We start from the raw sequence: 40,852 nt of genomic DNA on the forward strand, positions 1-40,852 counted from the left end.
CGCAATTGTTAAACTCAAAAAGAACAATATCGCTGTGGTATGGGTCGATGTTGAGCGGTCGTCAGATACTTGTGGATTAAAAAAAGGTGATCGTTCTAACGCACCAGCTAACCCGTTAGCGCGTAAAGCAACGGTGACTCGCGATGGGCAACAGGCACAAGCTAAAAAGTTACTTGCCGAAGCTAAAGGTTTGATCAAAAAAGTGATGTCTGAAACCTTCGAAGGTAAACCTATCGAAGTGGGTCAATTTGAAGACGTTGCCGACAAAATGATTGAGTCGGTAATGGACGATGCAGACGCATTTAAATGTATTTCAGCATTACGCACTAAAGATGCCTACCTCCTTGAGCACTCAATTAACGTCGCATTTTTACTGGTGACGTTTGGTAAGCACTTAGGGCTTGAACGTGAATTGCTTAAACAAATGGCTGTCGGCGGTATTTTACATGATATCGGTAAAATTAAAGTCGATAACGAAGTACTGCATAAACCTGGCCGGTTAACGCCTGAAGAGTTCGAGCACATGAAGTTGCATCAAGTCTATGCCGCTGAAATTATGCGCGAGACCGAAGGGTTGTCGCAAGTGAGTAAAGATGTGTGCTTAATGCATCATGAAAAGCTTGACGGTAAAGGCTATCCTCATGGGCTCACCGCAGAGCAAATTCCTCAACATGGTCGCATGAGCTGTATTGTAGATATATTCGATGCGCTAACCGCAACTCGCTGCTACAAAGAAGCCATGAGTCCTGCGGCAGCCTTTAAAATTTTGCTCAGTCTGACGCCGTTTCATTTAGACCAAAAACTGGTTTATGAGTTTATCCGTTGTGTGGGTATTTACCCTGTAGGTTCGCTTGTGCAGCTGTCTGATGAACGTGTCGGTATTGTTTGGGACTCAAAAGGGCGTGATGCTTTACACCCAATTGTAAAATGCTTTTATTCGTTAAAGCATAAGCGCTATACCGAAGTGACTATGGTTGATTTACATAAAGCAGAATTGAATATTGAACGTGGTGTATCACCTGGAGCGCTAGAGGTCGACCCAACGCCATTTTATTAAGCCAGAAACTGACATCGCAACAAATGAGTATTGCTGCGATGTGCTGCTCATTGAACGGTTTATTTAATGATAGGTAATATCTTGATACATTGGCGCGAGTTTAGCGAGTAACGCATTTCGAGCGCTAATAGATACATTTTGCTGTTTTAGGGCACTAATTAAATGACCCACTACGGCATCAAAATCGGCTTGGCTAATGTGTAAACCAATATGTGCATCAAACATTGATGCACCTTCATAATGACAGCCACCTCCACTTACCTCACATAAATGTTCAATTAAACGTTGGCGGAATATGTCGATGTCGGTGTGGGCAAAATGATTAACTATGCGCTTATCTTGTGACAGGTTTAGTAAAAAATCATCAGTAATTTGGCTAATTCCGGCATTGCCGCCTAGTTGTTCATACAAGGTTGTCGGTTGATTGGCGCAGCCTGAACTGACCAACAGTAAACCAACGAATAAACCGATAAAATAGCGCTTGGTATTGAGCATTATAATGTCCCCTCAATCGATAAATACCAGCCATTTTGTTGCTCAAAACCTGCGATACTGCCTAAGTCGGCGTACGCACCCACAAGAGATAAGTGTTTATTGATAAACCAGGCTGCAAAAATATCCTGCCAGTCATCTTCTTTGGCAAAACCGAGTTGGTTAGGTTTTTGTTTGTATTCATAACCTACGGCAAAGTTGTCGGTTAACAGCAACGCAATAGAAGCTTCCGCTTGCAGGTGATAATCATTGTCTGCAGCCGTGCCAAAACCCAGTAATCCGGTTTGGTTAGCCTTAGTGGCTCTGAGGGTTAAATTAGTCACTAGGTTACGTCCAGCAATGGCATCAAAATAAACTTTACTGGCCGCAAGGTAGATATCTAACCCCCAATCATTGCGCGCTCCCACAGCTTGTGGAATGGCAAAATCATCAACGCGTTTGTATTGCATGCCTAGGCTTATTTGCGGCAAGCTGCTGTATAGTAATTCGCCAACAAGTTTGTATTTAATACCAATAATATCTTGGCCAAGCTTGCCACCCATGGTGTCGAGATCAAAAGTCTGCTTGGCTAAGCTTAATTCAAATCGATTATCAATACTCAGTGATGCCCCAACGGCATGTAACGTAAAATCATCAACAGATACTTGGGTACTCATTGCTGTTACTGACCATTGATCTGAGCTGGCATAACCATTGATTACTGCCCATGGCACAATTCCACCTCCAGCAGCACCTTCAATGGTAGTAGCGCCACCAGTGGCAATGACTTTGCTGGTATCAGCATTCACCGGCTGGCTTATGCTCGCCACGATAAGCAGGCTAATTATTAATATATTTCGAAACATTAATTCACCGTATCTGTGAGTGTAGCGGTCAGATTAACCTGATTAAATTGGCTAAACCATATTGCAAAATCATCAGCTTTAAGCGGTTTTGAATACACATAACCTTGTACGATATCGCAATCGAGTCGACGTAAAATGTCGATACCCTCTGTAGACTCAACCCCTTCTGCAACAACTGACAAATTAAGCCCTTTAATGAGTCGAATACTCGTGTCGACAATCATTAAATCCGTTGCATCAGTATGAATATCTTTAATAAAGCTACGGTCAATTTTAACTTCATTGACGGGCAACAGCTTTAAATAGGCCAGTGACGAATGCCCTGTACCAAAGTCATCAATGGCGATGGCGATGCCAATACCTTTAAATTGCTGCAATACGGCGATAACCGTTTGAGCGTCCTTCATCACCGCACCTTCTGTCACCTCTATCGACAGTGCTTCAATAGGTAAATCATGGTCGGCCAACAACTGTTTAATATCTTGAGGCAGTTGGGCATTGGTGAGATCGTGAGCCGATAAATTAATCGCTACTTTTAACTCAATCCCCTGAGCTTTCCATTGGGCTAATTGCTTAACTGTGGCGTTAAGCACCCAGTCACTGATCATCGAAATATTGCCGGAATTCTCAGCTAAACGAATAAATTCATCTGGTGGAATAAAACCGAGTTGCGGATGTAACCAACGAATTAATGTCTCGGCGCTGTTGCAAAGATTATTATGGATATCAACTTTAGGTTGAAACACTAAATGCAGCTGACCTTGGCTAATGGCAATCGGCAAATCGCGAATAATCATTAACTCGCGAAGGTACCGCTCGTCCTCGCCTTGCAAATAAGTGGCAATGGCTAACGATTCAATACGTGCTTGATTTAATGCTATTTCAGCGTGGCGTATTAACTTGTCGATATCATTGTGATCATAGTCTGTGCTTAACTCAACAAGCCCAACACGCACATTCACGCTGATTTTAGAGCCTTCAATATCATAAGGTTTGGTTAGTTGCTGTAAATATAGTTCGAGTTGTTCACGGCTAATACCGGGTTGAAATAACAATAAAAATGAGTCGCCATCTAAACGTGAGATTAACGCTGCCGTCGGTGATAAGCTTTCTAACCTGCTTGCAAACAGCATGAGTAAGTTGTCGGCATTGGCAAAGCCAATAATATTATTTAAATGGCGAAAGTTTTTAATGTCTATCATCGCGATGCAACCATGCATTTGCTTCAACAGCAGGCCGAGTTGTTGTTTTGCCGCAACACGGTTATATAAACCTGTTAAGTTGTCATGTTGTGATTGATAGACTAAATCATGTTCGCGAGCCTCGATATTTTCACGCATTACCGACAAGGTATTGGCTAATACTTGCAGTTCTGCTGGCGCTCCAATAATCGGTTGTGGCTTTTCGCCTTGGCCGACTTTACGAGCATAATTTACTAGTGCATAAATTGGGCGAGTAAGCCCGCCGGCAAACCAGGCGGCTATTAAGAATGCTAATAAACAGGTGATCGCAAATATCACCAACATATTATTTCGCAGCGCATCGTAACTTTGTTGCCATTTTTCATTTGACTGGTGCAACACAGCCCATTGATGGCCACTGTTTTTATCGAGGGCAATAGCAGTTGATAAATACTCGTTTACAATGGTGTCACTAACGGCATCCGCGTTTTGCATTATTTGAGTCATATTGGCCAGCACTTGTTGCTGAAGAGATTCGGGCAACGTTGACACAATATCCACTCTGCCGGATTGGTTAATAAAACTAATATCAATACCCGTAATGGTTTTGGCTTGGTTAGCCACAACTTTATCCATGGTAAAGCCCATGCCCACCCAAGCAATTAATGTTGGGGCTTTTACTGGCTGTAGCACAAACTGGTAGCTATTGTGGTCAACATTAAAGATATCGAAACTGGTAGAACGATTTTTGGTTAAGGCAAACAACTCATCAATATTTTCTGGTGTAAGTCCAGGTAAACTCGATGACAGTAATTTACCCTTTGGCGACAATAAAATAACCGCATTGGCATTAATCCGTCTACCGTGATTGGCTAATACAGATGATATGGTGTCTTGTTCGCCCGTTGCAACGGCGCGTTTAAAACCAAAGTCAGCGCTCAATAAAGACAAACTCTGGCTGAGCTGTTCGCTCCGATTTGACAACATTTCAACAAAGATATTTGAACCAATATTGAGATTTTGAGTTTGTTGTTGGCGGTAGTCTCGTTGAGTTGCGGTCAGCACAAACAGCGCCGTTGTTAACTGCATTAGCGTTAATATAAGTAAAAAAGCAATAATCAACCGACTACGGAAACTATTTGGCATGTTGCCCTACGTGTGAACTGGCATTGAAATTAGCGCCAAAGCCGCTAGGCGGTGAAGACGGTTTATCTTGTCTATCAACATCTAATGTTATTGCTACAGAACTACTCGATTCATTAATGGTAACTGTAGTTGGAGTTGCTTGAGTATTTTGCCAAGGATGCCAAAGCTCAACGGTATATTCGCCTGTTGGTAAATCAGTAATATGGGTCACTCCCTTGTCATCAGTTGAAGCAAAATATGGGCTTTTTGCCACATAAATAAAGGCTTGCATATAGTCGTGAATATTACAGCCAATAGCCACTAAGCCTGGTTGGTCAAATAAAATGGGCGACTCAGTCTTGCCAACATATAGTTTCAATTCAAATTGCTTGGCTTCAGAAAAAGAATAAACATGATGTCGAGTGCGGTCTAAATTAGGGAAGTCGACTTTAGCGCCTTGAGGTACCGCGAGTACAAACGGTGAGAAAATGCGGTTTTGTTGTCGCATTTCATAATGCTGAGGTGCTTTAGGGGGTAATTCTGTTGCTTTAATAGGGGTTAATTCTACAACGGCATCACCTAATGCAATGCCTTGAGTGTCGGTGATGGTTACCGTTAAAGAGGCAGCATTTAGCGAGGAGCAAACTAAATAAGATAAACACAATAAACAGTAAGTGAGTCGAGTCATTGGTCTTTATTCGCCTTCTTGGTATGCAAGTAACATAAAAGTTAACTCTGTAAGCTTGTGCCCATCATAACTCACAATATTGGTAAATACGTCATTCCTAGCTGGGCTAAGGTTGCTTATTACGGACGATATTAGTTAATAACATAAATGTCTGTAACCATTTGATTACAATTAACACTATAACAATAAAGCCAACGTTTCTATCAGTTTAGTTTATTTAACGTAAAGGTTGTGTGCGAGGGTGAAACAAATTGAGTTGTAATGGGCTAAAACGTTATTGAGATGATTATTGAGATGATTATTGAGTCGCGATATTTCGTGATTTAGTTATACTTGCGTCATAATGCATAAAAATCAGACGAAAATGACTTATTTAGATACCGACTTAACAGCAACGGCAAGCCACTTTTTACCTGAAAACACCCTGTTGTTGAATGCTATGACCGAAGGCGTATATGGGTTTGATTTAGACGGTAACGCGGTATTTATTAACCCCGCGGCAGAGTATATGACCGGCTGGACGAGTAAAGAGTTAATCGGTAAAAATATCCACGATTGCCACCATCACAGCCATGCAGATGGGACTCATTATCCGCAACAAGATTGCCCTATTTATCGTACGTTGCATGACGCTATTCCGCGGCAAGTTTCTGATGATGTGTTTTGGCGAAAAGATGGTAGCAGCTTTCCGGTGTATTACAGTTCAACGCCAGTTTATCATCAACACAAACTCGTGGGTGTTATCGCGATATTTCGTGATGTTAGTATGCAAAAACATACAGAACATTCCCTAAGACAAGCATTAGCACAAGTACAAGCATTGTCTGAACGCCTCGCATCAGAAAATCAATATTTACTCACAGAACTGCAAGGCCAACAAGGTGCGCTTGGGTTGTCCGGCAACAGCCAACCGATTAAACAATTAGCGCAACAGATTAACCTAGTTGCTAATACTGACAGTACCGTTCTTATTTGCGGCGAAAATGGTACAGGTAAAGAGTTGGTTGCGCGTAGTTTACATCGCTTGAGTCATCGTAAAGATCAACCCATGGTGAGCGTCAACTGCGCGGCATTTTCCAGTTCATTATTAGAAAGTGAACTTTTTGGCCATGAAAAAGGTGCGTTTACCGGTGCAACAGCAAGGCGTAAAGGACGATTTGAGTTAGCCCATAATGGCACATTATTTTTAGATGAAATTGCTGAGCTGAGTTTATCAGCGCAATCAAAGCTGTTACGTGTTATTCAAGAGCAAAGTTTTGAGCGGGTAGGCAGCAGCGACACTATCAGCGTGAACATTCGTTTAATTGCTGCTACTCATCATGATTTAGCCGCCCGAGTTGAGCAAGGTCTGTTTCGAATGGATTTATATTATCGCTTAAATGTATTTCCAATCACCGTACCGCCACTGCGAGACCGTCGTGAAGATATTCCACAATTGGTGAGTGATTTAGCTGCATCATTGAGCAAAAAACTAGGAAAAAAAATCACTAAAGTCAGTATGAAAGGATTAAAAAAATTACAGCAGTACAGCTGGCCCGGCAATGTACGTGAGTTGCAAAACTTGATTGAACGAGAAATTATTTTATCGCCTAATGGCCAACTATCATTTAATACCTTACCCGCAATAGTAGCATCACCACTAGCGATGACTACTTTAACGATGGCCCAAGCCGAAGCGGCTCACATTGTTGCTGTGTTAAATGCTACCCATTGGCGAATTTCTGGTCCTCAAGGAGCCGCCGCTATGCTCGATATGCCTGCGAGTACCTTACGATCGCGCATGAAAAAGCTTGCCATCGCACGTTAAACTCTCTAACTCATTATTCAGTATTTTACCGACATAACGATATATCACGAATTTAGTGATATATCGTGACTTCCTTCTGCAGAAAATAAATTAAAAACACTTTAAATCAAGGGTTTGCGGTTAATTTTTTGTTGGCTTAGTCCTTGCTATGACAGGGCAGTATCGTGTTATAGGAAACCAGTTATGCCCAAGTCATCAAATTACACCGCGTCAGCCGCTCAGCCGAGTACCAATATTAGCGCTTCGCAACGTATTCCGGTGGTTCAAATTGCCACGCCGTCGGCTAAAATTCATGTGCGTGAACAAAAAGGGATATTTCAACGATTACGTCAGTACAGTAATACCGTATTAATAGCGGTATTTTTTCTGCTGCCATTTATTAATTATCAGGGGCGCCAGGCGATTTTATTTGATGTTACCGAACAACAATTCTTTTTATTTCATATCACGTTATGGCCGCAAGATTTCACCGTCTTAGCATGGTTTTTTATGGCCGCGGCTTTTGCCTTGTTTTTTGTGACCGTGTATTGGGGCAGAGTGTGGTGCGGATTTTTGTGTCCGCAAACCGCTTGGACATTTATTTACATGTGGGTTGAAGCTAAAGTTGAGGGCAACCATCATCATCGGGCAGCGTTAGATAGAGCGCCGTGGTCGTTAAGCAAATTACGTAAACGTGTCACTAAGCATGTGCTGTGGATGGTGTTTGCACTGCTCACTGGCTGCGGATTTATCAGCTATTTTATGCCAGCGCGCGAACTGTACATTGATATATTTAGCGCAAGTAATGGTTTTTGGACCGGCACTTGGGTGTATTTCTTTGCCATTTGCACTTATTTAAATGCCGGCTGGATGCGTGAAATGATGTGCTTGCACTGTTGTCCGTATTCACGTTTTCAAGCGGTGATGTTTGACGCAAATACTAAAACGGTAAGTTACGATGCTGCGCGTGGCGAGTCTCGAGGACCGCGTAAACGCTCACAAGAAACGGAGTTAGGTGACTGTGTTGACTGTAATTTATGTGTTGATGTGTGTCCAACAGGCATTGATATCCGCAACGGCTTACAATACGAATGTATTAATTGTGGTGCCTGCGTTGATGCCTGTAATCAAACCATGGAAAAGTTTGGTTATGCTGCCAATCTTATTCGTTTTACCAGCGAAAACGCCTTAAAAGGCCAGTCACAAGCCAGTGTGTTTTCAATCAAAGCCCTAGGATATGCCAGCGCATTACTCATTATGATTGGGTTAATTATTATCGATTTAAGTCAATTGAGTGATATTCAGCTTAATGTTATTCGCGACCGCCAATCTTTGTATCGTGAAGTGGGTATCGATACTGTCGAAAACACTTATCAATTAAAAATCCGCAATAAAACCCAACAAGCTGCGGTTTATAAAATTATAGTGCTCAGTGATAAAGCGCCAACGTTTAGAATCGTGACCGATACTCTGGTGCAAATAAAGCCGGGCGAACAGTTAGATTACCCTGTTACGGTCAGTGCTCGTCGCAGTGAGCGAGTGGGTGACACTAGCCAGCAAACGCTCCAATTTAGTGTGAGCCAAGTTTACAGTGCAGTAAATCCAATACCAGTAAAGCCTGCAAATCAAGTCGCACAGCAATCACGCTTTTTTTGGCCATAAGCAGCTAATAAAACTCCATCTCATGTAATAACAAAAAGGCTTCTCACATTGATTAAATGGGAGAAGCCTTTTTTGCTTGATACTCGCAATTTATTGCCGCGACTTATGACTATTTACCGCTTCGAACATGCGTTACTTTGAGTATGTATTAACGCTGATGTAATGCGTAATCGCTACCGTCTTTTGCGGTAAATACCTTGCAGTTGCCTTCAGTTGGCTGACAGCTAGTGTGCAATAAGCTGATCCATTGCTTATAAGGTGTTGGTAAGTTTTTAATTGGCATAGACACTTGAATATCTTCAATATTGGCGTCGTCTGCTGCACCTAGTTTACCAAGGCGGTCAAAACAAATTTCAACATGGGTATCGTTGTTTTTTAATACCACAGAAGTCGGTTCATTTTTGTGACCCGTTAACGCCACAAATTGACATGGATTTTGTAAGCCACACTGGGTGCCATCTTTTAAGAAAGCCAGTAAGTGATTGTAGTAAACCACATAACTAGACACATCTTGATGTGAGCCATCGGCTAATGGGAATTGCGCATCCAAAAATTCTTTTGCATTCGTGCTGCGGTCATTTTGGTTGGTGGTCGCCACAAATTGCTCACCAATGAAGCGGTTAAGGTGTTGGGTGGCTGTAGTGCTTGCTTGAGTAGACATATTCATCGCCTTATTCCTCTTCGTATTGTTGTAGGTCACAGAACCATTTTAATTATTGTTTATCATTAAGCCTTGTTCGCAGCTTGATTTTTAGTCTATGCTATTTTTACAAACAATTTCACAATAAAAATTTTACAGTGTGAATTATACAAAATGAGAAATGAAAAAAGCTTAATGCGAAAGACCCATTTTTTGGGCACAAAGATAAGAAACTTGCGTAAACGCAATAACTTAACGATGGAAGACTTATCGGCACGTTGTGTACGTGTTGACTCCAGCAATTCACCATCTGTGTCATATTTGTCGATGATTGAACGCGGCAAACGGGTTCCGAGTGCAGATATGTTGGCGGTGATTGCGGTCGTGTTCCAAAAAGAAGTAGGTTGGTTTCTTGATGACGTGCCCGAAGACGAAGCCATTACGCCCGAAAAAGGTAACAAAGGTGGCATCAGTGGCATGCCTCTGGAGCCGAGTTTTTTATTTTCTAATGACATCCTTCAAATTGCCATTCCTGAAATGCTGTCACAAACCGGCACTAGTGGTCGTCAATTTGCTCATTTGTTGATCCGTGCACACCAAGAACATCATCAAAATCACTTCCCAGATCTAGAGCGAGCCGCAGAAGAAGTCGGCTTAAAACGCATGCCATTGGCCACAGAAGATATTATCGATATCGCTAAAGGTATGGGGTTAAAAATCAAATGGATTGACCGGGCTCCGAAAGAAGTTATCAACGAAATGGGTTTGAGTTCTAAGCAGTTGGTGACATCATTTTTTGAACCACCAGGGACGATTTATATCAGCAACGTGCTGAAAAATAGACCAAGTAGGTTGAGGTATGATTTGGCGGTGCACATCGGTCATTGTGTGCTGCACAATAAAGATGGCTTAAAAAGCGTGATGATGTCAGGGCGTCGCGATGATTTTGATGATGCACTGGTGCCACAGTCAAATACCTTAAACGCGCAAGATATTTTGCACGCATGGCGTGATTTTGAATCAAGTTTTTTTGCTGGCGCGCTACTGTGCCCTAAAGTGCCGTACAGGCAGTTACTTGACCGTCACGGCTATGAAATTAGCGTGCATAAACAATTGCAAGTTTCAGCTTCGGTGGCCATGCGCCGCATGACTGTTGTATCTCCTTATCCTCATTGGCATTACTTTGATGCTTATGCACCGGGTAAGCTCAAAGCGGTTTATCGAGGTAATGGCATTCCTCTGCCGTGGGGCAATATGCGCCTAGTGGAAGACCCCTGTCAGCATTGGGCTGTATTTAGAATGATCAGTGAACCAGTTGAAGGTACATCGGCGCAAATATCGATTTTAAATGTTGGCAATGAACCACGAATTTACTGCTGTGAATCCGTAAAAGTAGATGACTCGGCCGGTAATCCGCACGTGTTGTGTGCTGGTATCGATCTCAATCCGGCAATAGAGGCGCAAGGCAAAGATGCGCAATCAATTGCTAACGATTTAAAACAAGCCTGTGCAGGCAATGGTGGGTCAATTGTTATCCCTAAACACATTAAGCAAGACCTCACCAGCGTGGCAAAAATTCTCAATATTAACTGGATTGAGCGCGGGATTAAAAACGAAGCACGCTTAATTTGCTCTCGTGGCGCAGTGTGTCCGCGCCAACCAAGCTGTTATGCCGCAGGGCGTAATTTATGTGAAGATAATTAGCGGTTAGCTGCCCTTCAACGTTGTTGTTTATTCGAAAAACTCAACTCGCAAAGGTCAGCAGGGCTCGTCCAATTTGAATTGCTGCTCGAGTATCGTAAACAAAAATTGTTCAAGTTGAGTTTGCTGTTCGTTGTGTAGTGTATTTGGCTGTAAATCGTTGCTGAAAGGGCATTCATCCGCAAAATACTCAAGTAATTTAGCAATTTGCTTATTGTCCCATTCAGGATGAAACTGCAAACCAATAGCCTGCTGGTGGCGATACATTTGTACCGGACATTGTGCGCTAGCGGCCAATATCGCGATATGCTGCGGCAGGGCAATGGCTTGTTCATGCCATTGCGGAACCGTTAATACGCTGGCGTCATTAAAGCGAATATCTTGCCAGCCCAGTTCTGGTGCTGGCATTTCAATGACCTGACCGCCAAGTTGAGTCGCCAATAACTGTGCCCCTAAGCATATGGCTAAAATGGGGCGCCGCAACGTTAACGCCTGTTGAATGAGTTTCACCTCAGTTTGCATCCACGCTGGGTTATCTGCCACATTCATTGGCCCGCCTAATACAATCAATCCGTCATAGTCTACCAACGATTTGGGTAAATCATCTGGTGCATAAAAGCAAACCAGTTTGATGTTGTGATGCTGTGCCCATAATCCAATGCGACCGACCCCTTCTGCGGGGTGATGCTGAAATACGGCGAGGGTACCATGGCTCATTTTAATTCACCGAGTTCAAGGTAAATTCGATGCACACTGGTTACCTCTGGTAGCACAGAAGACAATTGCGCTTCAGTATTAAATAAGTGCTGATCTGCGGCGAGAATTATCGTTTTAGCCAGGGGAGCTTGCACCTCATCAAGACGCACAATATGGTCAGCATCTGGGCGAGACATGAGTGTGTTAACTAAAAATTGAACCTTGTCATTTGGCTGATAATTGAGGTTAAGGTAATGGTTGTCAGCCTCTTTAGCTAAGCCACTTTTAAGTGGTAATGGGTAAAATAATTCCATTTTATCGACATTGATTTTTTGCGCCTGCCATTGCATTTTACCGCCGCGTTCAAAGTGCCCTTTAACCACATCTACCGTAAGTTGAGTGGTGTTTTGTGGGTGCTTGGGATCTAATAGTGATAAATCAAAAGTGGTAGGTACTATGGTCCAAATGGGGTCATTACTATTAGCTGACGCGCGAATACCCTCAATGACTTCAGCCTGGATTGTTGGATCCGCAAATGACAATTTATACACCACTTGCGCGTTATGCGGTTGATGGAACATAGGCAAGTGAGAGGCAAAAAGGCCGTATTGGCTGCCAAAGAGCAACATACCATGCAAGCCCATTTTTACCGGATGCTCAGCATGCTGACTGTGATCTTGCAGTCCCGTTGCATGGCTATTTATGCTTAATAAGCTTAATGCCAACATCAAGTAAGGTATTAATGTAGAAGCTTTTTTTATTAGAGATTGAGGTTGGCCGATATCGCCAACGTTCTTTAAAGATAACATCGCAGTGAATTTGGAATAAAGCAGCATGGTGGTGGCTCCTGTCTGAAACTGAACAGATGGGGCCGTCCCCGGGTGAAGTCCTAAGCAATTTTTTAGGTTGAGGTCGTCCTCAGGCAAATATGTTAACGATTTGCAGCATAAAAAACCAGTCGCACAGCTTGGACAGCATTCCAAAACAGTAATCAGTTAACAGTTTTTTGTAAAGTAATACCCACAATTGATTAGTCGATATCCGCCAACATTTTCATCAAACATTATTATTACTTCCCATTTTGGAATTGATTCCATCGATATGATGAATCGTCAATAATATAAAAAGGGGTGATAACCTATGAGCAATATAGATCTATTAGGGCGCCGTAAGTTTATTGCTGGTCTAGGTATTGCTGCAGGTGCAGCAATGGTGGCACCAGCAATGGCAGTGTCTGAAAAGGCTGACGGTGTTAAATGGGATAAAGAAGTCGAAATCGTCATTATTGGTTCTGGCTTTGCAGGTTTAGCTGCGGCAATTGAAGCGACTAAACATGGTGCAAAAGACGTCCATATTTTCGAAAAAATGTCCTATTTTGGTGGTAACTCGGCGATTAATGGTGGCTTATTTGCAGCACCTGGTACACCAATGCAAAAGAAAGAAGGTGTAGAAGATTCGGTCGATAGAATGGTTAATGACCAGTTATTGTCTGGTCGCGGTATTGCCGATGAAGCGTTGTTGCGTCACGTTGCATCGCATGCAGTTGAAGCATTACAAATGACGCTAGATGCGGGGGCAGAATACCACCCTTATTTACAACAACTAGGCGGTCATTCGGTTGCACGTACTTACCAAACTTCAGTAAGTTGTGGCGCTGGTATCACCCAACCATTGTACAAAGAGTGTAAACGTATTGGTGTGAATACCCACAATCGTTCGAAGTTTGAAGGGTTCCTCGTCGGTAATAAAGGTGAAGTTGTCGGTGTTAAAATGCGCCAAAATTATCACTTTGGTGAAGAGCAGCCTGGTAAAGTTCTCAATATTCGCGCCAAACTTGGTGTGATTATGGCGACAGGTGGCTTTGCGCAAAACGTTAATCTACGTATGGCGCAAGACCCAACTTTAACGGCTGAAGTGGGCTGTACCAACGCACCAGGTGCTACTGGCGAGGGCATGTTTGAAATGTTCCGTTTAGGCGCGATTCCTGTGCATTTAGCTCACATCCAATCAGGTCCTTGGGCCTCACCTGATGAAGGTGGCTTTGGTTACGTGTCTAACTATTCAATTTTCAATTTTCCTCATTCAGTTGCCATTAACCGCTTAACCGGTAAGCGCTTTATGAACGAAATAGCGGACCGTAAAATCCGTGCTGATGCTGAATTAGCTTGCCGTGATGAACAAGGTAATCCATTACCGCCAATTTTAATTACGAGTTTCAAAGATTCAAAAGCGCATCCTAATACCGAAAAAGTGATTAAGTATAATGTGGGTTGGAAATTCGATACCGTAGAGGCGCTTGCTGAGCACTTTAATGTGCCTTTAAAAGCACTAAAAGCGCAGATTGCAGAGTACAACGGCTATGTTAACAGCGGTGTCGATAAGCAGTTTGGCAAAGATATGACCTTGGCTAAAAACAAGATTATTGAAGCACCATTTACCGTTGTGCGTTTATGGCCAAAAGTGCATTACTGCCAAGGTGGTGTAAAAGTTAATACTAAAGCTGAAGTCACAGATAGCTTGACTGATAAGTCTATTCCAGGACTTTATGCCGCTGGTGAAGTGTGTGGTGGTATTCATGGTGTGAGTCGTTTAGGCAGTTGTTCTATCCCAGAATGTATGGTGATGGGCATGACAGCCGCTCGCAGCATCATGAAAGTTTAATTAGACCAGTGAACAAGAGGAATCATTAATGAAAAACTTTAATATTATACTTGGGCTGGTCTTACTTGGATTAACCAGCTTATCAGTACAGTCAGCAGAGATCCGTGATTACCACAAAGAGGTTATCGGTAAAGACTGTAAAGCCTGTCATGACAATGGCATTAAGCAGTTTCCATCAGATCAATCTTGCTTACAGTGTCATGATGTTGATGAATTAGCCAAGAAAACTGCCAGAAGTGAAGAAGACAAGTGGCAAAATCCACATAATAACCTTCACTATGGTAAAGATGTACCTTGCCAAGAGTGTCACTCAGAACATAAAACAAAAGAGCCATTATGTAGTAACTGTCATACGTTTAAGTTTGATAAGCATAAAGGGTAAAATACCGTTTATTTAACTGACTTATTTGGGTCTGTAAATGTCTCCCATTAAATGCCAATCATGTGATTGGCATTTTTATTGTGACTCATTGACGATTGCTTAACGATAAACTGCCTAATAATCCTGCTGATAACTCCCACTGTTTTATTTCACTTCAGTAAATTGATCCACGTCTATATTCGTAAAATCACAAAAGGGTAGTATCACAATCCCTAAAGCAGTTACCCCTGCTATACCGTCAAAGACTCAGGAATTAACAAGTTCACACTATGATGATACTAGAAATATTAATTGTGCTCGGGGCTATCTATCTCGGTGCGAGAATGGGCAGTATAGGGATAGGTTTTGCTGGTGGTGTCGGCGTGTTAATTCTCACCGTCGGTTTAGGTTTAACACCCGGGGCAATTCCGATTGATGTGATGCTAATTATTATGTCGGTGATTACCGCCATAGCCGCAATGCAAGAGGCGGGCGGCATGGATTACTTAGTGTCGATAGCTGAAAAATTACTGCGAAAACACCCTAAACACATCACGTTTTTAGCGCCTATCGTCACATATTGTATGACCTTATTTGCGGGGACTGGCCATACCGCGTTCTCGACATTACCGGTTATCGCTGAAGTCGCTAAAGAGCAAGGTATTAGGCCATCTCGGCCGTTATCGATTGCGGTGGTAGCCTCACAAGTGGCGATTACTGCGTCACCAATTTCTGCCGCAGTGGTGTTTTTTTCAGGTATTTTAGAGCCTTTTGGTGTGGATTATTTAATCTTGTTGGCTGTGTGTATTCCCTCCACCTTCATTGCTTGTTTAATAGGAGCCTCAGTGGCTTCGTTACTGGGTAAACCACTGCAAGAAGATGCCATTTATCAACAACGTTTAGCAGGCGGATTAGTAAAGGTACGTGGCGAAACCCAAGTCACTTTATTACCAGGCGCGAAGCGTTCTGTCGCTATCTTTTTAGTGGCGATTGTTGCGGTGATGGCATATGCCACTGCAATATCTGACAAAGTCGGCTTAATTACTCATCCGGTATTATCGCGCGATGTCGCCATCATGTTGTTTATGTTATCTGCAGCGGCAGCAATCACCTGGTTTTGTCGTTTAGATGCCAGCAAAATTTCAAATGCATCAACCTTTAAGTCAGGTATGTCGGCATGTATTTGTGTGCTTGGAGTAGCATGGTTAGGTGATACTTTTGTATCTAATCATATTGACGAAATTAAAGACACAGCAGGCACTTTGCTTCAAAGCCAACCATGGCTGTTATCGGTCGCGTTATTTTTTGCCTCAATGTTGTTGTATTCACAAGGTGCGACAACAAAAGCATTGATGCCTGCTGCACTGGCGATTGGAGTGAGCCCGTTAACGGCTATTGCTTCATTTGCAGCTGTGAGTGCTTTGTTTGTATTACCGACATACCCAACATTATTAGCTGCAGTAGAAATGGATGACACTGGTTCAACTCGTATCGGTAAGGCCGTGTTTAACCACCCATTCCTTATTCCTGGTGTGGTCACCATTGCTATGAGTGTGTTGCTAGCATTTTTGTTTGGTAGTTTTATGTTGTAAAGCCGCACCAAAATGATAAATGTAAGGGTTAGTTGAGTTGATAACCCTTGTGTTCAACATTGGCTTTTATCAAATTAATTAGCTGTAGCGTGGCGTAGGTTTGAGTATCTGGGTTGAGATAAAGCGATTCGTTAAATACTGGCAGTGTTGGTAAACCATGCTCAATAGGATCAAGCACCTGCATTTGATTGGTAACTCTAAATTCGGCTATTGGCGCAACCACCAAATCGTTCTCTACAGCCATACATAAGGCTTGTGGTGATGGAGTAGATAACAACACATTAATAGGTCGCATAGAAAGTCGGTGATTCGCAAATACTTGCGCTCTAATCGGGCAATTTTCTGGGTATAACCCCATCGGAATCGTTTTGCGTTTATGAGCATTGCCGTTTACCGCAGCCACCCACTTAAAACGGCGTGTGAAGAGTAGCTCACCACTGGTTGGTATTTGCCAATGAGTTGCCACAATAACGTCAAATTCGCCCTGGTGTAATTTTTTGTATAGATTACCGCTTACGTCGGTATCGATGACTAATTCTATATTCGTAAATTCACGGATAAACTCTAATAAACAGCTGTTTAAGTAGCACTTTATAAAATCAGTTGGTACACCTAGTCGAATAACCTCGCGGTTTTGGCAATCTTTTAGCTCACCCAGTGCTTGTGAGTTAAGTTGGATCATTTTATAGGCATAGTTAAGCAGCGTTTCACCCGACTCGGTCAAGGTGACGCCTTTATTGTCTCTTATTAGCAACGTTTGACCGACACTTTCTTCAAGCTTCTTAACTTGTAAGCTAAGTGTTGATTGGGTTCGGCAGATTTTATCGGCTGCTTTAGACAAGTTGCCAGACTCAGCTACAGCGATAAAACTTTCTAATAATTCAATTTTTAACATGGTCTATTGAATAAGTTCATAGTGGTATCAGTATTACTCAATATTGAGTACCAACAAAGCTTGCTATAGTGTAAATGTGAAGTTGAAAAGCTTTATATCTTAACCTAGACGGAGTAAGGCATGACGAGCTGGGAAAAGCGCGGAAACTATTTAATTGAAGTGTCACAACGCTGCTTAAAAGGCCATAAAACCTTTGATTTGTGCCGCTCGCATTTAGTTCAAGCCAGCCAGATATCCAAAGGCACTATTTACAATCATTTCAGCTCCGAGGCCGACTTAATTATTGCTGTTGCCTGTGCTGATTATCGCAGTTGGGTAATGCAAGCAGAGCAAGATACTGCACAATATAGCGACCCTTATCTACGATTTATTTTTCATCATTGCCAACGTTTGTATCGCATTTTATCGGAGGAGAAGTTTGTCATTGCTAGAGTAGTACCTAATGAGGCTGTTTTATCGCAAGCAAGTGAATATTATCGTGAACGCTTTGAGCGTGTGCTTGAGCAGTACAAACAGTGGAATGCGCAAACGTTAATGGAAATTGGTGAAGTCAGTGGTTTTAATCGCAGTGAGTTATTGTGTGATTATTTACGTGGTGCGATGATTAACAGCGATGATGCACAAAAGCATTACAACGATGCTGAAATGTATTATCAACATGGTTTTGCGATGACACAGCTTATGGGACATTCACAAAAACGTCCACCTAGCATTAAGGTATTTGTACAGTGGTTGGCTGATAAAGAAGTATAAAAAAACCGTGGATGTTAATTGCTAACACAACCCACGGTTTGTTTTTAATTTCAATGTTTTAACGCATGGTAACAAATTCTTCAGCGCCAGTAGGGTGAATCGCCACTACTGAGTCAAAGTCTGCTTTAGTCGCGCCCATTTTCATTGCAACGCCAAAGCCTTGGAGTATTTCATCCATACCAAAACCAATACCGTGAATACCTACAACGACTTCAGTTTCACCGGCACACACGAGTTTCATTTTACAAGCTTGGCGATGGCTAGTGACAGCGGTGTACATCGAGGTAAAGTTCGATGTGTACACCTTAATGTTGTCTTGGCCATATTTCTCGGCAGCTTCAGGCTCGGTTAATCCCATTGTACCAATTGCAGGATGACTAAACACCACGGTTGGAATTAAGCTGTAATCCATTTTGGCATTTGGCATGTCACCAAATAAACGTTCAGACAATAAACGACCTGCTTTAACAGCAACAGGGGTAAGCTCTACACCGCCAGCCATAATGTCGCCAACACAATAAATACCTTTTGCGGTGGTATTTTGTTGCTCGTCAGTGATCACATAGCCTTTAGCATCTAATTGCACATCGGTATTTTCTAAGCCGATATTACCTGTTGATGGTGAACGGCCAATCGCCCAAATCAAGCAATCAATTGTCAGGCTTTCACCATTTTCAAGCGCCAGAGTTAAACTACCATCAGCATTTTTAGTCACTGACTTTGGCACGCTATGAGTGTGCAATGTTGGGCCATCGGTAGCCATCGCTTCCATTAACCCATCAATTAAAATAGGGTCAAAGTTGCGCAGTGGCGCATGCTTACGAACCAATAAATGTGTTTCGCTGCCTAGAGCATGTAATACTCCAGCCACTTCAACCGCAATATAACCCGCGCCAACAACAGCAACACGTTTTGGCTGCTCACGCAGAGCGAAGAAACCGTCGGAATCGATACCGTATTCTGCGCCTGGAATATCTGGAATAGTCGGTGCACCACCAGTCGCAACAGTAATATGGTCAGCAGTATAGTGCTCACCATTGACTTCAATGGTGTTGTTATTAACAAAGCGACCATAACCATTCAATAAAGTGACTTTATTACTTTCAAAACCACGACCATAAGCAGCATGAATACGGCTGATATAAGCTTCGCGATTATCAACTAAAGTGTTCCAGTCGAATTTATTGACGGTAACATCAAAACCATAATCTTTGGCGTATAAGTTCATTGCTTCTGCAACATGGGCGCCATACCACATGACTTTTTTAGGGACACAACCTACGTTAACGCAAGTGCCGCCAACGTGCTTTGCTTCAATGATAAGAACTTTTGCGCCACGCATTGCTGCACGGTTTGCTGAGGCGATACCGCCACTACCTGCGCCAAGCGCGATATAGTCAAAATGTTGAGCCATGATGATCTCCACTACGATTAATGACCCCATTGTAGGGGGGATTGTGTTTGCAATCTAGTCGTTAAGTTAGCGTTTATGTTGGCATTCGCCTCGGTCAACGTCGTTAGGGCCGCTGGTGGCACACTTAAGGCAGGCCCATTCACTTTCTCTAATATCGATTTCATCTTGATAATGACTAAATGAACTGTTCTGGGTTTGAAGTTGTTTTTTCTGTAAGTGTTTAATGCGACTTTTTAGCCAGCGACAACTAGGGTCATCTGCTACGTTGGTATTGGCTTGGCGTGATGAGAGTTTTTTGGGTTTGTTGGCCTCTATGTGTTTTTGCAAGCTAGGTTTAATGTAGATGTCGTCAGCATTGTATTCTAAGGCGGAGCGAGGTTCGGCTGGGAGTGTTATGGCATTTCCCTGGCTATCACTGGCAGATTGCTGTGGTAAGGTATTCGCGTTGCTGTTATTGAGCTCAGTACTGTTATTAGACGGTTTTGCTGTTAGCTGGCTGAATTCTGAAGCCGTGGCTATCGACGTTATCCATAATAATGGGGTGAGTAACAACTGGGCTAGTAGCTGCGGGGTTAACAACAATGCACAGCATGATATGGTGTTTAGCATTGGACGGGTTAACATGTGCGTTCCTTGCGCGATGAAATATTAACCCGTTAGTTTAGTCGCTCAACTTTAAAATGCGAGGAAAGCACCTAAGCGATTAAAAGCCCCAACTGATAAATACGCCTGCATAGGTTTCATCAAGGTTACCTTGTTGATCATCTGCACGAGCTTGTTGTTTTATATCTTCTAAGGCAATGCTGTGGCTAATATGGGCAACAATCGCAAGATTATCGTAAAATTGATGCTCTGCCTCTAAGCCAAATTGCACATGGTTAGCACCGTCGTGTGCTTCGCTACTGTAACCAAAGTCAAACCCTTGCATCACATAAGGTGTTAGCGTGAGTTGTGAATTGAGTTCCCAGGGGCTATGAACGCTCAGAGTAACAAAGTAACCAGACGCTTCTGTGGCATAAGTATAGTTGATGGCGGGAACTAGCCAATCAATGCCGTTATAGGCGATTGAGCTAAAAAACTCATTATCAGATGCGCGTTCATCTCCATAAAATTCCAAGCGCTGGTAGCCAATTGTGGCGTCCACGTCTTCATGAAAATGTAATGTATATTCTAACCCTGCATTCCATTCCGTGTAGTGTACTTGGTCGGCTCGTCCAACAACGGCAAAGGCAATCATGTCATTGTGCTCTACACTTGCGACAGCCCAAGCGATACCGCCTTTTTCTAAGTTATTTCGGCCTTCGGTTATGTAATGATTTTCCCAACCTAGATCAACAGCAAAGCCAGGTTGTGTTTCATTTGACGATAATGCTGGGATTGAGATCACTAAGCTGATCATAGCCAGTATTCGAAGAAAAACAGCTGTGACGCAATGTTTACGAGTTGCAGAGCAAAAATCAAAGGCCATGTTTGTGTAGTCCAAGGTTGAGTTGCACATCTATGCGTTAATAATGCGTATGGTAGCCTTTTAAATATATAATTAAATGATAATCAGTATCGTTTGAGACATACCTGTCAATAATAATATTGTAAATTAATTGTAAATCAAAAGTGTGGCGATAATCACTTTATTTATCGAGAAAATACGCTAGGTGAGATTGGCTAGATCAATAGACTTTTATTTATTCATCGTTGCAGCGGAGCTTGAAAACTCATCAAATTGGCCCCATATCAGAATCAATTGACCCCACATAAGTCGGCACACGAATTATTTCGAGGAATCTTTATGAGCAATCCACTGCTAAATAGCGCAGCGTTACCCGAGTTTTCTAAAATCAAACCAGAACATATTCAGCCTGCGGTTGAGCAAGCCATTGCCAAATGTCGTGAAACTATTGATGTTTTATTAGCTACAAATAGCCAATATACATGGGACAATCTTATTGCCCCCCTCGAAGAAGTGGATGATGAATTAAGTAAAGCATGGTCACCAGTATCGCACATGAACTCGGTAGTCAGCAGTGATGCTCTTCGTGATGCACACGATGCATGTTTACCATTATTGTCTGATTACGGCACCTATGTTGGTCAGCATCAGGGGTTGTATGAAGCGTATAAATCGATCCATCAATCAGCTGATTTTGCCGAGTTAACTCAAGCGCAAAAAAAGGTCATTGAACAAAGCTTACTCGACTTTGAATTGTCAGGCATTGGCCTAGATGATGGTCAAAAAGCGCGTTATGGCGAGATTGTTAAACGTTTATCTGAGCTAACGAGTAATTTTTCTAACCAGTTATTAGATGCCACAGAAGCCTGGACCAAGTTGATTACCGACGAGGCTGACTTAGCGGGTTTACCTGAGTCGGCAGTGGCTGCAGCTAAAGCAATGGCCGAGGCAAAAGAGTTAAAAGGATGGTTGTTTACCCTTGATTTCCCATCTTATTTGCCGGTGATGACCTACAGCGAAAACCGTGAGTTACGTGAAGAATGCTACCGTGCATTTGTCACCCGCGCCTCTGATCAAGGGCCAAATGCTGGCGAATTCGATAACACCGACAACATGAACGAAATCGTGGCATTACGTCATGAGTTAGCCAATCTATTGGGTTTTGCCAGTTACGCAGATAAATCATTAGCGACCAAAATGGCAGAGTCGCCAGAGCAAGTATTGGGCTTTTTAAATGAATTAGGTCAGCGTTCAAAAGGCCAGGCGGCAACAGAATTAGCTGAACTACGCGCCTTTGCTAAAGAGCACTATGATGTCAGTGAAATGGCCTCATGGGACTTAAGTTTTTATGCCGAAAAACTGCAGCAACACAAATATGAAGTGTCGCAAGAAATTTTACGTCCGTACTTCCCAGAAAACAAAGTCTTATCAGGCTTATTCTTTACCGTTAACAAGCTATTTGGCTTAACCATTAACGAACAAAAAGGCGTTGATACCTGGCACAAAGACGTACGCTTCTTTGATATTTTTGACGCCGATAACGTGCACCGCGGCAGCTTTTATTTAGATTTATATGCTCGCAGCGGTAAACGTGGTGGCGCATGGATGGACGATTGCCGTGGCCGTCGTATTACCTCTACCGGTCTGCAAAAACCAGTGGCTTACTTAACCTGTAACTTTAATGGCCCAGTAGACGGCAAGCCGGCGTTATTTACTCACGACGAAGTCACTACCTTGTTCCACGAGTTTGGTCACGGTATCCACCATATGCTAACTAAAGTTGATGTGGGTGGCGTATCGGGCATTAACGGTGTGCCTTGGGATGCGGTCGAGTTACCCAGTCAGTTTATGGAAAACTGGTGCTGGCAAGAAGAAGCCCTAGCGGAGATCTCTGGCCATTACGAAACTGGCGAGCCATTACCAAAAGCGTTGCTCGATAAAATGCTCGCTGCTAAAAATTTCCAGTCAGGCATGATGATGGTACGCCAGCTTGAGTTCTCACTGTTCGACTTTAGAATGCACCATGAGTTTGACCCTGCAAAAGGTGTCGATATTCAAGGTATTTTAGATGAAGTACGCAGCCAAATAGCGGTATTGACCCCGCCAAGCTTTAACCGTTTTCAGCATGGTTTTGCCCACATTTTTGCTGGTGGCTATGCTGCAGGTTATTACAGCTACAAATGGGCTGAAGTGTTATCGGCCGATGCGTTCTCACGTTTTGAAGACGAAGGCATCTTTAACCCAGAAACAGGCAAAAGTTTCTTAAATAACATTCTTGAAATGGGCGGAAGTGAAGAACCAATGGAGCTGTTTAAACGCTTTATGGGCCGCGAGCCCAACACAGATGCATTACTGCGTCACAGTGGTATTGCTGCGTAAATCATTTATGTGAAAAAACTTTAAAAAAACCGACGTTTATTGTCGGTTTTTTTATGCCTGCGCTTTCACTCACTGAGGCTTATTATTGTTGATATAAAAAAGTTATCGTTTATCGATAATTTATTGTCGAATAAAAATAACTGTGTTAACGTTAAATTAACATTAGCCAACCTTAGAATTAGCATGGATAGAATTATTTCACTCAGTAAATGGATTAAATTACTCATCGTTTTTTTAGCCTTATTACAAGTTAGTAGCTATTGCGGCACCATGGTATTCGGCAAGTTTCAAGCTGGCGAATATGTATTAACCATTGATTGGTGGGGCTGGTTTAGCAGTTATCTTGCGGTTGATTTTACTACTCCTTGGCAAGCACTTGCGCAAAGCCTTTATGATGCAGGCTTGCATCCAGGGCTAATTCTGGGGAGCGTTGAAATACTGCCTTACCTGTTTATTTATTATTTTCTGTACCATTTGTTCGGTTTGTATCAACAAGGGCAGGTGTTCACTCAGAGTAATTTTCGCTGCTTAAGCAACATTGCTGTAGTCTTTTTAGTGTGGATTTTACTGAGTCTTTTTTACCCAATGATTATTGCCTCCACTTTGCATTTCAGTGGCACCACAAGTGCGGTACCTGTGTACTTTAGCCTTGGTAGCCAAGAGCTCAAATATGCACTTTTGGGGATGGTTTTTTATTGCGTAGCATGGGTAATGAAGCACGCAACTGAGCTGCAAGAAGAGGCGGAGTTAACTATTTAATGGCCATTATTATTGAACTGGATGTGATGTTGGCAAAGCGCAAAATGAAGTCAACTGAGCTAGCTGAATTGGTGGGAATTACGCCGCAAAATTTATCGGTATTACGAAGCGGCCGTGCTAAAGCGATTCGATTTTCAACACTCGATGCCATCTGCCAGCATTTACAGTGCTCGCCAGGGGATATTTTAATCCACAAGGAAGATCAATAATTAAGGATAATAATATGCAAAATACAGTAACAAAAATGATCACTGTGACAATGATTAGCACGGCGATGTTTATCATTTCTGGCTGTACGGTGCGCTTAACTGAAGCGAGTTTTATTGCCCATGATAAAGCGCCTGTGGCCTTTAACACTGAGTTTACGCAAGCATTGCAGCAAGCCATGCCGAATAATGCCATTACCCCGCTGAGCCTAGAGGCGAGCGATCACGCTAAGCTGAATGGTTTTTTTATCGATAACCCAAACAGCAACACAACCCTAGTGTTTTATCAGGGTAATGGCATGAAGATTCAACCACATTGTTTAGCCGATTTAACGGCATTATCGGCGCTTAATACTGACATTTTGGTTATGGATCGCCGTGGCATTGGCGCCAGTGAAGGCAAGCCGAAGATTCAAAATATTATCTCGGATGCACAGCAACAACTAGACTACTTACAGCAGCACTTCCAACCAGAAAAAATCATCTTGCACGGTTACTCGCTAGGCAGTTTTATTGCCGCCGATTTAGCTAAAAATAATCAGATAGATGCACTGGTTTTGCATGGTTCGGCCACCAATGCCGACGATTGGGTCGATGAGAAAACGCCCTGGTACATGGCACCGTTTATGACACTAGAAATACCACAAGACTTTCGAAATATAGATAATAAACAAGTTGTTGCACAATCATATTCAGGACCATTATTAGTGATTGCCGGAGAAAATGATGATGAAGTGCCGCCAGCACTGTCTGAAAAACTGTTTGCCGCAAGCAAGTCTGCTAACAAACAGTTTATTATGGTACCTAAAGTCGGTCATCAGGGCATGCTAGAAGATGTAACCACAATGCAGCAGTATCAAGCTTTTATTACCGCGCTTTGATGGGCAAAAAATAGCATAAAAAAGAGGCGCCAATGCGCCTCTTCGTTTGATTAATCTTTGTTACGCTTTAAGTAACCATTTACGCTAACTTCAAATCATATTGGTTGCGGTACATCACCATGTCTTCGATGGTAAGTACTGGCATATTGTGCTTTAAACCAAATGCGACGATTTCAGGCGCTTTGGCCATGCTGCCATCTTCGTTGGTGAGTTCACATAACACGCCTGCTGGCATTAAACCGGCCATTTGCATTAAATCAACTGTACCTTCTGTGTGACCACGACGAGACATTACTCCGCCAGCGCGAGCGCGTAGCGGAAATACGTGTCCTGGGCGTGCTAGGTCTGATGCTTTGGCACTGCGATTAGCTGCTGTTTTAATGGTAGTCACCCGGTCTTGTGCCGATACGCCTGTGGTGACGCCAACTTTAGCTTCGATAGACACAGTAAAAGCGGTTTGGTTAGCACTGTTGTTGTCGGTAACCATAGGTGGTAATTCAAGCTTATTAGCATGCTCGTCGGTTAAGCATAAACACACAATACCGCTGCATTCGCGGATCATTAATGCCATTTGGGCTGTGGTTAAGTGCTCAACTGAGTAAATAATATCGCCTTCGTTTTCGCGATCTTCATCATCGAGTAGTAATACGCCGCGGCCTTCTCTAAGCGCTGCAAGTGCATTTTCGACACGGGTAATGGGTTCGCCAAATTCGGCAAGTAGTGAAAGCTGATTCATGGTTGTACTCCTAAAATGACCAGAATCAGGGCTTGTAAAGAGGGATATAAATCCAAAACAAATTGCACCAAAAAGCCGTGGGCTGATTGATGTATCTCCATTCTCTCTCATCCGGACTATAACCGTCGGCTCTGGACTGTTAAACATTGCCGTTAAGCAATGCTAAGTCACCAGATCTGCTGACCTCGACGAATCGAGCGCTCGCGGGCTTACTTTTTCAAGTTTACCGCCGGTGGGGAATTGCGCCCCGCCCTGAGAATTATAAACAATGTTGTTTGCGTTTAAGCATTAGTCGATAACGATAAATGCTGTTGTTCATCATGTTAGCGTCTTAACAACGCCAATAAGATATCACCGCGTTGCTATGGTAATCAGTTAAGTCACAGATGAAAAGGGGGATAAGTCGCAAAAAGAGTAACAAAACACTGTGCCATGATGAGTTTGTGCTGTTGATTGCACGTTAAATAAGTCAAAGACAGCAAAGCTTCTTGCTCGCTGGTATGACCTTTGTTAGCCTGTCGCGCTAACAATAGGAGTAGTGGTAGATGAATCTGTATTTTCGTTTTGCGTTGTTGTTTTTATGGCGAATTGGTCATTGCAAACGTATTGATTTTTTAGGCACCAGCAAAATTAACTATCGCGTTTTACCATTAGATTGCGACATCAACTTACATTTAACCAATTCGCGCTATCCAGCTTTTATGGATTTAGCCCGTACTTATTTGATTGCTGAAATTGGTTTGATGAAACAGTTTCTTAAAAACAAATGGCTGCCTATCGTCAATGCTGCCGAGTTTACTTATATCCGTGATATTAAACCGTTTGAAAAGTTTACTATTGAAACCAAGATTGTCGGTTGGGATGAAAAATACTTCTATATTGAACACCGTATTGTCACTGCCCGTGGTTTGCATTGTATTGCCCATGTACGCGGAGTGTTTATATGTCGTGGTAAGCAAGTGCCTATTGAAACCTTAATTGAAGCCGCAGGTTACACGGGTGACATGCCAGAGTTACCAGCTGAAGTGGTTAAATGGAAGCAGTTTTTACAACTCAAAAAAGAGTGTAATACGTAACCTCAATAGCGTTTAGTATCAATATTTATCTATACAGATCAATCAACCATACTCTGTCGTATTGGTAGGTTTAGGTTGATAAGGTAAAAGGAGTGGCACGGTGGCATTAGAAAAGTTCAGTGATATTTGGGCGCGTGCTTGCGAGCGAAAAGGCGGACCAGCTGTCGTTAAGTCATTGCTACCAAATACACTCAACGCTGATGAAATCAGTGAATATACCGATGCACAGTTACTTTCAGTAATGAGTAAACGTGTTTTCCAAAGTGGTTTTGTATGGCGAGTGGTTGACAATAAGTGGCCGGCTTACGAAAAGGCCTTTTTTGACTTTGAGCCCATGAAAGTATTGATGTTATCTCCGGATCAAATTCAGCAGCGCGCCACTGACCCAGAGCTTATTCGTCATCAAAAGAAAACTCAAGCGATTGTGGATAATGCTTATATGATCCAGCAAATCAATGCTGAACACGGCAGCTTTGCTGAATTTATTGCAAATTGGCCAACAGACGATATTACCGGATTATGGCAAGTGCTTAAAAAGCGCGGTGCACGGTTAGGTGGTAACACTGGCCCTTATTTTTTACGTGCAATAGGTAAAGACACCTTCTTGATGAGCCAAGATGTGCAGGCGTATTTAACGGGGCATAAGGTTGTGGATGCGGGCTTTACTTCGCAAACCGCACTGCGCCAAACCCAAGCCGCATTTAATCATTGGCAACAAGAGTCTGGCATGAGCTTAGCAGAAATAAGTCGAGTAATTTCTTTGGGCGTGGGCGATAACCGTGTTTAGTCAGTATGATTATTACGCCTGGTAACGACATAAAAACACTTTAACGATTTCGGCAGCGTGCTGATCTTTCTCTTCATCAGTTAAAGGCTCAATAATTTGGAAGATTAACGGCCAAAAGCATTGGCCTTTAATTAAACTATGGACTTGGTCTTGGGCCTGTTCAATATTATCAACATTAATTCGACCATCTTTGTTAGCCGCTTTAATCCAACGTAAAATCGCGGTTTCTTGTTTAATTATTTTTTTGATTTCTTTTTGCATTTCAGATGTATAAAACAAGTGGCCAATGACCATCCGCGACACTTCAATGTGTTCTTCTGACTGAATATGATCAATATCATAGCGTACTAACTGCTGTAATTGCGGTGCCAGTGGTTTGCTTGGGTTATAAGGTTCAGAAGGTTTCGATAATGCCTGTTGCCATAAGTCGGTCATTAAGGTCATCACTAAGGCTTCTTTGGTGGCAAAATGATTGTAAACCGTGCGCTTTGACACTTCAGCCACTTCTGCCAATTTGTCCATACTCGTTGCAGCAACCCCTAATGCTTTAAAGGTTGTTCTAGCTGCTTCAATAATAGCCGCACGTTTTATTTGGCTACGAGTTTGTTTTTCTTGAGTCATGGTCTGCACTGTATTCAATTCTATGGGATATATTTTACACTGAGTAGTTTACTTTTCAATGGGAGATTATTAAACTACACCGTGTAGTGTACTTTTGGGCTTTGGAATGAAAATATTAACCGTTGTTATCGTTGGATTTGTGGTGTTTGTTGCGATTATATGGCTCACTAAAACTTGGTCTACAGCCAATAAAAGTAAGCCCTTCATCAATAGTGAAAAAGCCTATCACGCTGGGTTAAGCAGTTTATGGCCTATCGCCAAAGCATACTGGAATACTCAGCGCCAAGCGCCAGCACCTCATAACGCAGTACCATTAGAGGCGTTAACACAAACTATCTTGGCACAGTCGACAGAAGATGCCGTATACCGTTTAGGCCACTCAACATTGCTGATGCGTATCGACGGCGAATACGTGTTAATCGACCCGGTCTTTAGCGAACGAGCATCACCTGTACAATGGGCTGGGCCGAAGCGTTTTCATCAATCGCCAATTAGTATTGCTGATTTACCAGCGATCAAGGCGGTGATCATTAGCCATGATCATTACGACCATCTCGATAAAGCTGCGATTGAAAAATTAGTCGGTAAAGTACAGCATTTTGTTACACCGCTTAAAGTGGGTGAGCATTTAACAGCTTGGGGCGTAGACCCAATTCAGATCACTGAACTGGAGTGGTGGCAGTCTGTTGAGTTAGAGGGATTACGCATTACTGCCACACCAGCGCAGCATTTTTCTGGTCGTGGCTTATTCGATCGCGACCACACATTGTGGGCTAGTTGGGTTATTCAGGGGTTACAGCATAAGGTGTTTTTTAGCGGTGACAGTGGCTACTTTAATGGTTTTAAAGAAATTGGTCAGCGTTTAGGGCCGTTTGATCTGAGCATGATTGAAACGGGTGCCTATAATGACTTATGGAGTGATATCCATATGTTGCCAGAGCAAAGCTTACAGGCACATATTGACGTTAACGCCAAGGCAATGATACCCGTTCACAATGGTACGTTTGATTTAGCATTGCATGACTGGTTTGAACCTTTCGAGCGTATTAACAAATTAGCTAAACAGCATAATGTCACCTTGTTAACCCCTAAATTTGGCCAAGCAGTAATGTTGGCAAATCCACAAGCTAACGAATTATGGTGGCGCGACATAATGATAAATCCAACGATGGATGATACAGAGCAACAGATTCATTCAAATAAGATGGATGATTTAAATGAGGTTGTAACGAATCATCATTAATCTATATTGGTAATGGTGTGTTTAAAATCATCACAACAAAGTTGATATTGTCAACATGTTGGCGTAAGGTGCGCCTAGAATTAGTGAATGAACCTAATTTGTTTGATTGCTCAGATTTAAGCAACAAGTCATTAACAAATTATCCATATATAACCTAAGCTTATTATTTATTTACAATTTATTGCCTCAGGTTGAGTTGTTTGAATTTTGTACCTGTGCGATAAAGAGAACAGAAAATTTAACAGTTTAATTTTAGCTATTTTCAAATGGAATATCTCAAGCGTGAGGTGCCATATTGAAAGTAAATCGGAGTAGGAGCACACATGCATAAAGCATTGAAAGTCGCCGCGGTTGTCACTGCAGCATTATGGATTACCGCCTGTGGCAAAGCCGAGGATGGCCAGGCGCAGCAACAGCAGCAACCTCCTTCTCCCGTTGGCGTAATGACAGTTGAAGCGGTATCACAAGCTCTTATGGTTGAGTTGCCAGGCCGTAGCCGTGCATTTTTAGAGGCTGAGGTGCGCCCACAAGTTTCTGGTATTATCACCAAACGTGCGTTTACCGAAGGCAGCGAGGTTGCTCAAGGTCAGTCGCTTTATCAAATCGACTCGGCAACGTATAAAGCTGCATTAATCAGTGCCGAAGCCGATTTAGCCAGTGCAAATGCTGCATTGGGCTCGGCTAAAGCGAAAGCTGCTCGTTATGCTCAATTGGTGAAAACCAATGCGGTGAGCCGACAAGATTTTGATGAAACAGAAGCAGCATATAAAGAAGCACAAGCCGCCGTCACTGTCGCTAAAGCCGCAATTAATACCGCTAACATTAACCTCGAATACACCGAGGTTAAAGCGCCGATCGCAGGCCGAATTGGCAAATCGTCGGTTACTGCAGGGGCATTGGTTACCGCTAATCAAGCGGCAACGCTCGCAACCATTCAGCAACTTGATCCAATTAACATCGACATTGTTCAATCAAGTGCACAGCTTCTTCGCTTAAAAGCTAATCTACGTTCTGGTCAGCTACTGAAAAGTGATAATGCCAAAGTGACATTAATGCTTGAAGATGGCAGCACTTATGAGCACCAAGGTACCTTACAGTTTGCCGAAGTTAATGTAGATGAAACCACAGGCTCAGTAACACTTCGTGCAGAGTTCCCTAATCCAGATGGTACTTTATTACCCGGAATGTATGTGCGTGCACAGTTAAATGCAGGTCAGGATCCACAAGCGATTTTAGTACCACAACGCGCAATAACACGAAACAATAAAGGCCAAGCAGTTGCGATGATCGTTGATAAAGATAACCACGCAGAAATGCGCGTAGTGAAGACTGCAGAAGTGATCGGCAATCAATGGCGTGTTGTTGAAGGTTTAGCTGTTGGCGACAAATTAATTGTCGAAGGACTGCAAAAAATCCGTCCAGGCGCACCGGTTTCACCACAAGTGTTAACGGCTGACGAACCACAAAAGTAGGGATAAATTATGGCTCGCTTTTTTATTGATCGCCCTATTTTTGCCTGGGTAATCGCAATTTTAATTATGCTTGCAGGTGTGTTAGCCATTAAAGGCTTACCAATTGCCCAGTATCCAAGTATTGCCCCGCCTACGGTGGTAATCAGTGCTTTCTATCCAGGTGCATCCGCTAAAACCATGGAAGACACGGTAACGCAGGTGATTGAGCAACGTATGACGGGGCTTGACCACTTACGTTATATTTCATCAACCAGCGACAGCTTTGGTAATGCCACCATTACCTTAACTTTTAATGCTGAAGCCGATCCAGATATTGCACAGGTTCAGGTGCAAAACAAATTACAGTCTGCCACGCCGTTACTGCCGTCTGAAGTACAGCAGCAGGGTGTAAAAGTAAATAAGTCGACATCAGGCTTCCTTATGGTTATGGGGTTTGTGTCAGAAGATGGTTCAATGGGTAAAAGTGACATTTCAGATTATGTCGCTGCCAATATTCAAGATCCAATGAGTCGCGTTCCAGGTGTAGGTGAACTTACACTTTTTGGTGCGCAATATGCGATGCGTATATGGCTCGATCCGCTTAAATTAACGCAATACAACTTAACCAGTATTGATGTTACAGCCGCGATTAGTGAGCAAAACGCGCAAATTTCTGCAGGACAATTAGGCGGTGCGCCATCGTTAGCAGGGCAAGAGCTCAACGCGACAATATCAGCCCAAAGCCGTTTACAAACACCAGAGCAGTTTAGACGAATTATCCTTAAGTCTGACTCATCTGGTGCGAATGTGTATCTTGAAGATGTCGCCAGAGTGGAACTAGGTGCAGAAAGTTATGCCGTTGACTCTTATTACAATGGTAAACCAGCATCTGGTTTAGCGGTAAAATTGGCTACAGGTGCCAACGCACTTGACACCGCTGAAGGTGTTAAAGCCAAAATTGATGAGATGAAAGCATTTTTCCCGCAAGGGCTTAATGTTGTTTATCCATACGATACCACGCCATTTGTAGAGCAATCGATTGAAGGCGTAGTGCATACATTACTAGAAGCCATTGTGTTGGTATTCTTGATTATGTATTTGTTCCTACAAAACTTTAGAGCTACGTTAATCCCAACAATTGCGGTACCAGTGGTATTGCTCGGTACGTTTGCAGTGCTATCGGCAGCAGGCTTTACTATTAATACCTTAACCATGTTTGCCATGGTACTGGCTATTGGTCTGCTGGTGGACGATGCGATTGTTGTGGTCGAAAACGTTGAACGTGTGATGTCGGAAGAGGGCTTAAGTCCACTTGAGGCCACCCGCAAGTCGATGGACCAAATCACCAGTGCTTTAGTCGGTATTGGTTTGACTTTATCAGCAGTATTTGTGCCTATGGCATTTATGTCGGGATCGACAGGGGTTATTTACCGTCAGTTCTCCATTACGATTGTGTCGGCAATGGCGTTATCTGTGTTTGTGGCAATCGTATTAACACCGGCATTATGTGCCACCATGCTAAAACCGATTAAAAAAGGCCATACCCATGCAGATACCGGGTTCTTTGGCTGGTTTAACCGCAAGTTTGATGCAATGACCTCGCGCTATGAGTCTAGTGTTGGCAGTATTTTGAAGCGCTCATTCAGAGTGATGCTAATTTACATTGGTTTGGTTATCGCAGTGGGTTGGATATTCTTGCGTATGCCAACAGCGTTCTTGCCTGATGAAGACCAAGGTATCTTGTTTACCCAAGCTATTTTGCCAACAAACTCAACCCAAGAAAGTACCGTAAAAGTGCTTAAACAGGTTAATGACTATTACCTCAATGACGAAAAAGACATTGTTAATTCTGTGTTTACCGTAGCAGGCTTTAGTTTCGCCGGTTCAGGTCAAAATATGGGTATTGCGTTTGTAGGCTTAAAAGATTGGTCAACTCGCGAAGCGCCTGGTGAAGATGTTCAATCACTTGCTGGCCGTGCAATGGGGCGCTTTATGCAAATTAAAGAAGCCTTAGTGTTCGCCTTTGTGCCTCCGTCGGTCATTGAATTGGGCACCGCTAACGGTTTTGATGTGTACTTAAAAGATTTGAATGGCCAAGGCCACAGTAAATTGATTGAGGCGCGAAATCAGTTGCTTGGTATGGCGTCGCAAAACGCTAATTTAGTGGGTGTGAGGCCTAACGGTCAAGAAGATGCTCCTATGTATCAAATCCATGTCGATCACGCCAAACTGAGTGCTTTGGGTATTGATATTAATAACGTTAACAGCGTAATGGCAACCGCATTAGGTGGTGCATACGTTAATGACTTTATCGACCGTGGCCGCGTAAAAAAGGTCTATGTGCAAGGTGAGGCGAAATATCGCATGCAACCAAGCGACTTAGATAGTTGGTATGTGCGTAATAGCAATGGCGAAATGGTACCGTTCTCGGCATTTTCGACTGGAGCGTGGGAATTTGGTTCACCTCAATTGCAACGTTTTAACGGTGTACCAGCGGTTAACATTCAAGGCGCGACGGTACCGGGTTACAGTACCGGTGCAGCAATGGACGCACTAGAAGAAATGGCTAAACAGCTTCCACCGGGTTACGGTTTAGAATGGAACGGTTTGTCATACGAAGAGCGTTTGTCAGGTAATCAGGCACCTGCATTATATGCACTGTCTATCTTGATTGTATTCTTAGTACTTGCGGCATTGTATGAGAGCTGGTCGGTGCCATTATCAGTTATTCTTGTGGTGCCGCTGGGTATTATCGGTGCATTGCTCGCCATGAACGGTCGCGGTTTACCTAACGATGTATTCTTCCAGGTGGGCTTATTAACTACCGTTGGGTTGGCAACCAAAAACGCCATCTTGATTGTTGAGTTTGCCAAAGAATATTATGAAAAAGGCTCTGGTTTAATTGAGGCAACACTGCATGCTGTGAGGGTGCGTTTACGCCCAATTTTAATGACCTCATTGGCCTTTGGTTTAGGTGTTGTACCATTAGCCATTAGCTCTGGTGTAGGGTCTGGCAGTCAAAACGCGATTGGTACAGCTGTACTGGGCGGAATGATGTCATCGACATTCTTAGGTATTTTCTTTGTACCTTTATTCTTTGTTGTCGTTGAGCGTATCTTTAGTAAACGTGAAAAACCAAGTGAAGAGGATGAAGACAAAGTCGATAACGATAGAACATCGATTTAATCAGTAACCTTGATGAAAAAAGCCCAGTTAAACTGGGCTTTTTTGTATCTGTAGCAATGTATATTTATATTTCGATTTGGCTAAAAAAGCATATAGCGAGTAAAAAAGCGCTTAACAGTGATTATATGGTGTTTAAAAGACGCTAATTGACTCATTTAAATAGAGTAAACTTAAAATGTGTTTAAAAAACACTCTTAATAAAATTGCTTTAGGTTATTGATAGAAATGGTGATTAATAATTTAACTGTGCAAATTTTATCCAGGTAGTAATCAATATTTGTGTTATGATTGAGATCCTAATCAAAACAGTTTTTTAACATCTATATGCACAAGGTAAGCACAATTGTGGTTATTTTTTAGCGAAGATATCGCCGATAAAGATGAACTTTTGATTAAATAATGATTATGATAGTGAATAACAATAATAAAGGATGTCACCATGCAGGCGCTATTTATTAGCCTCACTTTAGCCGCGATTCTGGCGTACCTTTGGTATGCCAGTTTACTTAAAAAACGCACTTCAGCCATTGAAGCGCTAAAAGTCATCGACTCAAAAATTGATAGAAGACTGACACTCTTTACTGAACTGTGTCAGGAAAAACCATCTTATCCCCGCCCTTTAACAGATGACCAGCAAGCTCAGTTGGAGCAATTAAAACAGTTACAACCCGAACATGATTGGGAGCAACCCATTGAAGAATCAAACGTTGCTGGTGGTTCATTGTCGGTATCGATTGCAGCATGGCAGCAAATAGACCAAGGCTTAGAATCGCTATTGTCTACAGTGAATAAAGACAAATTGTGTACTGAACAACTTGCTGAGTATTTGCAGCTAGAACTCGACTTTATACATGCAGAAGATTTCTACCGAAAAGCGGTCGATGAGCTCAACAGTGGAGTTAAGATTTTCCCTGGTTCTGCCGTGGCTAAGTTTGCTCGTATCGCGCCGATGCCGATATTTGATCAAGTGCAGGAATAACCCGATGTTGTGGCGTAATGAATTGGCGCTAGTGGTTATCGTAGTACTTTTTTCGGCTGCGCAAGTACACGCTAAACAAGTGGTTTATCCGCAAGTAGAAGAAACTGAAAAACCAAATATAAAAGCTAAGTACCGTGTTGAACAGCCTACTGAAAAGCAGCAGCTCCAGTTAAAACCGACACAGAGTAATACACAGAGTAATAGCAATAAACCTACCCTTGAAGCGTTTAATGTATTGAACCAAAGCGCCCCTAAATCCATTAACGATCAATTATCGCTTAATGGCAGTTATGTTGCTGAAAAACCGCAACAACGTACATTAACCAACGACTACCAGTTAACTCAATCATCTGCAGCTTTGGGCAAACCAAAGGTAAAAGCACGATACTCTGAAAACGGCATTGTGAGTGATTTAGGTGTCGAAAAGCGTAAAGTGTATCAATACAAGCAAGCTAACGGCGTCATGGTGTTTAGTGATCAGCAACCCCTAGGCGCTGACTACCAAGTACTGCTATATGAATGTTTTGCCTGTCGTCCAGATTCCACCATCGACTGGTATAAAATCCCATTATTTACCTCACACTTTGCCACCGATGTTGCGTTAGCTGCACACAAATACCAACTAGACCCGGCATTGATCAGAGCAGTGATTCACGCCGAATCGGCGTTTAAACCTGGTGCAGTATCAAAAGCTGGCGCTAAAGGGTTAATGCAATTAATGCCAGGTACAGCCAGTGACATGGGCGTTGATAACCCATTAAATGCCCAACAAAATATTCGTGGTGGTAGCCGTTATTTAGCGCAACTATTAGCGCAGTTTAATGGTGATCTAGACTTAGCGTGCGCAGCGTACAATGCAGGTCCTAGCACCGTGACTCAATACAGTGGCATTCCGCCATATCCCGAAACTCAAGCTTATGTGAAGCGCGTAAAAATATTATTCAAACGCTATCAAAAAGCATTAGCCAGTTAATTAAGGTCGTTATTCATGAAGCATTTTATTCATAAAGCACAACCAAAGCGCGTTAAACTCAACCGTAACAGTGGCTATTGCTTAGCCGGTATGGCTGGGTTATTAATTTTTGGTGCCGTGGCTGTGCCAGCTCTCGCTGCCGACAAACAAGTATTAGTTGCCCCCTCGCAAGAAGACATGCGTTTATACGACATTGCCAACGCGCCACAAGCGCAGCGCATTGAGCAGGATATCCGTACCTTGGTTGATTTTGGTACTCGCCATACTATGTCGGATACTAAATCTGATACTCAAGGGATTGGTGCAGCAAGGCGCTGGATAGAAGCCGAGTTTAAGCGGATTTCAAAAGAGTGTGGTGGCTGCTTAGAGGTTGTAACGGTAGCAAACACAGTAGAAGGTAAGCGTATTGCTCAACCTACCGAAGTGGTCAACGTTATTGCCATTCAACGTGGTAAAACAGATCCTAAGCGTGTGGTGATGATGAGTGGCGATATTGATTCGCGTGTCACCGACGTGCTTGATGCAACTTCCATTTCTCCAGGTGCTAACGACAATGCGTCAGGTGTAGCTGGCGCATTAGAAGCCGCGCGGGTGTTATCAAAATATCAATTTAACGGCACCATAGTGTACGCCGCATTGTCGGGTGAAGAGCAGGGCTTGTACGGCGGAAATATTTTAGCCGACTACGCCAAAGCGCAAGGTTGGCAAGTACAAGCGGTGTTAAATAACGACATGATAGGCAATATTGCCGGCATTAATGGCGTGGTTAATAACAGCAGTGTGCGAGTGTTTTCGGAAGGCGTGCGTTTTGCAGAAACGGCCGACGAGGCAAAAGAGCGTTATTTTAGTGGTGGCGAAAACGATTCTGCCTCACGTAATTTAGCGCGTAAAATAAAGACGTTGGCCGACCAATACATGACTAACCTAGACGTAATGTTAGTGTACCGCCTTGACCGATTTGGCCGCGGTGGACACCACTTACCGTTTAATCAGGCTGGGTTACCTGCGGTGCGCATTATGGAAACCAATGAGCATTACGACCGCCAGCATCAGGATATTCGAGTTGAAAACGGTATTGCTTATGGTGATGTCATTGAAGGGGTCGATTTTGATTTTACCGCCAAGCTAACGGCATTAAATGCCTTAAGCTTAGCCGCCCAGGCGTGGGCACCAGCACCGCCAACACAAGTGAAAATTGCAGGCCAGGTGTCTCCAAGTACCACGTTGAATTGGGCAAAAAGCAATGATGAAACCGTAGTGGGTTATCGGGTTTATTGGCGCTCAACTACTGCGCCAGAATGGACTCACAGCCGTTATGTTGGCAAAGTGGAAACATTTACTTTAGATAATCTAGTGATTGATAATTACTTATTTGGCGTAGCAAGTGTTGCTGCCAATGGCAATGTCAGCCCAGTGGTATTTCCTGGGGCGGCAGGCGCGTTTTTTAAGTAATCATTTTGAGTTTGCTATAAAAAAGCCCGGAGCATCAACATGCACCGGGCTTTTTTATTATCTAATTGAGGCTACTCGCCGACTTCCCATTTTACTGTTGTGTAACCGTCAGCATGGCCTAATAAAGGCGCTAAATACTCTAATGCTTCTTTAGCCATTACGTCCATTTGCCAAGGTGGATTGATAATCCATAAACCGGCAGCTGTCATACCAAACTCATCACTATCGGCATCGATGGCCTGCTCAATACGCAACTGTTTTTTAATGCCGCTATTTTTAAGTAATGTCAGCATGGCTTCAGTCTGCTCACGTTTCACCACCGGATACCACAACATAAAAATCCCTGTAGCAAAGCGTTTATGCGCTTTAATTAGGGTTTCTGCTACATCAATATAATCGGTTTTAATTTCATAACTCGGGTCAATTAAAATCACCCCACGACGCTCTAATGGTGGCACAGCAGCAATTAACCCTGCTAAGCCATCGTCGTTAATGACTTTTACTTGTTTGTCTTGAATAAAATAGTCTTCAAGTAACTCATGGTCTGTTGAATGTAGCTCGTGTAGTACCATGCGATCTTGCGGGCGTAATTCCACATCAACAAACGCAGGTGAGCCCGGATAAACGGCTAGCTCACCGTCATGTTCAGCGTTAAAATGGCGAACAGCGTCAACGTAATCAGCAAGTGCAACGGGTAGGTTTTCGTGATCCCACAGTTTGGCTACACCATCTAAATATTCGCCGGTTTTTTGCGAAAACTCATCCGTTAACGAATACGCCCCAGCGCCTGCATGGGTGTCGATATACACGTAAGGTTTTTCTTTTTTCTGCATGGCTTTTAACGCTTGAATAAGCATGGCGTGTTTAAGCACATCGGCATAATTGCCTGCATGATAACCGTGGCGATAACTGAGCATGGGCATTTCCATTAACTAATGAACAGTAAAAACTGTGTAATAGCACTATTATAAGTTTTCTCAGGCGTTAGGTATAGGTATTCACTGGTGATGGCTTTTGGCATAATGAGGTAGTTTCTTATATTGGCGTGGTATTTCTCTTGTTGCAGACATCTATATTCTTTAATCAGCAGTACCCAACATTGGTTGATATCGCCAGCCGCTGGCAATTAGTGTGGGACAAAGACGCCGCATTTGAATTGCGTTTTGAGCAAAACTGTTTGAGTTTGTACAAACGAGATGAACCCAAATTAGATGGTATTAACGTTGATTTTGTCTCTGGTGCTGTGGCACACCGACGCAAGTTTGGTGGCGGGCGCGGTCAATCTATCGCCAAAGCGGTAGGGTTAAAGCAAGGCGTAACGCCTACTGTCGTTGATGGCACTGCAGGGTTAGGTCGCGATGCCTTTGTACTGGCAAGCCTGGGCTGCAAAGTGATTATGGTTGAGCGCCATCCTGTGGTTGCTGCATTATTAGAAGATGGATTGCGCCGTGCCTATGAAGACGCCGAAATCGGCGGGTGGATGCAAGAGCTTATGAGCCTGTTTCATGGTTCAAGCCTCACCGCATTAGCGAATGCTGCTTGCACAAGTGACACTGAAATCGATGTGGTTTACCTTGATCCCATGTACCCACATCGTGAAAAGTCAGCATTAGTTAAAAAAGAAATGCGCGTATTTCAAACCTTAGTCGGTGCCGACCTCGACGCCGACGGCTTATTAGCCCCGGCAATGGCACTGGCCAGCAAGCGTGTAGTAGTAAAACGCCCTGATTACGCTGAAGATCTCGACGGGATAAAACCCAGTATGGTATTAGCCCAGAAAAAAAATCGCTTTGATGTGTACGTGAAAGCCGCGATGAAATAGTGGTGTTTAAGTAGCTGTGATTAAGTTTTAACAATTTGTCGCTGAACCCATACATTGACATAATGTACCCATAGTTTGACAAATTTAACCCATTCAATGACATTTTGTTTTATATATTATTGATTCATGAATTAAAAATGTTTAACTCCAGTTTGGTTTTTTGTAGCTTTAAGAGGGATTCGATGAAAAATGAGCTACCAGATATATATGTAAAATTAGTCAATATATTTATATTTTTGTCTTGGGTCGCTACAACCTCGGTAGTAGTGCTAGCACTATTTTCAAACTCCAGTACGAGTCAACTCGTAGTCGGACAAATAATTGAAAATTGGAGTACGACAATCTTACCAATTGTCTCAATATCTATTGTTTGTGGTTTTCCTTGGTTTAAACTTATTTTAACTGAATTCGACATCTGTCATGTTCCACGAAAGATCGGCTTTTCAATATTTTCATTTTGTATCGCACTTTTTTTCTATGAACCTATTTCTAAAGCGCCTGCTGAAGGTGTTGTTTACAACACATTATTCTGTGTGTTGTTGATATTGATTGTGTATCCAATTACACGAATATTAAACCTCAACGAGGCTAATCCCTAATAAAGCCATTTTACATATTTACACATGCTGTCATATTTTCGAGGTCGGCATGAGACTTGATCCTGCTTTTACCTTCGTTTGTAGCCTGCTCACGTATTCTTTTGTAAGGAGTCTTCAACGGCCTCAAGTTCCGAGATGAATTAAAATAAAAAACTCACTCGTATCTTCGCCAAAGTGTGCTTCAAATATGGCCTGTGGCCACTAACATCATGGCGCTTCGCTCATCTTTACACTTCATCTATAACTGGCTTACAAATGTCGGGCAATATCCTGTGCCAACCATGTCTCCCATCTTTATGTAGTGTGTACTGTGTAAAAAACAGCTGTAATGTTTTTTGGCGTGTTTTAAATTGAATTGGCTAATAAGCAAACTAAAGTCGTACGATTAATTAATCGAGCATGCTGTAATGCATTGAAATTAAATATTTTTTATTTTTGTCGAATATTGAGTCCACTTTTAACGCGCAAGCTCGTTTTTATTAGTCAGTGGAGTTAAATAAAACCGCTTTACATCAATAAGATAGTAAATGTAGGATGATATTAATCAATAACTTAAATGGTCGACTTTAAATTAATTTGGCCCTTCAATAAGCTGTTGAACTAAGCCGCTGCGCGGAGCCCAAAAGTCCGTCATTTGCACCACACTTACCTCAGTGGATTTCCCACTATCAAGGAGGTAAGTCATGTTAGTACACACCCAATTATT

Annotated in this window: 35 protein-coding genes and 1 riboswitch (1 of these 36 only partly in view); of the genes, 21 read left to right on the top strand and 14 right to left on the bottom strand. The window is 42.8% G+C overall.

Annotated elements, in window-relative coordinates; all coding sequences use genetic code 11:
• Positions 1–1,057: the 3' portion of a cyclic di-GMP phosphodiesterase gene (locus tag IEY40_RS16730; RefSeq protein ID WP_188958193.1), read on the top strand. The gene continues 137 nt to the left of window position 1, outside the view; the window shows 1,057 of its 1,194 coding nt (coding positions 138–1,194); the start codon falls outside the window, past its left edge; it ends in the stop codon at positions 1,055–1,057.
• Between the two features lie 63 nt (positions 1,058–1,120).
• Here IEY40_RS16730 and IEY40_RS16735 read toward each other — a convergent pair whose 3' ends face one another.
• From IEY40_RS16735 to IEY40_RS16750, 4 genes are read right to left on the bottom strand one after another with little or no spacing between them, the layout of a single operon-like run.
• Positions 1,121–1,552, bottom strand: a complete 432-nt coding sequence (locus tag IEY40_RS16735; protein ID WP_188958195.1) for a group I truncated hemoglobin — start codon at positions 1,550–1,552, stop codon at positions 1,121–1,123.
• Positions 1,552–2,394 carry a DUF3034 family protein gene (locus tag IEY40_RS16740; RefSeq protein ID WP_188958197.1) on the bottom strand — a complete coding sequence of 281 codons (843 nt, stop codon included), beginning with the start codon at positions 2,392–2,394 and terminating at the stop codon, positions 1,552–1,554. The genes IEY40_RS16735 and IEY40_RS16740 overlap by 1 nt, the downstream gene beginning before the upstream one ends.
• Positions 2,394–4,721: a putative bifunctional diguanylate cyclase/phosphodiesterase gene (locus IEY40_RS16745; RefSeq protein WP_188958199.1), complete on the bottom strand. Its 2,328-nt coding sequence runs from the start codon at positions 4,719–4,721 to the stop codon at positions 2,394–2,396. Before IEY40_RS16745 ends, IEY40_RS16740 begins: the two co-directional genes overlap by 1 nt.
• A complete protein-coding gene (locus IEY40_RS16750) occupies positions 4,711–5,388 on the bottom strand; it encodes a methylamine utilization protein (RefSeq protein WP_188958202.1) in 678 nt (225 codons plus the stop codon). The genes IEY40_RS16745 and IEY40_RS16750 overlap by 11 nt, the downstream gene beginning before the upstream one ends.
• A 364-nt stretch (positions 5,389–5,752) precedes the next feature.
• On the opposite strand from IEY40_RS16750, the gene IEY40_RS16755 reads away from it, so the two are divergent.
• The gene (locus IEY40_RS16755) at positions 5,753–7,195 is read left to right on the top strand and encodes a sigma-54 interaction domain-containing protein (protein ID WP_188958260.1); all 1,443 of its coding nucleotides are present in this window, start codon (positions 5,753–5,755) and stop codon (positions 7,193–7,195) included.
• Positions 7,196–7,378: 183 nt separating this feature from the next.
• Positions 7,379–8,836, top strand: a complete 1,458-nt coding sequence (gene ccoG, locus IEY40_RS16760) for a cytochrome c oxidase accessory protein CcoG (RefSeq protein ID WP_188958204.1) — start codon at positions 7,379–7,381, stop codon at positions 8,834–8,836.
• Between the two features lie 148 nt (positions 8,837–8,984).
• Here ccoG and IEY40_RS16765 read toward each other — a convergent pair whose 3' ends face one another.
• The gene (locus tag IEY40_RS16765) at positions 8,985–9,497 is read right to left on the bottom strand and encodes an aldolase/citrate lyase/malate synthase family protein (protein ID WP_229777141.1); all 513 of its coding nucleotides are present in this window, start codon (positions 9,495–9,497) and stop codon (positions 8,985–8,987) included.
• Positions 9,498–9,650: 153 nt separating this feature from the next.
• Here IEY40_RS16765 and IEY40_RS16770 point away from each other — a divergent pair, with 153 nt between their 5' ends.
• Positions 9,651–11,180, top strand: coding sequence for a DUF3612 domain-containing protein (locus IEY40_RS16770; protein WP_188958208.1), 1,530 nt, complete (start codon positions 9,651–9,653; stop codon positions 11,178–11,180).
• Between the two features lie 54 nt (positions 11,181–11,234).
• Here the strand turns inward: IEY40_RS16770 and IEY40_RS16775 are convergent, their stop codons facing one another.
• The gene (locus tag IEY40_RS16775) at positions 11,235–11,894 is read right to left on the bottom strand and encodes a type 1 glutamine amidotransferase (RefSeq protein WP_188958209.1); all 660 of its coding nucleotides are present in this window, start codon (positions 11,892–11,894) and stop codon (positions 11,235–11,237) included.
• The gene (locus tag IEY40_RS16780) at positions 11,891–12,709 is read right to left on the bottom strand and encodes a hypothetical protein (RefSeq protein ID WP_188958211.1); all 819 of its coding nucleotides are present in this window, start codon (positions 12,707–12,709) and stop codon (positions 11,891–11,893) included. Before IEY40_RS16780 ends, IEY40_RS16775 begins: the two co-directional genes overlap by 4 nt.
• 304 nt (positions 12,710–13,013) lie before the next feature.
• Here IEY40_RS16780 and ardA point away from each other — a divergent pair, with 304 nt between their 5' ends.
• From ardA to IEY40_RS16795, 3 genes are all read left to right on the top strand, one after another.
• The gene (gene ardA, locus IEY40_RS16785; RefSeq protein WP_188958213.1) at positions 13,014–14,534 is read left to right on the top strand and encodes an acrylate reductase flavoprotein subunit ArdA; all 1,521 of its coding nucleotides are present in this window, start codon (positions 13,014–13,016) and stop codon (positions 14,532–14,534) included.
• A 28-nt stretch (positions 14,535–14,562) separates the two neighbouring features.
• Positions 14,563–14,916, top strand: coding sequence for an acrylate reductase cytochrome subunit ArdB (gene ardB / locus IEY40_RS16790; RefSeq protein WP_188958215.1), 354 nt, complete (start codon positions 14,563–14,565; stop codon positions 14,914–14,916).
• Positions 14,917–15,185: 269 nt separating this feature from the next.
• Positions 15,186–16,487: an anaerobic C4-dicarboxylate transporter gene (locus tag IEY40_RS16795; RefSeq protein WP_188958217.1), complete on the top strand. Its 1,302-nt coding sequence runs from the start codon at positions 15,186–15,188 to the stop codon at positions 16,485–16,487.
• Positions 16,488–16,515: 28 nt separating this feature from the next.
• Here IEY40_RS16795 and IEY40_RS16800 read toward each other — a convergent pair whose 3' ends face one another.
• Positions 16,516–17,382 carry a LysR family transcriptional regulator gene (locus IEY40_RS16800; protein WP_188958219.1) on the bottom strand — a complete coding sequence of 289 codons (867 nt, stop codon included), beginning with the start codon at positions 17,380–17,382 and terminating at the stop codon, positions 16,516–16,518.
• A 120-nt stretch (positions 17,383–17,502) separates the two neighbouring features.
• Between IEY40_RS16800 and IEY40_RS16805 the strand changes: the two genes are divergently transcribed.
• Positions 17,503–18,135 carry a TetR/AcrR family transcriptional regulator gene (locus tag IEY40_RS16805; protein ID WP_188958221.1) on the top strand — a complete coding sequence of 211 codons (633 nt, stop codon included), beginning with the start codon at positions 17,503–17,505 and terminating at the stop codon, positions 18,133–18,135.
• Positions 18,136–18,193: 58 nt separating this feature from the next.
• Here the strand turns inward: IEY40_RS16805 and gorA are convergent, their stop codons facing one another.
• From gorA to IEY40_RS16820, 3 genes are all read right to left on the bottom strand, one after another.
• On the bottom strand, positions 18,194–19,549 hold the full coding sequence (gorA, locus tag IEY40_RS16810; RefSeq protein WP_188958223.1) for a glutathione-disulfide reductase: 1,356 nt from the start codon (positions 19,547–19,549) through the stop codon (positions 18,194–18,196).
• Positions 19,550–19,615: 66 nt separating this feature from the next.
• The gene (locus tag IEY40_RS16815) at positions 19,616–20,173 is read right to left on the bottom strand and encodes a hypothetical protein (RefSeq protein ID WP_188958225.1); all 558 of its coding nucleotides are present in this window, start codon (positions 20,171–20,173) and stop codon (positions 19,616–19,618) included.
• A gap of 79 nt (positions 20,174–20,252) precedes the next feature.
• Positions 20,253–21,017, bottom strand: a complete 765-nt coding sequence (locus IEY40_RS16820) for a hypothetical protein (protein ID WP_188958227.1) — start codon at positions 21,015–21,017, stop codon at positions 20,253–20,255.
• 318 nt (positions 21,018–21,335) lie between these two features.
• Between IEY40_RS16820 and prlC the strand changes: the two genes are divergently transcribed.
• From prlC to IEY40_RS16840, 4 genes are all read left to right on the top strand, one after another.
• A complete protein-coding gene (gene prlC, locus IEY40_RS16825; RefSeq protein ID WP_188958229.1) occupies positions 21,336–23,375 on the top strand; it encodes an oligopeptidase A in 2,040 nt (679 codons plus the stop codon).
• A 183-nt stretch (positions 23,376–23,558) separates the two neighbouring features.
• Entirely contained in the window at positions 23,559–24,134 is a 576-nt protein-coding gene (locus IEY40_RS16830; protein WP_229777142.1) for a DUF2975 domain-containing protein, read from the top strand.
• The gene (locus IEY40_RS16835) at positions 24,134–24,343 is read left to right on the top strand and encodes a helix-turn-helix domain-containing protein (protein WP_160052104.1); all 210 of its coding nucleotides are present in this window, start codon (positions 24,134–24,136) and stop codon (positions 24,341–24,343) included. The genes IEY40_RS16830 and IEY40_RS16835 overlap by 1 nt, the downstream gene beginning before the upstream one ends.
• Before the next feature lie 14 nt (positions 24,344–24,357).
• Positions 24,358–25,221 (top strand): alpha/beta hydrolase, encoded by an 864-nt coding sequence (locus tag IEY40_RS16840; protein ID WP_188958231.1) that lies wholly within the window; start codon positions 24,358–24,360, stop codon positions 25,219–25,221.
• A 79-nt stretch (positions 25,222–25,300) separates the two neighbouring features.
• Here the strand turns inward: IEY40_RS16840 and ribB are convergent, their stop codons facing one another.
• Complete coding sequence (gene ribB, locus IEY40_RS16845; RefSeq protein ID WP_188958233.1) at positions 25,301–25,957, bottom strand: 3,4-dihydroxy-2-butanone-4-phosphate synthase; 657 nt, start codon at positions 25,955–25,957, stop codon at positions 25,301–25,303.
• A 95-nt stretch (positions 25,958–26,052) separates the two neighbouring features.
• Positions 26,053–26,221, bottom strand: a riboswitch (FMN riboswitch).
• A 281-nt stretch (positions 26,222–26,502) separates the two neighbouring features.
• Here ribB and IEY40_RS16850 point away from each other — a divergent pair.
• Positions 26,503–27,033, top strand: coding sequence for a thioesterase family protein (locus IEY40_RS16850; RefSeq protein ID WP_188958235.1), 531 nt, complete (start codon positions 26,503–26,505; stop codon positions 27,031–27,033).
• A gap of 100 nt (positions 27,034–27,133) precedes the next feature.
• On the top strand, positions 27,134–27,820 hold the full coding sequence (locus IEY40_RS16855) for a DNA-3-methyladenine glycosylase I (protein ID WP_188958237.1): 687 nt from the start codon (positions 27,134–27,136) through the stop codon (positions 27,818–27,820).
• 12 nt (positions 27,821–27,832) lie between these two features.
• On the opposite strand, the gene IEY40_RS16860 is transcribed toward IEY40_RS16855, so the two are convergent.
• Positions 27,833–28,441, bottom strand: a complete 609-nt coding sequence (locus IEY40_RS16860; RefSeq protein ID WP_229777143.1) for a TetR/AcrR family transcriptional regulator — start codon at positions 28,439–28,441, stop codon at positions 27,833–27,835.
• A 106-nt stretch (positions 28,442–28,547) separates the two neighbouring features.
• On the opposite strand from IEY40_RS16860, the gene IEY40_RS16865 reads away from it, so the two are divergent.
• From IEY40_RS16865 to IEY40_RS16890, 6 genes are all read left to right on the top strand, one after another.
• Complete coding sequence (locus IEY40_RS16865; RefSeq protein ID WP_188958241.1) at positions 28,548–29,684, top strand: MBL fold metallo-hydrolase; 1,137 nt, start codon at positions 28,548–28,550, stop codon at positions 29,682–29,684.
• A 323-nt stretch (positions 29,685–30,007) separates the two neighbouring features.
• The gene (locus tag IEY40_RS16870) at positions 30,008–31,156 is read left to right on the top strand and encodes an efflux RND transporter periplasmic adaptor subunit (protein ID WP_188958243.1); all 1,149 of its coding nucleotides are present in this window, start codon (positions 30,008–30,010) and stop codon (positions 31,154–31,156) included.
• Positions 31,157–31,165: 9 nt separating this feature from the next.
• Positions 31,166–34,321 carry an efflux RND transporter permease subunit gene (locus IEY40_RS16875; protein WP_188958245.1) on the top strand — a complete coding sequence of 1,052 codons (3,156 nt, stop codon included), beginning with the start codon at positions 31,166–31,168 and terminating at the stop codon, positions 34,319–34,321.
• A 439-nt stretch (positions 34,322–34,760) separates the two neighbouring features.
• Positions 34,761–35,300 carry a hypothetical protein gene (locus IEY40_RS16880; RefSeq protein WP_188958247.1) on the top strand — a complete coding sequence of 180 codons (540 nt, stop codon included), beginning with the start codon at positions 34,761–34,763 and terminating at the stop codon, positions 35,298–35,300.
• 259 nt (positions 35,301–35,559) lie between these two features.
• Positions 35,560–36,273 (top strand): lytic transglycosylase domain-containing protein, encoded by a 714-nt coding sequence (locus tag IEY40_RS20260; RefSeq protein ID WP_428848158.1) that lies wholly within the window; start codon positions 35,560–35,562, stop codon positions 36,271–36,273.
• Positions 36,274–36,288: 15 nt separating this feature from the next.
• Positions 36,289–37,725 (top strand): M28 family peptidase, encoded by a 1,437-nt coding sequence (locus tag IEY40_RS16890; RefSeq protein WP_188958251.1) that lies wholly within the window; start codon positions 36,289–36,291, stop codon positions 37,723–37,725.
• A gap of 71 nt (positions 37,726–37,796) precedes the next feature.
• On the opposite strand, the gene IEY40_RS16895 is transcribed toward IEY40_RS16890, so the two are convergent.
• Complete coding sequence (locus IEY40_RS16895; RefSeq protein WP_188958253.1) at positions 37,797–38,642, bottom strand: 23S rRNA (adenine(2030)-N(6))-methyltransferase RlmJ; 846 nt, start codon at positions 38,640–38,642, stop codon at positions 37,797–37,799.
• Between the two features lie 143 nt (positions 38,643–38,785).
• On the opposite strand from IEY40_RS16895, the gene IEY40_RS16900 reads away from it, so the two are divergent.
• On the top strand, positions 38,786–39,547 hold the full coding sequence (locus IEY40_RS16900; RefSeq protein WP_188958263.1) for a class I SAM-dependent methyltransferase: 762 nt from the start codon (positions 38,786–38,788) through the stop codon (positions 39,545–39,547).
• Positions 39,548–40,852 lie beyond the last annotated feature (1,305 nt).

Origin of the sequence: Shewanella ulleungensis (assembly GCF_014648315.1) — a bacterium.
Classification (GTDB): domain Bacteria; phylum Pseudomonadota; class Gammaproteobacteria; order Enterobacterales; family Shewanellaceae; genus Shewanella; species Shewanella ulleungensis.

Bases quoted from the DNA above. Each gene is read 5' to 3' on its own strand.
- IEY40_RS16735 (WP_188958195.1), bottom strand. From the start codon at position 1,552: ATGCTCAATACCAAGCGCTATTTTATCGGTTTATTCGTTGGTTTACTG.
- IEY40_RS16740 (WP_188958197.1), bottom strand. From the start codon at position 2,394: ATGTTTCGAAATATATTAATAATTAGCCTGCTTATCGTGGCGAGCATA.
- IEY40_RS16745 (WP_188958199.1), bottom strand. From the start codon at position 4,721: ATGCCAAATAGTTTCCGTAGTCGGTTGATTATTGCTTTTTTACTTATA.
- IEY40_RS16750 (WP_188958202.1), bottom strand. From the start codon at position 5,388: ATGACTCGACTCACTTACTGTTTATTGTGTTTATCTTATTTAGTTTGC.
- IEY40_RS16755 (WP_188958260.1), top strand. From the start codon at position 5,753: ATGACTTATTTAGATACCGACTTAACAGCAACGGCAAGCCACTTTTTA.
- ccoG (WP_188958204.1), top strand. From the start codon at position 7,379: ATGCCCAAGTCATCAAATTACACCGCGTCAGCCGCTCAGCCGAGTACC.
- IEY40_RS16765 (WP_229777141.1), bottom strand. From the start codon at position 9,497: ATGTCTACTCAAGCAAGCACTACAGCCACCCAACACCTTAACCGCTTC.
- IEY40_RS16770 (WP_188958208.1), top strand. From the start codon at position 9,651: ATGAGAAATGAAAAAAGCTTAATGCGAAAGACCCATTTTTTGGGCACA.
- IEY40_RS16775 (WP_188958209.1), bottom strand. From the start codon at position 11,894: ATGAGCCATGGTACCCTCGCCGTATTTCAGCATCACCCCGCAGAAGGG.
- IEY40_RS16780 (WP_188958211.1), bottom strand. From the start codon at position 12,709: ATGCTGCTTTATTCCAAATTCACTGCGATGTTATCTTTAAAGAACGTT.
- ardA (WP_188958213.1), top strand. From the start codon at position 13,014: ATGAGCAATATAGATCTATTAGGGCGCCGTAAGTTTATTGCTGGTCTA.
- ardB (WP_188958215.1), top strand. From the start codon at position 14,563: ATGAAAAACTTTAATATTATACTTGGGCTGGTCTTACTTGGATTAACC.
- IEY40_RS16795 (WP_188958217.1), top strand. From the start codon at position 15,186: ATGATGATACTAGAAATATTAATTGTGCTCGGGGCTATCTATCTCGGT.
- IEY40_RS16800 (WP_188958219.1), bottom strand. From the start codon at position 17,382: ATGTTAAAAATTGAATTATTAGAAAGTTTTATCGCTGTAGCTGAGTCT.
- IEY40_RS16805 (WP_188958221.1), top strand. From the start codon at position 17,503: ATGACGAGCTGGGAAAAGCGCGGAAACTATTTAATTGAAGTGTCACAA.
- gorA (WP_188958223.1), bottom strand. From the start codon at position 19,549: ATGGCTCAACATTTTGACTATATCGCGCTTGGCGCAGGTAGTGGCGGT.
- IEY40_RS16815 (WP_188958225.1), bottom strand. From the start codon at position 20,173: ATGTTAACCCGTCCAATGCTAAACACCATATCATGCTGTGCATTGTTG.
- IEY40_RS16820 (WP_188958227.1), bottom strand. From the start codon at position 21,017: ATGGCCTTTGATTTTTGCTCTGCAACTCGTAAACATTGCGTCACAGCT.
- prlC (WP_188958229.1), top strand. From the start codon at position 21,336: ATGAGCAATCCACTGCTAAATAGCGCAGCGTTACCCGAGTTTTCTAAA.
- IEY40_RS16830 (WP_229777142.1), top strand. From the start codon at position 23,559: ATGGATAGAATTATTTCACTCAGTAAATGGATTAAATTACTCATCGTT.
- IEY40_RS16835 (WP_160052104.1), top strand. From the start codon at position 24,134: ATGGCCATTATTATTGAACTGGATGTGATGTTGGCAAAGCGCAAAATG.
- IEY40_RS16840 (WP_188958231.1), top strand. From the start codon at position 24,358: ATGCAAAATACAGTAACAAAAATGATCACTGTGACAATGATTAGCACG.
- ribB (WP_188958233.1), bottom strand. From the start codon at position 25,957: ATGAATCAGCTTTCACTACTTGCCGAATTTGGCGAACCCATTACCCGT.
- IEY40_RS16850 (WP_188958235.1), top strand. From the start codon at position 26,503: ATGAATCTGTATTTTCGTTTTGCGTTGTTGTTTTTATGGCGAATTGGT.
- IEY40_RS16860 (WP_229777143.1), bottom strand. From the start codon at position 28,441: ATGACTCAAGAAAAACAAACTCGTAGCCAAATAAAACGTGCGGCTATT.
- IEY40_RS16865 (WP_188958241.1), top strand. From the start codon at position 28,548: ATGAAAATATTAACCGTTGTTATCGTTGGATTTGTGGTGTTTGTTGCG.
- IEY40_RS16870 (WP_188958243.1), top strand. From the start codon at position 30,008: ATGCATAAAGCATTGAAAGTCGCCGCGGTTGTCACTGCAGCATTATGG.
- IEY40_RS16875 (WP_188958245.1), top strand. From the start codon at position 31,166: ATGGCTCGCTTTTTTATTGATCGCCCTATTTTTGCCTGGGTAATCGCA.
- IEY40_RS16880 (WP_188958247.1), top strand. From the start codon at position 34,761: ATGCAGGCGCTATTTATTAGCCTCACTTTAGCCGCGATTCTGGCGTAC.
- IEY40_RS16890 (WP_188958251.1), top strand. From the start codon at position 36,289: ATGAAGCATTTTATTCATAAAGCACAACCAAAGCGCGTTAAACTCAAC.
- IEY40_RS16895 (WP_188958253.1), bottom strand. From the start codon at position 38,642: ATGCTCAGTTATCGCCACGGTTATCATGCAGGCAATTATGCCGATGTG.